General features: G+C 69.2%; 52 protein-coding genes (2 of these 52 cut by a window edge). 20 read left to right on the forward strand and 32 right to left on the reverse strand.

Annotated elements, in window-relative coordinates:
• Positions 1–1,103, forward strand: the 3' portion of a protein-coding gene (locus tag G4D77_RS16765) for a DUF5666 domain-containing protein (protein ID WP_016452257.1). It extends 97 nt beyond the left edge of the window; 1,103 of the gene's 1,200 nt are visible here — the last part of the coding sequence; the start codon falls outside the window, past its left edge; its stop codon occupies positions 1,101–1,103.
• On the opposite strand, the gene G4D77_RS16770 is transcribed toward G4D77_RS16765, so the two are convergent.
• The 18 genes from G4D77_RS16770 to G4D77_RS16855 all read right to left on the reverse strand — a co-directional run bounded on the left by G4D77_RS16770 (position 1,100) and on the right by G4D77_RS16855 (position 19,856).
• On the reverse strand, positions 1,100–2,515 hold the full coding sequence (locus G4D77_RS16770) for an L-histidine transporter HutT (protein ID WP_154833010.1): 1,416 nt from the start codon (positions 2,513–2,515) through the stop codon (positions 1,100–1,102). The genes G4D77_RS16765 and G4D77_RS16770 overlap by 4 nt on opposite strands.
• Before the next feature lie 209 nt (positions 2,516–2,724).
• Positions 2,725–3,228 carry a flavin reductase family protein gene (locus tag G4D77_RS16775; protein ID WP_016452255.1) on the reverse strand — a complete coding sequence of 168 codons (504 nt, stop codon included), beginning with the start codon at positions 3,226–3,228 and terminating at the stop codon, positions 2,725–2,727.
• 190 nt (positions 3,229–3,418) lie between these two features.
• Positions 3,419–4,054, reverse strand: a complete 636-nt coding sequence (locus tag G4D77_RS16780; RefSeq protein ID WP_070080773.1) for a 3'-5' exonuclease — start codon at positions 4,052–4,054, stop codon at positions 3,419–3,421.
• Positions 4,055–4,098: 44 nt separating this feature from the next.
• On the reverse strand, positions 4,099–4,587 hold the full coding sequence (hpaR, locus tag G4D77_RS16785) for a homoprotocatechuate degradation operon regulator HpaR (protein WP_016447335.1): 489 nt from the start codon (positions 4,585–4,587) through the stop codon (positions 4,099–4,101).
• A gap of 86 nt (positions 4,588–4,673) precedes the next feature.
• A complete protein-coding gene (locus G4D77_RS16790; protein WP_012202038.1) occupies positions 4,674–5,495 on the reverse strand; it encodes an aldolase/citrate lyase family protein in 822 nt (273 codons plus the stop codon).
• 18 nt (positions 5,496–5,513) lie between these two features.
• Entirely contained in the window at positions 5,514–6,968 is a 1,455-nt protein-coding gene (locus G4D77_RS16795) for an NAD-dependent succinate-semialdehyde dehydrogenase (RefSeq protein ID WP_154833012.1), read from the reverse strand.
• Positions 6,969–7,013: 45 nt separating this feature from the next.
• A complete protein-coding gene (hpaH, locus tag G4D77_RS16800) occupies positions 7,014–7,847 on the reverse strand; it encodes a 2-oxo-hept-4-ene-1,7-dioate hydratase (RefSeq protein ID WP_154833014.1) in 834 nt (277 codons plus the stop codon).
• A 1-nt stretch (position 7,848) separates the two neighbouring features.
• Positions 7,849–8,283: a 5-carboxymethyl-2-hydroxymuconate Delta-isomerase gene (locus G4D77_RS16805; RefSeq protein ID WP_012202041.1), complete on the reverse strand. Its 435-nt coding sequence runs from the start codon at positions 8,281–8,283 to the stop codon at positions 7,849–7,851.
• On the reverse strand, positions 8,284–9,102 hold the full coding sequence (locus G4D77_RS16810; protein ID WP_046241330.1) for a DODA-type extradiol aromatic ring-opening family dioxygenase: 819 nt from the start codon (positions 9,100–9,102) through the stop codon (positions 8,284–8,286). It lies immediately after the preceding gene.
• A 1-nt stretch (position 9,103) separates the two neighbouring features.
• Positions 9,104–9,430, reverse strand: a complete 327-nt coding sequence (locus G4D77_RS16815) for an aromatic ring-opening dioxygenase subunit LigA (RefSeq protein ID WP_012202043.1) — start codon at positions 9,428–9,430, stop codon at positions 9,104–9,106.
• A 20-nt stretch (positions 9,431–9,450) separates the two neighbouring features.
• Positions 9,451–10,443 carry a tripartite tricarboxylate transporter substrate binding protein gene (locus tag G4D77_RS16820; protein WP_034365848.1) on the reverse strand — a complete coding sequence of 331 codons (993 nt, stop codon included), beginning with the start codon at positions 10,441–10,443 and terminating at the stop codon, positions 9,451–9,453.
• A gap of 45 nt (positions 10,444–10,488) precedes the next feature.
• The gene (gene hpaE / locus G4D77_RS16825) at positions 10,489–11,946 is read right to left on the reverse strand and encodes a 5-carboxymethyl-2-hydroxymuconate semialdehyde dehydrogenase (protein ID WP_034365845.1); all 1,458 of its coding nucleotides are present in this window, start codon (positions 11,944–11,946) and stop codon (positions 10,489–10,491) included.
• Positions 11,947–11,973: 27 nt separating this feature from the next.
• Positions 11,974–12,735, reverse strand: coding sequence for a fumarylacetoacetate hydrolase family protein (locus tag G4D77_RS16830; protein ID WP_096914429.1), 762 nt, complete (start codon positions 12,733–12,735; stop codon positions 11,974–11,976).
• Entirely contained in the window at positions 12,732–13,412 is a 681-nt protein-coding gene (locus G4D77_RS16835) for a fumarylacetoacetate hydrolase family protein (RefSeq protein WP_012202047.1), read from the reverse strand. Before G4D77_RS16835 ends, G4D77_RS16830 begins: the two co-directional genes overlap by 4 nt.
• 164 nt (positions 13,413–13,576) lie before the next feature.
• Positions 13,577–17,254, reverse strand: coding sequence for a choice-of-anchor U domain-containing protein (locus tag G4D77_RS16840; protein WP_154833016.1), 3,678 nt, complete (start codon positions 17,252–17,254; stop codon positions 13,577–13,579).
• 216 nt (positions 17,255–17,470) lie between these two features.
• Positions 17,471–17,893, reverse strand: coding sequence for a universal stress protein (locus G4D77_RS16845; protein WP_016447345.1), 423 nt, complete (start codon positions 17,891–17,893; stop codon positions 17,471–17,473).
• Between the two features lie 63 nt (positions 17,894–17,956).
• On the reverse strand, positions 17,957–18,847 hold the full coding sequence (locus G4D77_RS16850; RefSeq protein ID WP_016447346.1) for a metallophosphoesterase: 891 nt from the start codon (positions 18,845–18,847) through the stop codon (positions 17,957–17,959).
• Between the two features lie 49 nt (positions 18,848–18,896).
• Positions 18,897–19,856: a LysR family transcriptional regulator gene (locus G4D77_RS16855; RefSeq protein ID WP_016452246.1), complete on the reverse strand. Its 960-nt coding sequence runs from the start codon at positions 19,854–19,856 to the stop codon at positions 18,897–18,899.
• Between the two features lie 147 nt (positions 19,857–20,003).
• On the opposite strand from G4D77_RS16855, the gene G4D77_RS16860 reads away from it, so the two are divergent.
• Positions 20,004–20,423: a hypothetical protein gene (locus tag G4D77_RS16860; protein WP_016447348.1), complete on the forward strand. Its 420-nt coding sequence runs from the start codon at positions 20,004–20,006 to the stop codon at positions 20,421–20,423.
• Between the two features lie 293 nt (positions 20,424–20,716).
• Here the strand turns inward: G4D77_RS16860 and G4D77_RS16865 are convergent, their stop codons facing one another.
• Positions 20,717–22,582, reverse strand: coding sequence for a phosphoenolpyruvate carboxykinase (GTP) (locus tag G4D77_RS16865; protein WP_016447349.1), 1,866 nt, complete (start codon positions 22,580–22,582; stop codon positions 20,717–20,719).
• Between G4D77_RS16865 and G4D77_RS16870 the strand changes: the two genes are divergently transcribed.
• A complete protein-coding gene (locus G4D77_RS16870; protein WP_126311565.1) occupies positions 22,566–22,817 on the forward strand; it encodes a hypothetical protein in 252 nt (83 codons plus the stop codon). The genes G4D77_RS16865 and G4D77_RS16870 overlap by 17 nt on opposite strands.
• Before the next feature lie 92 nt (positions 22,818–22,909).
• Here the strand turns inward: G4D77_RS16870 and G4D77_RS16875 are convergent, their stop codons facing one another.
• Complete coding sequence (locus G4D77_RS16875; protein WP_016447350.1) at positions 22,910–23,059, reverse strand: hypothetical protein; 150 nt, start codon at positions 23,057–23,059, stop codon at positions 22,910–22,912.
• Between the two features lie 90 nt (positions 23,060–23,149).
• Positions 23,150–24,349: a threonine ammonia-lyase gene (locus G4D77_RS16880; RefSeq protein ID WP_016447351.1), complete on the reverse strand. Its 1,200-nt coding sequence runs from the start codon at positions 24,347–24,349 to the stop codon at positions 23,150–23,152.
• A 135-nt stretch (positions 24,350–24,484) separates the two neighbouring features.
• Here G4D77_RS16880 and G4D77_RS16885 point away from each other — a divergent pair, with 135 nt between their 5' ends.
• Both G4D77_RS16885 and G4D77_RS16890 read left to right on the forward strand, forming a co-directional pair.
• Positions 24,485–25,513, forward strand: a complete 1,029-nt coding sequence (locus G4D77_RS16885; protein WP_016452245.1) for a helix-turn-helix transcriptional regulator — start codon at positions 24,485–24,487, stop codon at positions 25,511–25,513.
• Between the two features lie 107 nt (positions 25,514–25,620).
• Positions 25,621–26,733 carry a siderophore-interacting protein gene (locus G4D77_RS16890; RefSeq protein ID WP_154833018.1) on the forward strand — a complete coding sequence of 371 codons (1,113 nt, stop codon included), beginning with the start codon at positions 25,621–25,623 and terminating at the stop codon, positions 26,731–26,733.
• A 44-nt stretch (positions 26,734–26,777) separates the two neighbouring features.
• Here G4D77_RS16890 and G4D77_RS16895 read toward each other — a convergent pair whose 3' ends face one another.
• Entirely contained in the window at positions 26,778–28,298 is a 1,521-nt protein-coding gene (locus G4D77_RS16895; protein WP_154833020.1) for a class I adenylate-forming enzyme family protein, read from the reverse strand.
• Positions 28,299–28,343: 45 nt separating this feature from the next.
• Positions 28,344–30,038 carry an acyl-CoA dehydrogenase family protein gene (locus tag G4D77_RS16900; RefSeq protein WP_061287511.1) on the reverse strand — a complete coding sequence of 565 codons (1,695 nt, stop codon included), beginning with the start codon at positions 30,036–30,038 and terminating at the stop codon, positions 28,344–28,346.
• 45 nt (positions 30,039–30,083) lie between these two features.
• Here G4D77_RS16900 and G4D77_RS16905 point away from each other — a divergent pair, with 45 nt between their 5' ends.
• The gene (locus G4D77_RS16905) at positions 30,084–30,737 is read left to right on the forward strand and encodes a TetR/AcrR family transcriptional regulator (RefSeq protein ID WP_016452241.1); all 654 of its coding nucleotides are present in this window, start codon (positions 30,084–30,086) and stop codon (positions 30,735–30,737) included.
• 26 nt (positions 30,738–30,763) lie between these two features.
• On the opposite strand, the gene G4D77_RS16910 is transcribed toward G4D77_RS16905, so the two are convergent.
• The 3 genes from G4D77_RS16910 to G4D77_RS16920 all read right to left on the reverse strand — a co-directional run bounded on the left by G4D77_RS16910 (position 30,764) and on the right by G4D77_RS16920 (position 33,789).
• Positions 30,764–31,942 (reverse strand): sensor histidine kinase, encoded by a 1,179-nt coding sequence (locus G4D77_RS16910; protein WP_016452240.1) that lies wholly within the window; start codon positions 31,940–31,942, stop codon positions 30,764–30,766.
• Positions 31,927–32,652 carry a response regulator gene (locus tag G4D77_RS16915; protein WP_016447358.1) on the reverse strand — a complete coding sequence of 242 codons (726 nt, stop codon included), beginning with the start codon at positions 32,650–32,652 and terminating at the stop codon, positions 31,927–31,929. The genes G4D77_RS16910 and G4D77_RS16915 overlap by 16 nt, the downstream gene beginning before the upstream one ends.
• 132 nt (positions 32,653–32,784) lie before the next feature.
• Positions 32,785–33,789, reverse strand: a complete 1,005-nt coding sequence (locus tag G4D77_RS16920; RefSeq protein ID WP_043789519.1) for a fimbrial protein — start codon at positions 33,787–33,789, stop codon at positions 32,785–32,787.
• A gap of 348 nt (positions 33,790–34,137) precedes the next feature.
• Between G4D77_RS16920 and G4D77_RS16925 the strand changes: the two genes are divergently transcribed.
• The 9 genes from G4D77_RS16925 to G4D77_RS16965 all read left to right on the forward strand — a co-directional run bounded on the left by G4D77_RS16925 (position 34,138) and on the right by G4D77_RS16965 (position 42,543).
• Positions 34,138–35,607 carry an efflux transporter outer membrane subunit gene (locus G4D77_RS16925; RefSeq protein WP_017405667.1) on the forward strand — a complete coding sequence of 490 codons (1,470 nt, stop codon included), beginning with the start codon at positions 34,138–34,140 and terminating at the stop codon, positions 35,605–35,607.
• Positions 35,604–36,758, forward strand: coding sequence for an ABC transporter permease (locus G4D77_RS16930; RefSeq protein WP_016447361.1), 1,155 nt, complete (start codon positions 35,604–35,606; stop codon positions 36,756–36,758). Before G4D77_RS16925 ends, G4D77_RS16930 begins: the two co-directional genes overlap by 4 nt.
• A 15-nt stretch (positions 36,759–36,773) precedes the next feature.
• A complete protein-coding gene (locus G4D77_RS16935; protein WP_213757693.1) occupies positions 36,774–37,532 on the forward strand; it encodes an ABC transporter ATP-binding protein in 759 nt (252 codons plus the stop codon).
• On the forward strand, positions 37,529–38,473 hold the full coding sequence (locus tag G4D77_RS16940; RefSeq protein ID WP_017405665.1) for an HlyD family secretion protein: 945 nt from the start codon (positions 37,529–37,531) through the stop codon (positions 38,471–38,473). Before G4D77_RS16935 ends, G4D77_RS16940 begins: the two co-directional genes overlap by 4 nt.
• A complete protein-coding gene (locus tag G4D77_RS16945; protein WP_016452236.1) occupies positions 38,466–39,170 on the forward strand; it encodes an MtnX-like HAD-IB family phosphatase in 705 nt (234 codons plus the stop codon). The genes G4D77_RS16940 and G4D77_RS16945 overlap by 8 nt, the downstream gene beginning before the upstream one ends.
• Positions 39,171–39,347: 177 nt before the next feature.
• Positions 39,348–40,289 (forward strand): alpha/beta hydrolase, encoded by a 942-nt coding sequence (locus tag G4D77_RS16950; RefSeq protein ID WP_016452235.1) that lies wholly within the window; start codon positions 39,348–39,350, stop codon positions 40,287–40,289.
• A complete protein-coding gene (locus G4D77_RS16955) occupies positions 40,279–40,647 on the forward strand; it encodes a DMT family transporter (protein WP_012202070.1) in 369 nt (122 codons plus the stop codon). The genes G4D77_RS16950 and G4D77_RS16955 overlap by 11 nt, the downstream gene beginning before the upstream one ends.
• Positions 40,648–40,826: 179 nt before the next feature.
• Entirely contained in the window at positions 40,827–41,321 is a 495-nt protein-coding gene (locus G4D77_RS16960; protein ID WP_016447366.1) for a DMT family transporter, read from the forward strand.
• Positions 41,314–42,543, forward strand: coding sequence for a DegT/DnrJ/EryC1/StrS family aminotransferase (locus G4D77_RS16965; RefSeq protein WP_154833025.1), 1,230 nt, complete (start codon positions 41,314–41,316; stop codon positions 42,541–42,543). The genes G4D77_RS16960 and G4D77_RS16965 overlap by 8 nt, the downstream gene beginning before the upstream one ends.
• A 36-nt stretch (positions 42,544–42,579) precedes the next feature.
• Here G4D77_RS16965 and G4D77_RS16970 read toward each other — a convergent pair whose 3' ends face one another.
• The 3 genes from G4D77_RS16970 to G4D77_RS16980 are packed head-to-tail and all read right to left on the reverse strand — an operon-like array spanning position 42,580 to position 45,921.
• The gene (locus G4D77_RS16970; RefSeq protein ID WP_154833027.1) at positions 42,580–43,485 is read right to left on the reverse strand and encodes a hypothetical protein; all 906 of its coding nucleotides are present in this window, start codon (positions 43,483–43,485) and stop codon (positions 42,580–42,582) included.
• Positions 43,467–44,540 carry a GNAT family N-acetyltransferase gene (locus G4D77_RS16975; RefSeq protein ID WP_154833029.1) on the reverse strand — a complete coding sequence of 358 codons (1,074 nt, stop codon included), beginning with the start codon at positions 44,538–44,540 and terminating at the stop codon, positions 43,467–43,469. Before G4D77_RS16975 ends, G4D77_RS16970 begins: the two co-directional genes overlap by 19 nt.
• Before the next feature lie 7 nt (positions 44,541–44,547).
• Positions 44,548–45,921: an aspartate aminotransferase family protein gene (locus tag G4D77_RS16980; RefSeq protein WP_016452231.1), complete on the reverse strand. Its 1,374-nt coding sequence runs from the start codon at positions 45,919–45,921 to the stop codon at positions 44,548–44,550.
• 280 nt (positions 45,922–46,201) lie between these two features.
• Here G4D77_RS16980 and G4D77_RS16985 point away from each other — a divergent pair, with 280 nt between their 5' ends.
• The 4 genes from G4D77_RS16985 (at position 46,202) to G4D77_RS16995 (ending at position 50,095) form a co-directional block, all read left to right on the forward strand.
• Positions 46,202–48,376 carry a TonB-dependent receptor domain-containing protein gene (locus tag G4D77_RS16985; RefSeq protein WP_265334599.1) on the forward strand — a complete coding sequence of 725 codons (2,175 nt, stop codon included), beginning with the start codon at positions 46,202–46,204 and terminating at the stop codon, positions 48,374–48,376.
• 26 nt (positions 48,377–48,402) lie between these two features.
• Positions 48,403–48,618, forward strand: coding sequence for a TonB-dependent receptor (locus G4D77_RS31000; protein ID WP_265334600.1), 216 nt, complete (start codon positions 48,403–48,405; stop codon positions 48,616–48,618).
• Between the two features lie 172 nt (positions 48,619–48,790).
• Positions 48,791–49,279, forward strand: coding sequence for an EF-hand domain-containing protein (locus tag G4D77_RS16990; protein WP_012202078.1), 489 nt, complete (start codon positions 48,791–48,793; stop codon positions 49,277–49,279).
• A gap of 6 nt (positions 49,280–49,285) precedes the next feature.
• Positions 49,286–50,095, forward strand: a complete 810-nt coding sequence (locus G4D77_RS16995; protein WP_154833031.1) for a DUF4198 domain-containing protein — start codon at positions 49,286–49,288, stop codon at positions 50,093–50,095.
• 100 nt (positions 50,096–50,195) lie between these two features.
• On the opposite strand, the gene G4D77_RS17000 is transcribed toward G4D77_RS16995, so the two are convergent.
• The 3 genes from G4D77_RS17000 to G4D77_RS17010 form a co-directional block, all read right to left on the reverse strand.
• A complete protein-coding gene (locus tag G4D77_RS17000; RefSeq protein ID WP_193726186.1) occupies positions 50,196–52,127 on the reverse strand; it encodes a RecQ family ATP-dependent DNA helicase in 1,932 nt (643 codons plus the stop codon).
• 220 nt (positions 52,128–52,347) lie between these two features.
• On the reverse strand, positions 52,348–53,499 hold the full coding sequence (locus G4D77_RS17005) for an acyl-CoA dehydrogenase family protein (protein ID WP_017405657.1): 1,152 nt from the start codon (positions 53,497–53,499) through the stop codon (positions 52,348–52,350).
• A 10-nt stretch (positions 53,500–53,509) separates the two neighbouring features.
• Positions 53,510–54,766: a CaiB/BaiF CoA transferase family protein gene (locus tag G4D77_RS17010; protein ID WP_154833035.1), complete on the reverse strand. Its 1,257-nt coding sequence runs from the start codon at positions 54,764–54,766 to the stop codon at positions 53,510–53,512.
• A gap of 94 nt (positions 54,767–54,860) precedes the next feature.
• On the opposite strand from G4D77_RS17010, the gene G4D77_RS17015 reads away from it, so the two are divergent.
• Positions 54,861–55,336, forward strand: partial view of a LysR substrate-binding domain-containing protein gene (locus G4D77_RS17015; protein WP_046240486.1) — the 5' portion only. 415 nt of this gene lie beyond the right edge of the window; 476 of the gene's 891 nt are visible here — the first part of the coding sequence; the start codon lies at positions 54,861–54,863; the stop codon falls past the right edge of the window.

The raw sequence follows: 55,336 nt of genomic DNA on the forward strand, positions 1-55,336 counted from the left end.
GCGGCGGCGGCGGGGCTGACAAGCCCGCCCCCACGCCAGTCACTCCCAGCGCCAGCTATGCGTCGGGCACCATTGACGGCTTCGGCTCCATCCTGGTCAATGGGGTGCGGTATGACGAGCGCCAGGCCCGGATCACCGATGGCGATGGCGTCCTGCTGGCCAGCGATGCGCTCAAGCTGGGCATGGCGGTCCATGTCACGGCCGACCCCGTGACCACCGGCAGCGATGGTGTGGCGCGCGCCATGGCCCGCCAGATTCTTGTGCGCAGCGATCTGGAAGGTCCGTTGAGCGCGGTCGTGGGCGACCGGCTGACCGTACTGGGCCAGACCGTGATCGTCGATGCGGCCACGGTGTTCGAGGACGGCCGCGCGGCGGCGCTGCAGGTCGGCCGTGTGCTGGAAGTCCACGGCCTGCGCGATGCGCAGGGCCGCATTCTTGCCAGCCGCATCGAGATCGAGGATGACGCCGACGAGCCCTGGCGCCTGCGCGCGCCTGTGGATGCCGTTGACATGTCGCGCCGCACCCTGCGCATCGGCGAGGCCGTCGTCAACTGGAGCGGCGTGCAGGTTGCCGCCGCGCTGGCTGCCGGCGACGTGGTCAGCCTGCGCCTGGCGCGCCAGCCCGATGCCGCCGGCCTGTGGGTGGCCACCGCACTGTCGGTGCAGCGTCCCACGCTGCCCGAACAGGCAGGCGTGGAGGCCGACGTCACCGGCCATATCACCCGCATGGACTCGCCGACCCGCTTCGTCGTGGACGGCCTGAGCGTGGATGCGGGCAGCGCCGCACGCCTGCCCGCAGGCCTTGCCGTGGGCGACCTGGTCGAGGTCGAAGGCATGTTCCAGGACGGGGTGCTTCGCGCCTCCGAGGTCGAGCGCAAGCTGCGGCTGGACAGTGACGATGGCTTCGAGATCGAGGGGCGCATCACCGCTGTCGACAGCCTGGCCGGCATCTTCGAGCTGCGCGGCGTGCGCGTGGACTATCGCAATGCGCGCTTCGAGGATGGCAGCGCTGCCCAAATTGCCGTGGGGCGCGTGGTCGAGGTCAAGGGCCGGCTCTCGGTCGATGGCGCGATGGTGGTGGCCACCGAGGTCGAGTTCGACTAAGGGTTCGCGTTCGCCGCAGGCCGCATCGCCTCGCTCTGCGCACGCGCGGCGGCGGGGCGCACCCACAGCAGGTAGGCGGCGCCCAGCAGCACGATCCACAGGCCGCCCACGACCAGCGCGGCACGGGTGTGGGGGAAGTAGCCGAGCACGCCCAGCACCAGCAGCATGAAGCCGATGGCGGCCAGCGGCGCGGCGGGCCACAGCGGGACCGGGAACTTCAGCGCGGCCACCTGCCGCGGGCTCATGCGGCGGCGCGCCGCGAACTGCGACAGCAGGATCATCAGCCAGACCCAGACCGTGGCGAAGGTGGCGATGGAGGCGATCAGCAGGAACACGTCCTCGGGAATCAGGTAGTTCAGCACCACGCCGGCCAGCAGTGCCACGGCCATCACCACCACCGTCATCCAGGGCACGCCATGGCGCGAGACGCGGCCGAAGCCGGCGGGGGCCTGGCCCTGGTGCGCCATGCCGTAGAGCATGCGGCCGGCGCCGAAGATGTCGCTGTTGATGGCCGACACGGCCGCCGAGATCACCACGATGTTGAGGATGGTGGCGGCCGAGGAAATGCCCAGGCCGCTGAAGATCTGCACGAAGGGGCTGCCCTGGCTGCCGATCTGCGGCCAGGGGAAGATGCTCATCAGCACGAACAGCGTGAGCACGTAGAACAGCAGGATGCGCAGCGGCACGGCGTTGATGGCGCGCGGGATCACGCGCGCCGGGTCCTTGGCCTCGCCGGCCGAGATGCCGATGATCTCGATGCCGCCGAAGGCGAACACCACCACCGCCAGCGAGGCGATCAGGCCCGAGACGCCATTGGGCATGAAGCCGCCGTGCACCCACAGGTTCTGCACGCCGGTGGGTGCCTGGCCGGCCGCCATGCCGAAGCCGAACACCATGATGCCCAGGCCGCCGCCGATCATGGCGATGATGGCCGCCACCTTCAGCAGGGACAGCCAGAACTCCATCTCGCCGAACACCTTGACCGAGCACAGGTTGAGCGCGCCGATGAAGCAGACGATGGACAGCACCCAGATCCAGCGCGGCACCTCGGGAAACCAGAACCCCATGTAGATGCCGAAGGCCGTCACGTCGGCCAGGCAGACGATGACCATCTCGAAGGTATAGGTCCAGCCCGTTACGAAGCCGGCGAACGGGCCCAGGTAGTCACTGGCGTACTGGCCGAAGGAGCCGGGCACGGGGTTGTGCACGGCCATCTCGCCCAGCGCGCGCATCACCATGTAGACCGCCGCGCCCGCCAGCAGGTAGGCGATCAGCACCGAGGGCCCCGCCTGCTGTATGGCCTTGGCCGAGCCGTAGAACAGCCCCGTGCCTATGGCCGAGCCCAGTGCCATGAAGCGGATATGGCGGGCCGACAGCCCTCGGTGCAGGCTGCCTGCAGATGGTGAACTCATGTGCTGTCTCCCCCGTCATTGGTGAAATGGCCGCCGCATCCACGGGCTTCGTCGGCCTGCGGATGGGTCTGCGATCAGATGTATAAGCCTGTATATACAATATGCGCAGACACCGATTTCCCGGACCGGGGATTACCCGGAGGCGGGAAGGAACGGGAATAGGGGGAGTGGCCGAAAGAGCCGACGAGTGTGCCGCCGCGGGCCCGGGCTCAGCCCAGGCCGCCCGTGTGCATGCGGCCTGCGTGGTACAGCAGCGGCGTGTGGCCGGCCTGGTGGCTGCACTGCTCGACCTCGCCGATGAAGATCACATGGTCGCCCTCTTCATGGCGATGGCGGTTGCGGCACTCGAAGACGGTGGTGGCTTCGGTCAGCAGCGGCACGCCCTGGGCCGAGCTGCGCCAGGCGGTGTTGGCGAAGCGGTCCACGCCCTTGCGCGCGAACAGCTCGGCCAGGGGCTTTTGCGAGGCCGACAGCACGTGGATGGCGTAGTGCGAGCAATGCTGGAACACGGGCAGCGAGGCCGCCGACAGCGCCATGCTCCACAGCACCAGCGGCGGTGTGAGCGAGACCGAGTTGAACGAGCTCACGGTGACGCCCACCGGATGGCCCTGCGGGCTGCGCGCGGTGACGATGGTCACGCCCGTGGCGAACTGGCCCAGCGCGTCGCGGAACTCGCGCGACGAGAACGGGGCCTGAGGGGCCAGGTTGGCCATGGCGGCAGGAGGCAGGGCGGAATTCACGGGTGCAAGAACCAGGCGGCAGCAAGGCGGCAGCAGGGCTGCCGCGTTTGGGACGGGCGCCCGTAGCCGGGCAGCAACCGTGCATTATGGGTGCGGATGCCGGCAGATGCGGCCGATGGGGATTTGGCCAGGGAGGTCTTTGCCTTGCGTGCGCCGTGCCGGCTCACAGCGCCATGCGCATCTGGGCGGGCGCGGCGTTCTCCTGCAGCCAGCCTGCCATGCGGGCGCGCGCGCAGCGCTGCAGCCGCATCAGCAGGGCATGCTCGGGCCAGGCCAGCGCATAGCGCCGGCACAGGTCCTGCTGCATGCGCGCCAGCAGGGCGGCGGCCATCTCGGCATCGGCCAGCGCCCGGTGGGCACGCTCGGCCACGGGCAAGCCCAGGTGGGCGGTGAGCCGGCTCAGGCTGTGGCTGGGCGCCTCCGGATAGATGCGGCGCGACAGCAGCACGGTGCAGGCAAAGGGCTGGGGCGCGGCCTCGCCGGCCAGGGCCAGTTCGGACTGCCAGAACTTGCTGTCGAAGGCCGCGTTGTGCGCCACCATGGGCGCGCTGCCCACGAAGCGGGCGGCATCGCGCATCACCTCCTCGGCGGGCGGCGCGGCTGCGACCATGGCGTTGGTGATGCCGGTCAGCCGCGTGATGAAGGGCGGTATCCAGGCGCCCGTGCGCATCAGGCTCTGGAAACGGTCCACGACCTGGCCGCCCTCGATCAGCACGATGGCGACCTCGGTGGCACGCGCGCCCTGGGCAGGCGCCATGCCCGTGGTTTCAAAGTCGATGACGGCAATCGGCTGCGGCATGGGGCGATTGTGCCCGGCAGTGCCCGACCGGCGTGCCGGGGCGGCTATTCCTCGGCCTGGCTGCCGTCGGCCGCGCCCAGGCGCTGCACGACCTGGTCGAGCAGGGCGTAGAGCTGCTCGATCTCTTCATGGCCCACCAGGCGCTCGATCTCGGCATAGGTCTCGGAGGAATGCGGCGCGATCTCGGCCACGATGGCGTGGCCGGCCGCCGTGAGCTCGAACTCGGCGCCGCGCATGTCGCTGGCGTGGCGCGACCGCTCCACCAGCTGCCGGCCTTCCAGCGTCTTGAGCAGGCGCGAGAGGCTGGGCATGCTGATGTAGGTGGCCTGCGACAGCTCCATGGGCCGCAGCCTGTGCGTGACCGCCGCCATGGCGCGCAGCACGCGCCACTGCTGTTCGGTCAGGCCATGGGCGCGCAGCATGGGCCGAAAGCGCACCATGACCGATTCGCGGGCGCGCAGCAGCGCCATGGGCAGGGAGCGCGAGAAGGCGCGCAGCGGCTCGGGGGCAAAAGAGGTCGTGGTCTGGGGCATGTTCGGCAGCATCTGTCGGCTGGATTCTATGCAGCCGCCGCTCCCTCCCCGGAGCGGCGTTGCGCGCGCCTTGTCAGGCCGGGGCCTCAATAGGTCTGGCTTTTCGGCGCGGGGGCCGCTGCCTGCTTGAAGCGCGCAGCCAGCGCGCTGGTGGCCTGCACCAGCACGCTGGTGTCCAGGCCCACGGCCGTGAAGGTGCAGCCCAGCTCCAGGTACTTGCGCGCCAGGGCCTCGTTGGGCGTGAGGATGCCGGGCGCCTTGCCGGCGCGGCGTATGCGCGCGATGGCGTCGGCAATCGCCTCCTGCACCTCGGGATGGCCGGGGTTGCCGATGTGGCCCATGGAGGCCGACAGGTCGGCCGGGCCGATGAAGACGCCGTCCACGCCCTCGGTGGCGGCAATGGCGTCCAGGTGGGCCAGCGCCTGGCGCGTCTCCACCTGCACCAGCACGCAGACCTGGGCGTTGGCTTCATGGGCGTAGTTGGCGCGCCGGCCCCAGGCCGATGCGCGTGCGCCGCCCATGCCGCGGATGCCGCCCTGGCCGTCGGCCTGCGGATAGCGCGCGGCGCGCACGATGCGTGCGGCCTGCTCGGCCGTGTCCACCATGGGCACGAGCAGGGTCTGCACGCCGATGTCCAGGTACTGCTTGATCAGCATCTCGCCGACCTCGCCGTGTCCCATGGGCACGCGGGCAATGGCATGGCTGTCGGGATAGGCCGCGATGGCCTGCAGCTGCGCCAGCAGGGTGCGCGTGTCGTTGGGCGAATGCTCGCCGTCGATCAGGAGCCAGTCGAAGCCGGCGCCCGCGCAGATTTCCGCCGAATAGGCGTCGGCCAGGCCCAGCCACAGGCCGATCTGGGGTTGGTCGGCCGCAATGGCGGCCTTGAAGCGGTTCACAGGTGTCTGCATGGTGTGATTGTCCGGGCCTCAGTGGCCCATGCACAGGTACTTGGTGCTCAGGTATTCCTCTATGCCGGCGGCGCCGCCCTCGCGGCCTATGCCCGACTGCTTGACGCCGCCAAACGGCGCCACGGCCGTGCTGATGATGCCGCTGTTGATGCCCACCATGCCGTACTCCAGCGCCTCGCCCACGCGCCACACGCGGCCCACGTCGCGGGCGTAGAAGTAGGCGGCCAGGCCGTACTCGGTGTCGTTGGCCATGCGGATGGCCTCTTCCTCGGTCTTGAAGCGGAACACGGGCGCCACGGGGCCGAAGACCTCTTCCCTGGCAATGCGCATGCGGTCCGTGGCGTTGGCCAGGATGGTGGGCTCGTAGAAGGTGCCGCCCAGCGCATGGCGCTTGCCGCCCAGCACGACCTCGGCGCCGTTCTTCACGGCATCGGCCACCAGCTCCTCGACCTTGTCCACGGCGGCCTGGTCGATCAGCGGGCCCTGGCCCACGCCGGCCTCCAGCCCGTTGCCCACCTTGAGGGCCTGCACGGCGACCTTGAGCCTGGCCATGAAGGCGTCGTACACGCCGTCCTGCACCAGCAGGCGGTTGGCGCACACGCAGGTCTGGCCGGTGTTGCGGTACTTGGAGGCCATGGCGCCTTCCACGGCGGCATCGAGGTCCGCGTCATCGAAGACGATGAAGGGCGCGTTGCCGCCCAGCTCCAGCGACATCTTCTTGAGCGTGGGCGCGCATTGCTCGGCCAGCACGCGGCCCACTTCGGTGGAGCCCGTGAAGGTCAGCTTGCGCACGGCCATGCTGGCCGTGAGCACGCCGCCGATGGCGCGCGAGGAGCCCGTGATCACGCTGAACACGCCCTCGGGAATGCCGGCGCGCTGGGCCAGCTCGGCCATGGCCAGGGCCGACAGCGGTGTCTGCTGCGCGGGCTTGACGATGATGGTGCAGCCCGCGGCCAGGGCGGGCGCGACCTTGCGCGTGATCATGGCGGCCGGGAAGTTCCAGGGCGTGATCGCGGCGCAGACCCCCACGGGCTCCTTGGTCACGATGATGCGCTTGTCGGCCCAGGGCGCCGGCACGGTGGAGCCGTAGATGCGGCGGGCTTCCTCGGCAAACCACTGCACGTAGGAGGCCGCATAGGCGATCTCGCCGCGCGACTCGGCCAGGGGCTTGCCCTGCTCGCTGGTCATGATCAGGGCCAGGTCCTCCTGGTTCTCCATCATCAGCTCGAACCAGCGCTGCAGCAGGCGCGCGCGGGCCTCGGCGGTCTGCTGCTTCCAGAGGGTGAAGGCGCGCTCGGCGGCGGCGATGGCGCGCTGCGTCTCGGCCTCGCCCATGCGGGGCACATGGCCGACGGCTTCGCCCGTGGCGGGGTTGTGGACGTCGATGCGGCTGCCATCGTCGGCGGCCAGCCATTGGCCGTCGATCAGGCAGAGGTTCTTGAGCAGGCTGGGGTCGCGCAGTGCAAGCGGCATGGGAAATCTCCAATAAGGGCGGGGCAGGCGTCGGGACGACGGCGCCTAGACAAAGCGGAACTGCAGGCGGCCCAGCGGGCCGTAGTCGGCATCGAACAGGTCGCCGGCCCGGGCAGCCACGGGGCGCGTGAACGAGCCGGCCAGCACGGTCTGGCCGGCCTCCAGGGCCTCGCCCCAGGGCGAGAGCTTGTTGGCCAGCCATGCCACGCCGATGGCGGGATGGCCCTGCACGCCGGCAGCCAGGCCGGTCTCCTCGACCACGCCGTTGCAGCGCAGTATGGCGCCGCACCAGGGCAGGTCTATCACCTGGGGGTCAGCGCGGCCGGCGCCGGTGACGATGCCCGCATTGGCCGCGTTGTCGCTGATGGTGTCGTAGACCTTGCGCATGGCCTTGGTGTGGCGGTCGAACTGCTCGATGCGCGCGTCGATGATCTCGATGGCCGGCGTCACATGGTCGGTGGCGTCCAGCACGTCCTGCAGCGTGATCTCCCTGCCGCCGGGCAGGCCTGGGCCGCGCAGCGGCGCCTTGAGCACGAAGGCCAGCTCCACCTCCACGCGCGGTGCGATGAAGTGGGCGGCCGGGATGTCCAGCACCTGGCCCGGCGTGCAGCGGTAGAGCATGCTGTCGAGCAGGGTGCCGTAGTCGGGCTCGTCGATCTGGCTCGATATCTGCATGGCGCGCGAGGTCAGGCCGATCTTGTGGCCTATCACCTTGCGGCCCGCCGCGATCTGCAGGCGCACCCATTCGCGCGAGACGCGGTAGCCATCCTCCACGGTCATGCCGGGAAAGCGCTTGGAGAAATGCTCGACCTGCACGCGCGTCTTCTCGCTGCGGTCCAGCTCCTGGGCCAGTTGGGTCAACAGTTCTTGGGAAAACATTTCAAGGCCTGGAAAAGAGAGGGTGGAGGGTGCTGTGCTTGCCGTCATACACCTGGCCCGGGCTTTCATCGACCTGCACGGTCAGGCCCAGGTGGCGCTGCGCGAACAGCGGCTGCAGATGGCGGCGCGCGCAGGCCAGCAGGGCGTCGCCGGCCTGCTGCTGCACGGCGGCCGAGCGGCCCCGGCCCATGCGCAGGTTGATGTAGATGAAGCCGTAGTCGCCATCGCCGCCCGCTGCGCGGCCCGCGGCCCCGCCATCGGCCACGGCGCTGTGCGGCGCGGGGTAGGCCAGCACGCGCGTGCCGCCCGTGGGAAAGACCTGGGCGCCGTCTTCGGCGCGCACGGTGAGCATGGTGTCGGCCAGGGCGCGGCACAGCTGCGTCATGTCGGTGTGCGCGTCCAGGCTGGCCGTGTAGAGGATGACCACGTGCGGCATTCAGGCCACCTCCATGGTGGCGGCCGTGCAGCTCACGGCGAAGATGGGAATGGGCTGGCAGTACAGCACCTGGCCCGCGCCGCGCGCGGCGGCGGCCACGGCGATGAAGCTGCGGATCTCGAAGCCGCCCTGGCCGCCGTCGCGGTAGGTCTCGGCGTCGGTGTACGACAGCAGCGCGTCCCGGTCGTTGCGGCACCAGCGGTCCATGAACTGCTGGTCCCATTCCCAGTTGACCTTGCCCGAGTCGGGCGTGGCCGGCCAGTGCGAGATGCCGCCCGTGCCCACGATGGCGATGCGCTCGGGCGCCTTGTCGCAGGCGCGGCGCAGGGCCTCGCCAAAGGCCCAGGCGCGGTGCAGCGGCGTCAGCGGCGGGCCCTGGCAGTTGATGTTGACGGGGATGATGTCCTTGTCATAGGCCGGCGTCAGAAAGTGCAGCGGGACCATGATGCCGTGGTCGAACTTCCACTCCTCGGCAAAGGCCACGTCCACGGTCTGCATGACCTCGGCGATCAGGCGCCGCGACAGCTCGGCATTGCCGGGAATGCGGTGGCGCTCTATGCCCAGCCAGGCCGGGTCCTCGATGGGCCCTTCGTAGTGGTCCGCCATGCCGATGGCATAGGCCGGCATGTTGTTCATGAAGAAGTTGGCGAAGTGCTCGGCCGCGATGACGATCACGGCGTCGGGCCGCGCCGCCTCCAGCCGTGCGCCCATGTCGCGGAAGGCGGCATGGAAGGCATCCCTGGTGGCCGGATCGGCCAGGTGTGCGCGGCCCGTGATGCCGGGCGCATGGCTGCAAACGCCTGCAAATACCAGACTCATCTCAAACTCCTGCGATCTTTTCGTTGGTGGCTGTCGTCATCGCGTAGACGCCCGCGCGCACCGGTCCGTGCTTTTGCACGCCGTCGCGCATGGCCTGCAGGTAGTCGGCCCAGGGCATGCCCAGCAGCGGCGCGAAGTGCATCAGCAGCTGGCCGTTGCAGCCCAGCACGTAGAGCTTGCCGATGTCGCCGTGGAACATGGCTTCGTACTCCTCGGGCTCCAGCGCGTACTCGGCCAGCAGCGCGGCGCGGTCCTCGGCAAAGCGCCGCTGCACCTCTGGCTCGCGGTTGAGCTGGAACAGGAATTTCTGCATGGTGTACAGGCTCATGGCGGCTCCCGGTGTCGGCCTCAGCCCAGCGTGATGTTGGCGCGGCGGATGATGGCTTCGTACTTGGCGATTTCGCTGGTGACGAAGGCTGCGAACTGCTGCGCCGTGCCGGCCTGCGAGACGATGCCGCCGCGCGCGAAGGCGTCCACCACGGCGGGCTCGGCCAGGGCCTTGACCACGGCGGCATTGATGCGCTGCACCAGCGCATCGGGCGTGGCGCCCGGTGCCAGCAGACCCTGCCAGGAGTTGGATTCCAGCGCCACGCCCTGCTCGGCCAGCGTGGGCACCTGGGGAGCGAACTGCGAGCGCTGGCGCGTGGCCATGCCCAGTGCCACCAGCTTGCCGCTTTGCACATGGCCACGGAACTCGGGCCAGTTGCCGAACATCACGTCCACCTGGCCGCCCAGCAGGTCGGCCAGCGCCGGGCCCTGGCCCTTGTAGGGGATGTGGACCATGTCGATGCCCATCTCCTGGCACAGCAGCGCGCCCGACAGATGGGCCGAGGTGCCGTTGCCGAACGAGGCATAGCTGAGCTCGCCGGGCCTGGCCTTGGCGCGGCTGCGCAGGTCGGCCAGCGTCTTCAGGCCGCTGCCCGGGTGGGTGGCCAGCACATGCTCGGACAGGCCCATCAGCGCCACGGGCTTGAGGTCGCGCGTGGTGTCGTAGGGCAGGTTCTTCACCAGCGTCTTGTTGGCCGTGAAGCTGTTGGCCACGCACACCAGGGTGTAGCCGTCGGCCGGCTGCTTGGACACATAGTCCACGCCGATCACCGTGCCCGCGCCGGGCTTGTTCTCCACGATCACAGGCTGGCCCAGGGACTTGCCCAGCTCGGTGCCCACCAGGCGCGCCACCAGGTCGGTGGTGCCGCCCGGCGTGAAGGGCACGATGATGCGCAGCGGCTTTGCGGGCCAGGTGCCGGACGCGCTACCGGGCTGGGCCTGGGAAAGGCCCGGGAGCATCAGCGCTGCGGCCGTGGTGGCTGCGGTGGATTGCAGGAAATGGCGGCGTTGCATGTCTTGTCTCCTCGGTTCTCTTTGTCGTTGTCGCTGGTCGCCCGTTCAGACGCCCCAGTGCGGAATATGGTGCGAGCCCAGCGAGACGGCCACGTTCTTGGGCTCGCAGAAGACCTCGTAGCTCCAGCTGCCGCCCTCGCGGCCCGTGCCCGAGGCCTTGGTGCCGCCGAAGGGCTGGCGCAGGTCGCGCACGTTCTGGCTGTTGACGAAGCACATGCCGGCCTCGATGGCGGCGGCCACGCGGTGGGCGCGGCCCACGCTCTCGGTCCAGACATAGCTGGACAGGCCGTACTGGATATCGTTGGCCAGGCGCACGGCTTCGGCCTCGTCGCTGAAGGGGATGATGCAGGCCACGGGGCCGAAGATCTCGTCCTGGGCGATCTGCATGCGGTTGTCCACGTCGGCAAACACCGTGGGCAGCACGTAGTTGCCCTTGCGCACGCGCTCGGGCAGCACGGGCGCATCCAGGCCGCCGCACAGCATGCTGGCGCCTTCCTTCTGGCCCAGTTCGATGTAGTGGCGCACCTTGGCCAGGTGGCTGGCGCTGATCATGGGGCCGACGATGGTGGACTCGTCCAGCGGGTCGCCCACGGTGATCCTCCTGGCGCGCTCCACGAAGCGGTCCACGAACTTCGCATAGATGCCCTTTTGCACCAGGATGCGGCTGCCGGCCGTGCAGCGCTCGCCGTTGTTGGAGAAGATCATGAACACGGCCGCATCCAGCGCGCGCTCGAAGTCGGCGTCGTCAAAGATCACGAAGGGGCTCTTGCCGCCCAGCTCCATGCTGAACTTCTTGAGGCCGGCGGCCTGCACGATGCGGTTGCCGGTCTGGGTCGAGCCCGTGAACGAGACGGCGCGCACATCGCGGTGGCGCACCAGGGGCTCGCCCGCGTCCTTGCCGTAGCCGTGCACCAGGTTGAGCACGCCGGGCGGAATGCCGGCCTCCAGCGCCAGCTCGCCCAGGCGCGCGGCCGTCATGGGCGACAGCTCGCTCATCTTGAGCACGGCCGTGTTGCCGAAGGCCAGGCAGGGCGCCACCTTCCAGGTGGCCGTCATGAAGGGCACGTTCCAGGGCGAGATCAGCGCGCACACGCCCACGGGGTGGAACAGGGTGTAGTTCAGGTGCGTGGGCGTGGGATAGGTGTGGCCGTCCACGCGCGTGCACATCTCGGCAAAGTAGTAGAAGTTGTCGGCCGCGCGCGGCACCAGCTGCTTGCCCGTCTGGGCGATGACCTGGCCGCAGTCGTTGGTCTCGGTCTGCGCGATCTCGGGCACATGGCGGGCGATCAGGTCGCCCAGCTTGCGCACGAGCTTGGCGCGTTCGGTGGCGGGCGTGTTGGCCCATTTCGGGAAGGCGTTCTTCGCGGCGGCAACGGCGGCCTGCACCTCGGCCTCGCCGCCTGCGGCGACCTCGGCCAGCACCTCCTGGGTGGCGGGGTTGACGGTCTCGAAATAGTCCTTGCCGGCGACGGCCTTGCCGTCGATCAGGTGGTCAATGCGCATGGGGATTCCTTGGCGTGTGCGGTGGGTTCAGGAGGCGGCCGGCGCGTCGCCGACGATGGTGTTGACCAGGCGGCCCAGGCCTTCGATCTCGGTGACGATCTCGTCGCCCACGCGGGAGTCGGCCACGCCGTCGGGCGTGCCGGTGAGGATGAGATCGCCGGGGTTCAGCGTCATGAAGCCCGACAGGTGGGCGATCAGCGAGGGGATGTCATGCACCATGTCGCGCGTGCTGCCGTCCTGCTTGAGCTCGCCGTTGACCCAGCTGCGCAGGCGCAGGTTCATGGGGTCGGGCACATCGGCCGCATCGACGAACCACGGGCCCACGGGCGTGGCGCCGTCGCGGTTCTTCACGCGCAGGTTGGGCCGGTAGAAGTTCTCCAGGTAGTCGCGTATGGCGTAGTCGTTGGCCGTGCAGTAGCCGGCGACCACGCTGTAGGCATCCTCGCGGCGCACGTTGCGGCAGGTCTTGCCGATGACCACGCCCAACTCGCACTCGAAGTGCATGTAGGCCACGTCGGCGGGCCGGTACGTCCGGCCGCGGTGGCCGTTCAGCGTGTTCGGGCCCTTGAGGAAGACCAGCGGTTCCTCGGGCGCCTTGTTGAAGGCGATTTCCTTGGCATGGTCCGCATAGTTCAGGCCCAGCGCGAAGACGGTGCCGAACTGCAGCGGCGGCAGCCACTGCACGGCGGTCTCCGCCACCAGGCGGCCATCGGGCAACTGCACCTGTCCGTGCGGGCCTTCGGTGACCTGCAGGGTCTGTCCTTCGAAGATGACGCGTCCGTGCTTCATGCTGCTGCTCCCTGTTCTGCCACCACCGAATGCGTGAGCCGGCCCAGGCCGGGCACCTCGATGACCACGCGGTCCCCGGGCCGCGCCAGCGGCGCGCCTTCGCCCGGGCCCAGCAGCAGCACGTCGCCGGGCGACAGCGTCATGAATTCGGTCACGTCGGCCAGCAGCCTTGCGGGCGAGCGCACCAGATCGGCAAAACCGCGCTGCCAGACCTGTTCACCATTGATGGACACCGTGAGCGTAGCCGCCTGTGCGTCAAAGCCTGTGCCGCGAACGAGGGCGCCCAGCGGGCAGAAACCGTCGCGGCAGCGCTGGCGGATGGCGGGGCGGTAGTAGTTCTCGTGCGGCAGCGTGAGGTCGCTGGCGATCAGCCAGCCGGCCACATGGTCCAGGGCCGTTGCTTCGCTGACGCGCGTGGCGCTGCGGCCGATCACCAGGCCGATGCTGGCATCGACGCGGACCTCGCCCGGATCGGCCGGCACGGCCACCGCAGCGCCATCGCGCGCCCAGGTATTGCGCGGCTTGAGATAGAGCACGGGAGCGCGCGGAGCGGCCTTGTAGGGCGCGCTGTCGAACTGCGGCGACAGGCGCTGCACGGTGGCCTGCTGGTTGAGCAGCGTGCCGTAGACCGTGCCCAGCGCAAGGCCGTCATCCAGGAGAAAGGGCTGAATCTGCATGGTGTGGATTTAGTTAACGTGGTAATTATTGTTTTTGCAACAAGCCCCGTCAACACGGTGGATTCAGGGTTTTCCCAGGCCGCAGCAAAAAGCCCCTGCGCGGCGAACCGTGCAGGGGCTTGAAGGGGGTACCGGGTGCGGCCGGTACAGAAGGCGCGCGGGCGTCAGCCGCGGCGGCGGCGCAGTGCGGCCATGCCGCTCAGGGCCAGCGCCAGCAGCGCCTGGGCCAGTGTGGACAGGCCGGGCACGGGGGTGGCCGTGGCGCCGGGCGGCAGGGCCGCAGGCGCGGCCACCGACACGGGGTCCACGATGACGCCGTTGACGGTCAGGTCGCTGTCTCCCGTCTGCCCGTCGGTGATGTCGAAGCTCACCGAGCGGCGGTCGGGTGCGAAGCGGTAGGCCGACGCGGCCAGCTCATACCAGTGCGCCGTGGGCGTGGCGGCCGTGGGGCCGTACTTCCAGAGCGTGGCCTGGGCGGGTGCGGCTTCAGGCAGGTCCATGCGGATGGTGGCCATGGAGCCCGGCGTGCCGCCCATGAGCACGAAGCTCAGGCTGCCGTAGGGCATGCGCAGGCCGCCCGGCAGCGGGCTTTGCGAGGGCGCGGGCTGAAAGCCTGCCGAGTTCGAGGCGAACTGCCATTGGTCCGCACCCACATTGCCCGTGCCGTTGCTGACACCTGCCGTGTTGCTGCCCGTGCCGATCTGCGTGCCGATGGGCACGGGCTTGCTCAGGGCCAGCACAGCCGGCGCGCTGGCCGTGCCCGAGGCCGGCAGGTTGACCGCATGCACGCGGTAGCTCACGGCAGGGTCCAGGCCGGTGAAGGACAGCGTGGCGGCCGTGCCGGCTGCGGTGCTGACCGTGTTGCTGGCAGGGGCCGGCAGGCCGGCGGCATCCAGGCCGGCCATGACCTGTTCCCAGCTGGGGACGGGCGCATTGGCAGGCAGGGCCACGGCGCGCAGGCTGCCGCCCACGCTGGGCGTGGCCTGGACCACGGCCGATGTCTGGTCCACTGCCTGGGCGGACAGGGCCACGGTGGACAGCGCCGGCACCGCCAGGCTGTCCAGGCGCGCCTTTTTCCAGGCGGCATAGGGCAGGTCCTTGGCCACGGTGCCATCGCCGTAGAAATCGGCATCGCCGCAGTCGCTGAGGATGTCCACGCTGCCGCCGGCGTCCAGGCTGGCGGGCATGGCGCCTATGCCTTCGGCCGAGCAGGCGGTGTGGGGTGCGGTGATGGCGGCCAGGTCGGCAGCGCGCGGTCGCAGGTTCAGGGCCAGGCCTGCGCCGTTCACGCGGCCATCCCAGGAGTAGAGCTGGAAGTTGCGCGGCGCGGTGCCCGTGGCGCTGGCCGAGGGGCCGGCAATGATCAGGTACTCGCCGGCTGCGTTCTTGCGGATTTCGCGGATGCCGCGGCCGCCCAGGTCCAGGCGAATCGGCGGGCCCATGGACGCGCTGCCCTTGCTGCCGCCATCGGCCGCAGGCAGGGCCGCGAAGTTGGTCACGGGCACGATCAGCGCATGCGTGCGGCCCGTGGCGTCGTCCGCCGTGACGGCGGGCGCGCCCGGTGCCGGCACCAGCGGCGCGCGAAAGCCCAGCCAGGCGGCGCCGTTGTCGGGGCTGGTGGACATGCCTTCGATGGAAAAGCCGCTCATCGTCTCGGCCTCGGGCGCCTTGGTGGCGCCGCCGTCCGAGCTGGCCACCAGGCCCAGGTAGTTGGCGGCAAGGCCGTCATGCGCGGCCGCGTCCCAGCTGCGCAGGTCCTCGCGCAGCCAGCGGTAGTAGCCACTGGCGGTCAGCGCCGTGGAGGCGCCGGAGCCGGTCACATCCATCGCCGCCAGGCGCCAGCGGTCGGTGCGCGACTTGCCGCTCTTGTTGTTGGAGTGCGAGCCTGCCACGTACACGCGGCTGCCCAGGGCAAAGCTGGCCTCGATGTCCATTTCCTCGTCGCTCTTGCAGCTGTCCAGGCCCGTGAGGCCGGGGGCGGTGCAGGCGGCGGCATCGGCCAGGCCCAGGGCGGTCCTGTCCAGCATCAGCGGCTTGACGGGCAGCCCGCCGGCCGGGCCATAGGCCGAGAAGGAGTTGCCGGCCGGCAGCGCATTGCCCGAGGCATCCTGGGCGGGCGCCTCGTCGTCGCCCACCAGCATGGTGGCGGCATCGATGACGATGGCCGTCGATGCGTCCGAGCGCCCGGCCAGCCAGCGCGGGCTGGTGTTGGCTGCGGTATTGGCCGAGGCCGCGTACTTGATGGTGCGGCTGACGGAGGCGCCGCCCGCGTTGGTCAGCGTGACGGTGATGTCGGCATAGCCCACGCCCGTGGGCGTGATCCTGAGCACGGCGTTGCCGGCCTGGTTGGACGCGGCCAGGCCTGCGTCGGCCACCACGGCCTGGTTGCTCGAACGCGCAGTGACCTGTACGCCGCCAGCGCCCCCCGCATCCTGCACCGTGAAGCCGATGCCTGCCGAGGCCAGCGGGTCGTTGGCGTCGCCGACCACGCCGGAAAACGCGGTCAGTTCGGGCAGCGAGGCCGTCGGCGGGGCCGAGGCCATGAAAGGCACGCCCACTGCAGCCGTGCTCCCGCCGAGGCCGTTGACCGCGCGCACGCGCAGCGTATAGCTGCCGGGCTGCAGGCCTTCCAGCGCCTGGCTGTTGCCCAGGGCCACGGCCGTGGAGGCTACCGATGCAAAGCTGTCCTGCGACAGCTCCACCACGTAGTAGGCTGCGCCCGGCACGGCGTCCCAGGCGGCCGTCACGCGGTTGCCGGCCGGGGTGGCCGTCAGGTTGGAGGGGGCGGCGGGCACGGTCGCCGGCACGGTCTCCAGCGGGGCCCAGGCCACGCCATAGAACACGCCGTCCTGCGGCGCGGCGATGGACTCGGCCGTGCCCGACAGCGTGCCGGCGTAGCCGCCGTGATCGAAGGCGCGGTACAGGCGGCCCGTGGTGTCGGTGGCCATCAGCATCACATTGCCGCCGCCGGTATCGAAGGCGGCCAGGCCGTGGACTTTGGACAGGCCGGCAATGGAGCCTGCGGGCTGCCAGCTGGTGCCGTCCATCGAGAGGCGGAATTTCCGGATGGCGCCGGTATCGTTGTCCGCCACGTAGACGGTGTTCGCCAGCGCGGGGCCGCCATCGAGTTGCAGGAAGGCGATGCCGCGGTAGGTGGAGGGCGTCAGGCCCGCCAGGGGCAGGGCCGTCTGGATGCCCGTGGTCGGCAAATTCGTGCCGATCTGGTTGAGCGAGCCGCCGTTGATGGCGGCGATCAACTGGCCGCCGGCGACCGCCAGGCCCTGGACATTGCTGCTGTTCAGTTGGGAGATGCCCGTGCCGTCGGCAGCCACGTGCCAGATGCCATTGTTGGCCGTGGCCGTACCCTTGCCGCTGGCCCAGACGGCGCCGCAGTCGCTGCTGGCTGCACCGCGGATGGTGTCCTTGCTGAAGGCCGTGGTGCCGAGCGCGCGCAGGCTTTTCACGTCGGAGTCGAACCCCACCACGGCCACGGCGCGCGGGGCCGCCGCTGCAGTGACGCCGTTGGGCTCGGTGCCGCCGGTGGCCACGGCATAGCCGGGAACCACCAGGCACAGGCCATTGTCCGAGCGGTTGAGCAGGCCTTCCGAGCCCTTGCTGCTGGCCGTCAGCGGCGTCGCTCCGCCTGACAGCGGCAGCGATTGCACCAGGGTGCCGTCCACGCGGTACTCATCCAGGAACACGGGCAGCGCGCCTGTGCCCGTGCCCACGCGGTAGGCCACCAGGTTGCCCGGGGTGAAGGGCGCGGACCATGCAGCGCCACAAAGGGCCAGGCAGGCCGTTGCAATCGCCTTGTGCCGCCAATCCAAAGTACTCGCGCGCATGCTCACCATCCCCCTGTGTGACAAATCGCGCGACTGTAAGAGGCGGCTGTGACAGCCCGGTGACGGCAGGCCCGCAGGATGGTGGGAAGGCACCATGCAAAAAAAGACGGCTCCCTCAGGGGAGCCGTCCTTGCCTCATTGCGCCGTGATGCCCGCGCTTTGCTTTTTCTGGTTATGGGCGCTGCGTGTGCACGGGGCAGCGTATTGAGCGGTCGATCAGCGGATCAGCAGCACAGGCACCTGGCTGCCGGCCAGCACCTGGGTGCTGACCGAGCCCATGACCAGGCGGCCCAGCGTGCCGTGGCCATGCGTGCCCATGACCAGCAGGTCGAACTTGCCTTCTTCGGCCGCCTTGATGATGGAGTCGGCAATCGGGCCGACCTTGCTCAGGCGGGCTGCCTGCACGCCGTGCTCGGCCAGGTAGCTGCACACGGGGTCCAGCACCTTGGTCGACTCCTCGGCGTAGTACTCGTCCACCACGTCCTTGCCCAGGGCGGCGCGCGCGCGGGCCGGCAGCTGGGGCTGGACGGTGATGGCGCTGTAGCTGTGGGCCGAACCCAGGATCTCCGGGTGCGAGGTCAGGTAGGCCAGCATCTTCTGGGTGTAGGGGCTGCCATCGACAGCGAGCAGGATGTTCATGAAGGTCCTCCTTGGGTATGGCCCGAGACTAAGCCCAAGCCGGGGTGGAGTGCTTGATCCAGGTCAAGCGCGGGCCGGTGCCTCTGCCGCCCCTGCGGTCGCGTGCACCGGCAACTCGATGGTAGAGCGCGGCGAAAACCCCTCCTGCTCGCCCTTGCGCGCGTAGCCCAGCGGGTTGGCCACCACGCGGCAGCGCCAGGCGCTGCCATCGCCGCGCAGGCCCTCGGCCACATAGTCGCTGGGCGAATGCAGGTGGCCGTGCAGCCACAGATCGGCAAAGGGCAGCAGTTCATCCAGCACGTTGCAAAAGCCGGCCGTGCCCGGCACCAGGCCGTAGCGCGGGTCGGCGCTGCGCAGGCTGGGCGCGAAATGCGTGACGGCCACCGTGGGGCCATCGAAGGGCCTGGCCAGCGCCTGGCGCAGCCATTGCTGGCAGACCAGCGACTGCTCGCGCATGGGCTCGGCCAGGAAGGGCTCGCCGTCGCGCGTGCCGCCGGTCTTTTGCAGGTAGAAATTGGCGGCGCGAAAGGCCTTCTCGCGCAGCTTGAGCAGCCGGGCCAGATCGGTCACGCCTTCATGCATGGACATGGCGTCGTAGTCGCTCCACAGCGTGGTGCCCACGAAGCGCACGCCGTCCAGCACGGCCGTCTCGCGCTCCAGCCAGACCATGCCCATGCGCTCGCAGGTGGCACGCAGGCGGGCGTGGGCGGCGTCGAAGTCCTGCATGTCGTACTCATGGTTGCCCGGCACGAAGATCACGGGGCAGGGCCAGCCCGCGTACTGGGGCAGGGGAGAGAAGCGCTCCAGCCCGAAATCCTGGCCCGGCAGCAGGCTGCCGCTCTGGTAGGAGCCTATGTCGCCGGCCAGCACCAGCACGTCGGCATCGGGTGCGGGCTCTGCGGTGAAATGCGGATGGGCCTCGAGGTGCAGGTCGGACAGCAGCTGGATCTTCATGCGGCCAAGTGTAGAACCTGCGCTGGCGCGGGCGCCCCGCAAACGGCGCTCAGGTGTGCGGGAAGGTCGCCTCTGCAGAGCGCGTGAGCGTGCGCAGCAGCCAGTCGTAGGCCTGAGGATGCTGGCCGCGCCGGCGCCACAGCGCGTCCACGTGCACGGGCTGCACGTCGAAGGGCAGCTCGCGCAGCACCAGCTTGTCGGCCATGCCGGTCACGGGCACGAAGTGGCGCGGCAATATGGTCAGCAGATTGGAGGTCATGACCACGCGCCCGGCCGTGAAGAACTGGTTGACGGTAAGCACCACCTGGCGCGTGCGGCCCAGCGAGGCCAGGGCCTCGTCGATGAAGCCGAAGGAGCGGCCCGAGAAGCTCACCAGCATGTGGCGCGCCGCGCAGTAGTTGTCCAGCGTCAGCGGCACATCGGCCAGCGGATGGCCCTGGCGCATCACGCACAGGTACTCGCCTTCATACAGGCGCCGGCTGTCGAAGGCCACCAGGGCGCCCGACTGCGCGCGCGCCGTCAGGTCGGCCAGCGCGGCGGGGAAGTAGCCCACGGCCATGTCGGCCTCGCCGGCCTCCAGCAGGCTGCGCGGGTCGCGCGTGGTCAGCGGCAGCACGCGGATGCCGATGCCGGGCGCCTCGCGCTCCAGCAGGCTGAACATGGGAGGAATCAGCGTGGCGGCCGTGGCGTCGGCCATGGCCAGCACAAAGGTGGCGGTGGCGGTGGATGGGTGGAATTCGCCTGGCGTCAGCGTGTCCTGCAGCTGCTGCAGCGCCTCGCGGATCACGGGCCACAGCGCCAGCGCGCGCGGCGTGGGCTCCACGCCCTGGCCCTGGCGCACCAGGAGCTCGTCGCCCAGCGCCTCGCGCAGGCGGCGCAGCGCATTGCTCACGGCCGGCTGGGTGATGGCCAGCTTGTGGGCCGCCCGCGTGAGGCTGCGCTCCGCCATCACCTCGTCGAAGACGCGCAGCAGGTTCAGATCCAGTGTGCGGAAGTTCAGGGCGGACATGGCCGTGGCAGCGAGCGCTGAGTCATCACTGACGTGAATGCTACAGATTCAAGATATAAATTTGAAGAACTCTAGGGTAAACCCTATAGTTACCCCTAGTCGCCCGCCACGCCGTCAAAAGCGGCCATTTAACTGGGTTTATCTGCCATGAGCAACTTCATTTACAACTCCTACTGTGTCGAGCACCCTGGTGTGGTGCATGTCTATCAAGCCGCCGACGACCGCAAGAGCGCCGTCAAGCGTTTCTCCGGCAAGCGCGGCGCCAGCGCCCTGCTGCTCGCTGCCCTGGTGGCCGCGCTGATGGTGGTGGTCAACGAGGTCGCCCACAACTGGACCGACGGCCACATGCTGGGCGCCTGGGTCGTGCTGTGGGTTGCCGCCTTCATGGGCCTGGCCCTGTTCTCCGCCCCCGCCCGCCGCGCCGCCATGATGGCCCGTGCCGGCTACCGCGCCTGGACCGAGAGCCGCCAGCAGGCCGCCGCTGACGAGCGCATCTGGAACGCCGCCCTGCAGGACGCCCGCCTGATGGCCGACCTGGCCCGCGCCATGGATAGGCAAGGTAGCTGATCTCTGCCTGGGGCGCCTTGCGGCGCTCCTCCAAAAAAAGCCGCTGCCCACAAGGCGCGGCTTTTTTGTTGTCTGGGGGCGTCGTTGAAACGCCACAAAAAAAGCCTCGCACTGCGAGGCTTTTTCCATGGGTCGAGAGCTACTCAGGGATTCATTGTTCTGTGCATCTTCCACAGTCCATGAAACTGGCGCTGCCCAAAGCAAGGGGCACCGAGGAAGGGCCGCCCCGCACCGAGGGTGCCGTCCCCCCGCGAAGCGAGAGGGGGAAGCGGCGTAGCCGCTCAGGGGGAGCTTTATGTCCCCAGGCGCTTTTCCAGTTCGGCCTTGGTCACCAGCAGCTCCTGGGGCAGCTTGTGGGCCAGCTTGTCGAAGTGCTCGGTGTGCAGCTGCATTTCCTCGGCCCAGGCGGCCTTGTCGATGCTGGTCACGCTGGCGAACTGGTCGGCGGAGAAGTCCAGGCCGGTCCAGTTGATCTCGGCGTACTGGGGCGCAATGCCGAAGGCGGTCTGCTCGCCCTGTGCCTGACCTTCGAGGCGGTCGATCATCCACTTGAGCACGCGCATGTTCTCGCCGTAGCCGGGCCAGACGAACTTGCCGTCGGCATTCTTGCGGAACCAGTTGGTGGTGAAGATCTTGGGCAGGGCCGCGCCCTGGGCCTGGATCTTGGCGCCCAGCGTGAGCCAGTGCTGGAAGTAGTCGCTCATGTTGTAGCCGGCAAACGGCAGCATGGCGAAGGGGTCGCGGCGCACCACGCCCTGGGCGCCGAAGGCGGCGGCCGTGGTTTCCGAGCCCATGGTGGCGGCCATGTAGACGCCTTCGGTCCAGTTGCGGGCCTCGGTCACCAGCGGCACGGTGGTGGAGCGGCGGCCGCCGAAGATGATGGCGTCGATCTTCACGCCCTTGGGATCGTCCCAGGCTTCGTCCAGCGCGGGGTTGTTGGTCGCGGCCACGGTGAAGCGGGCGTTGGGGTGGGCGGCCTTGGCGCCGGTCTCGCGGGCGATCTGGGGCGTCCAGTCCTTGCCTTGCCAGTCGATCAGGTGATCGGGCAGCTTGCCGGTGTCCTTGTCCATGCCTTCCCACCACACGTCGTTGTCGTCGGTCAGCGCGACGTTCGTGAAGATCACGTTCTTGTCGAGGCTGGCCATGCAGTTGGGGTTGGTGTGGTAGTTCGTGCCCGGGGCCACGCCGAAATAGCCGGCTTCGGGGTTGATCGCGCGCAGCGAGCCGTCGGCCTGGGGCTTGATCCAGGCGATGTCGTCGCCGATGGTGGTGACCTTCCAGCCTTCGAAGACCTTGGGCGGCACCAGCATGGAGAAGTTGGTCTTGCCGCAGGCGCTGGGGAAGGCCGCAGCCACGTGGTACTTCTTGCCTTCGGGGTTGGTCACGCCCAGGATGAGCATGTGCTCGGCCAGCCAGCCCTGGTCGCGGCCCATGGTGGAGGCGATGCGCAGCGCAAAGCACTTCTTGCCCAGCAGGGCGTTGCCGCCGTAGCCCGAGCCATAGCTCCAGATTTCGCGCGTCTCGGGGTAGTGGACGATGTACTTGGTCTTGTTGCAGGGCCAGCTGGTCTGGTCCTTCTCGCCTTCGGCCAGGGGCGCGCCCACGGTGTGCACGCAGGGAACGAACTCGCCTTCCACGCCGATCACGTCATACACGGCACGGCCCATGCGGGTCATGATCTTCATGTTGACGGCCACATAGGCGCTGTCGGACAGCTCCACGCCCACGTGGGCGATGGGCGAGCCCAGCGGGCCCATGGAGAAAGGCACCACATACATGGTGCGGCCGGCCATGCAGCCGTCGAACAGCGGCTGCAGCGTGGCGCGCATCTCGTTCGGGGCCATCCAGTTGTTGGTCGGGCCTGCGTCTTCCTTGTTGGCCGAGCAGATGTAGGTGCGGTCCTCGACGCGCGCCACATCGGACGGATCGGACCAGGCCAGGTAGCTGCCGGGGCGCTTGACGGGATCGAGCTTCTTGAAGGTGCCGGCATCGACGAGCTGCTGGCACAGCTGCTCGTATTCCTCCTGCGAGCCATCGCACCAATGGATTTTGGCGGGCTTGCACAGTGCGGCCATCTCGGCCACCCAGGCGATCAGGCGGCTGTTCTTGACATAGGCGGGGGCCTGGATGTTCAGGCCTTGCATGACGGGTGCGTTCATCGCGGAGCTTCCTTCAATTGAAAAAACCAGTTTTTCAAAGGGGACGCGCCTGCTGCACCGCGCCAACTTTGAGAAACGGGCTCTCGTTCAGTCGGCGCGCGAAGGAAGCTCTTCTCTGGGCGGCGAAGCGGCGCTGGCGGAAGCTGGCGGCGCACCGGCTGGGGATTCGATTCTAGGGAGCGGTCACGAATTTGTCAGCAAACGAATGGCAAAAACTATGCATTCTATGCATTGAAGTATGCAATATGAACGATGAAATTGCCTGTTGAAAAGGCAAGCAAAAAGCCCCGCAAAGCGGGGCCTGGTGCAGGGGCAGGAGGGCCGGAATCAGGCCATGTTGACGGCAATGAAGGCCAGCAGAAACATCAGCACGGCGCCTGCCAGGGGCAGGATGACAGGCATGTAGGGGACGACGGCCTCGGTGGCGTCTTCGGGGGCCGGCTGCTCGCCGTGGTGCGCTGCGGGATCGTGCGTCATGCAAAAGCTCCTGGCTTGCCAATGGGGATGCCTGATTCTAGGCAGGCCTGTCCCCTGGCGCCTTCGGGGAAAGCCATGACACCGGGCCTGCTAGACGGCATTGACCTGCATGCCTTCGGCCTGAAGGGCGGCTATGACCTCGTCGATATGGGCCTTGTTGCGCGTCTGCAGCACCAGCTCGATTTCCACGCTCTGCGCGGCCAGCATGGTGAAGGCGCGCTGGTGGTGGACTTCCTCGATATTGGCGCCCGCTGCAGCCACCGTGGCCGTGATGCGCGCCAGCACGCCGGGCACGTCGCGCGCGCTGACCTTGATGCGCGCCAGCCGCCCGGAGCGCACCATTCCGCGCCCGATGATGGCTGCCAGCAGCAGCGGATCGATATTGCCGCCCGACAGGATCATTCCCACCTTCTTGCCCGCAAAGCGCTGCGGATGGCGCAGCAGCGCGGCCAGGCCTGCGGCGCCCGCGCCCTCGACCAGGGTCTTCTCGATCTCCAGCAGCATGAGCACGGCCTGCTCGATGTCGCCCTCATCGACCAGCAGCATGTCGTCCACCAGGCGTGCCACGACTTCCTGCGTGATCGCGCCGGGCTGGGTGACGGCAATGCCTTCGGCGATGGTCGAGGTGCCCATCGGCAGCTCGGCCTGGCGCACGGCATTGAACATGGACGGAAAGCGCTGGGTCTGCACGCCGATGATTTCGATGTCCGGGTTCAGCCCCTTGGCCGCCGTGGCCACGCCCGCGATCAGGCCGCCGCCGCCAATGGCCACGACCAGCAGGTCCAGATCCGGCTGTTCGGCCAGCATTTCCAGCGCCAGGGTGCCCTGGCCCGCCGCGATCTGCTCGTCGTCATAGGGATGGACAAAGCACAGGCCCTGCTGCTCGGCCAGTGCGTAGGCGTGCTGGCGCGCCTCGGCCAGGGAGTCGCCGTGCAGCACGACCTCGGCGCCGAAGCCGCGCGTGCGCTCCACCTTCACCCCCGGCGTGAAGCGCGGCATGACGATGACGGCACGCACCCCCAGGCGCTGCGCGTGGTAGGCCACGCCCTGGGCATGGTTGCCGGCGCTCATGGCGACCACGCCGCGTGCGCGCTCCTCGGGCGAGAGCTGGGCCAGCTTGTTGAGGGCGCCGCGTTCCTTGAACGAGGCCGTGAACTGCAGGTTCTCGAACTTGAGATACACCTGCGCGCCCGTGATCTGGGACAGCGTGCGCGATTCCACGCAGGGCGTTTCGAGCACGGCGCCGCGCAGGCGGCCGGCGGCGTTCTGGATGTCTTGGAGGCTGAGCATGGCGCATTGTGGCGCACACGCGGGCCTGCCCGCGCCAGGCCATGCAATGGATTCCCCGCAGCCAGCGTGGTGCAGGGGGCTTTCATAAAATAAGAATCATTCTTGTCTGTGGGGCGCGCACCGCTCCGGCTGGCCATGGCTTTCTCCTCTGTCCAAACACCTGCACGCCCTCCGCGCTGGCTGGGGCGGGGCACGCTGCGTGCCTGTGACTTCAGCGGGCCCGACTACCGCATCCTCGATGCCGAGGTCACGGCGCAGGATGCGCTGCTGGCCGGGCACCTGCAGGCCTGGCAGGTCCAGCCCGGCCTGTGGCTGCATGGCGTGGAAGCCCGCGACCTGCGCACCATGAGCACGCGTTCGCCGGCCGTGCCGGGCCTGCACATGGTCGTGCTGCTGGAGGGGTGCGTGGACGTGGCCTTCGGCAACCAGGGCCTGCAGCTGCAGGTGGCGCCCGCCAGCGCCGCCGGTGCCCATGTGCAGGCCTGCGGGGCCGTCATCCACACGCGGCCCGGCGACATGTTCATGCGGCAGTGGCGGCGCGGCAAGTTCGAGCGCAAGCTCAGCATCACCGTGCAGCCGCAGTGGTTTGCCGCACAGACCCTGCCCATGGCGGCGCCGCCGCTGCTGCAGCACTGGATGGAGCAGCAATTGCTGGCCATACGGCCCTGGCAGCCCTCGCCGCGCGCCGTGGCGGTGGCCGAGCAGATCATCCAGCTGGCACGCGAGGGCTCGGCGCCCTTGCTGCTGGCCAGCCGCACGCTGGAGCTGGTGCACGAGGCCGTGCAGTCCCTCGAGGTGCCCGAGCCCGATCCGGCGCAGACCGTGCCGGGCGTGCTGGGCGTACGCGAGCACCGGCGCATGGCGCGCCTCAAGGCCCTGCTGGACAGCGGCGGCGACGGCTGCCGCACGCTGGCCGAGATCGCACGCGAAGTGGGCCTGAGCGCCAGTGCGCTGCAGCGCCAGTTCCGCCTGGCCTATGGCTCCAGCATCGACGAGTACCGGCGCGAGCAGCGGCTGGCGCGCGCCTGGGCCGCGCTGGAGCAGACGGGCTGCAGCGTGGCCGAGGTCGCGCATGGGGCCGGCTATTCCAGCGCGGCCAACTTTTCCACGGCCTTCAAGCGCCGCTTCGGCATCTCTCCCAAGCTGGTGCGTGCCCGGGTCTGACGCCCGGCGGGCGTCTTTGGCGCGTGGCGCAAACATCGGCAGGCCTGCCGCAAAGCCTGCTTGCGCCAGGCGGTGCTGCAATCTGGCAAAAGAAAGGACATACGCGAATGACACAGCTGCAGGCGCGCACCTCGGTGCACATGGACAGGCCCGACGAGGCCATTGCCGCCATCGTCGGGCACATGCAGGAGCACGACATCACCGTGCGCCGCGAAGGCACGCGCTGGGTGGCCGACTACGAAGGCGGCCGGGGCCAGCTGTGGCTGGAGGGCCGGCAGGTGCATGCCGAGGTGGCGGCCCCCGGCGTGGAACTGCTGCAGGACATGAAGCTCATGCTGGCCCACCTGCTGCTGGAGGCCACGGGCGCCGCCGACGGCTCCCTGGCCTGGGAGGGTGACGGCGCCGCGCTGCAGCGCCCGCCGGCCTTCCGCGTGCTGCAGGTGCTGGCCGTGCACGACCTCACGCCGCACATGCGCCGCGTGCGCTTTGCCTGTGACGACATGGTGCGCTATGCGCAGGACACCCACATCCACGTCAAGCTGCTGTTTCCGCAGCCGGGCGTGACCGAGCCCCAATGGCCCACGCTGTCGGCCAGCGGCCTGCTGCGCCTGCCCGAGGGTGACATGCGCCTGGACATGCGCACGTACACCATGCGTGCGATGGGAATGGCCCAAGACGGCGCCAACGGATGGATCGACGTGGACTTCGTGCTGCACGAGGATGCAGGCCCCGGGTCGGCCTGGGCCGCGCGCGCCCAGCCGGGCCAGCGCATCGGCATGACCGGCCCCGGCGGGCGCACGGCCACCCCGGCCGACTGGATGCTGCTGGCCGGCGACGACACCGGCCTGCCCGCCATGCTGCGCATTGCGGCCGCCCTGCCCGCGCATACGCGCGGCCATGTCTTCGCCGAAGTCCAGGGCCCGCAGGACGAGCAGCCCGTGCAGGCGCCCGCAGGCCTGCAATGGCACTGGCTGCACCGGGGCGCTGCCGAGGCCGGGACCACCACGCTGCTGATCGACGCGCTGCGCGCCGTGCGCTGGCCGGATGCGTTGGCCGGTCATCCCGGCAGCCGCTTCGTCTGGGCCGCTGGCGAGTTCGACACCGCCCAGGCCGTGCGCCAGTGGGCGCGCGAGGAGCGCGGGCTGGAAAAGCACGAGCAGCTGGTCGTGGCCTATTGGCGGCGCGGCATGAGCGAGTCGGATTTCAAGGCCGCGAAGTAGGCCGCGAAGCAGGTCGCGAAGCAGGCCACGCAGGGGCCGGCGCCTCAGGGGGCGCTGCGCTCCTGACGCAGCAGAAACTTCTGCAGCTTGCCTGTGGGCGTGCGCGGCAGGCTGGCCGCAAAGACGAATTCACGCGGGATCTTGTAGCGTGCCAGCCTGTCGGCCAGGAATTGCTGCAGCGCCTCGGTATCGGGCGCGGTCTCGCCGCGCAGCACCACATGGGCGATGACGGTCTCGCCCCATTCGGGGTGGGGCCGGCCCACGACGGCGACGTCGGCGACCTGGGGATGGGCCGAGATCGCATCCTCCACCTCCTTGGAATACACGTTCTCGCCCCCTGTGATGACCATGTCCTTGGTCCGGTCCACGATGAAGAGATAGCCCGCGTCGTCCAGGCGCGCAAGATCGCCCGTGCGGTACCAGCCGCCCGGTGCGAAGGCGGCAGCCGTGGCCTGGGCGTCGTGCAGATAGCCGTCCATCACGCTGCCGGTGCGCAGCCAGATCTCGCCGGTGTCGCCCGGGCCGGCATCCTCGCCGTCGTCGCGCACCACGCGCATGTCCACGCCGGGCAGGGCCACGCGGCCGATGGAGCCTGCGCGCTCCACCTGCTCCTCGGGGTAGAGCGTGGTGCCCGTGGGGCCGGTCTCGGTCATGCCGTAGACCTGGTAGAAGCGGTCGCTGCGGTAGGCCGTGGCCAGCTTGCGCGCCATCTCGGCGCCGATGGGGCCGCCGCCGTAGACCCAGGCGCGCACGCTGCTCAGGTCGTAGCGGGCAAAGTCGGGCAGCATCTGCAGCGGCGCGAAGTAGGAGACCGGCGCGCCGAAGTACAGCGTCACGCCCTCGTCCTGCACGGCCTGCAGGAAATGCTGCGGGTGGTACTCGCGCAGCAGCACCACGGTGCCGCCCATGTACAGCGTGCCGCCAAACCAGTTGTTGAGCGGCGAGGAATGCCAGATGGGCATGGCCATCAGCGTGCGTTCCTCGCGCGTGATGGACAGGCCCAGCGCGGCCGTGATCGCCGCCAGCGTGACGGCGCGATGGCTCAGCAGGCAGCCCTTGGGCCGGCCCGTGGTGCCGGAGGTGTAGAGCACCTGGGCGATGTCGCCATCGGCGGGCCGCGCGCCTTCCAGGGGCCTGGCGGCCGCCACCAGCGTGTCCCAGTCCTGGACACCCGGGACGGCCTCTTGCGCCTCGGTCACAAGGCGGGCGCAGGGGTGCTGCGCGGCGGCGACCACGGGCGCGAGTGCGGCGTCAAACACCAGGGCCTTGCACTGCGCGTGGCCGAGGATGTACTGCAGCTCGGGCGCCTGCAGCTTGTGGTTGACGGGCACCAGCGCGGCGCCCAGGCGCCAGGCGCCGAACAGGGCTTCGACAAAGCCCGGCGTGTTCAGGCACATCAGGGCCACGGTATCGCCCCGGCCCACGCCCTGGGCCTGGAGGACGGCGGCCGCGCGCTGCGAGCGCCGCTGCATGTCGGCATAGCTGATGGAGGCGCCGCGGTCGCGCAGAAAGGCCTTGGCAGGCGTCTTGCGCACGGCGCTGTCGAAGGCGTCGAGCAGGTTCATGTCTTGTCTCCTTGTGCTTTGTTGTGTGGCGGGCCGGCGGCCACTTCAGGCGGGCAGCGCGCGCTGCAGGATGGCGGCAATGTCCAGGCCTGCGGGATCGAAGGCGCCCGCCACCATGGCGCCCTGCTGCGCGCCCAGGCGCGTGGCGATGAAGCCGTCGGCCATGGCGGGCGGCGCATGGCGGCGCAGCAGGCAGGCCTGGGCCAGCAGCACCAGGTCCTGCACCAGGCGGCGTGCCTGGGCCTCGAGCTGGTCAGGCGGGCCGGACAGGCGCCGGGCCAGCGACTGCGCCTGCTGCAGCAGCGCGGGCTCGCCCGCCGCCGTGTCGATCAGGTCCTGCAGCAGCAGCTGCGCGCCGTCGGGCTCGCGCGAGATGGCGCGCAGCACGTCTAGGCACATGACGTTGCCCGAGCCTTCCCAGATCGAGTTCACGGGCGCCTCGCGGAACAGGCGCGCCATCACGCCCGTGTCCACATAGCCGTTACCGCCCAGCACCTCCATGGCCTCGCCCGTCAACTCCACGCCGCGCTTGCAGACCCAGAACTTGGCCGCCGGCGTCATGATGCGTTTCCAGGCGCGTTCCAGCGGATCACCCTCGTCGCCTCCACGCTCATAGGCCTGGGCCAGGCGCATGGCGATCTGCAGCGCGGCCTCGCTCTCCAGCGCCAGATCGGCCAGCACGCTGCGCATCAGCGGCTGCTCGGCCAGCCGCTTGCCGAAGACGCTGCGCCGGCGCGCATAGGCCAGGGCCTGCACCGTGGCCGAGCGCAGGATGGCGGCGCTGCCCAGCACGCAGTTCAGGCGCGTGTAGGTGGCCATCTCGATGATGGTGGGAATGCCCCGGCCTTCCTCGCCCATCAGGATGCCCCAGGCGTCCTCGAACTCCACCTCGCTGCTGGAGTTGCTGCGGTTGCCGACCTTGTCCTTCAGGCGCTGCACGCGCACCGCATTCTTTGTGCCGTCGGGGCGCCAGCGCGGAACGTAGAAGCAGGCCTGCCCACCGCCTTCCCCCATGCGCGCCACCACCAGGTGGGCATCGCACATGGGGGCCGAGAAGAACCACTTGTGGCCGCGCAGCAGGTACTCGCCGCCACGCCCGCCGGCGTGCACCGGCATGGCCACCGTGGTGTTGGCGCGCACGTCGGAGCCGCCCTGCTTCTCGGTCATGCCCATGCCCAGCCACATCGATGCCTTGTCGGCCACGGGCAGGTCGCGCGGATCGTATTCGTGGCTGAACAGCTTGCCCTGCAGCTGCTGCCACAGCGCCGGTTCCTTTTGCAGCAGCGGGATGGCGGCCGTGGTCATGGTGGCCGGGCACAGCGTGCCCTGTTCGACCTGGCCATGCAGGTAGAAACCTGCGGCCCAGGCGCTCCAGCGGCCCGCGCTGCTGTCCTCGAAGGGCAGGGAGATCAGCCCCTGCTGCCGGTATAGTCCCAGCAGCGTGTGCCAGCTCGGGTGGAACTCCACGGCGTCGATGATGCGCCCGCGTGCGTCGAAGCGGTGCAGCTCTGGTGTGTGGCGGTTGGCCTGCTCGGCCAGCTCCCAGGTGGCGCGCTCGCCCAGCTGCTGCGCATAGCGCGACAGCGAAGGGATGTGGCGCGCAGCGCCGCTGCGCTGCAGGGCCTCGGCCAGGGCGGGGTCGGCCTCCAGCAGGTTGAAGTCGGTGAGTTCGTCGACCTGGTTCAGGACGTCGTGCGTGTTCCAGGTGTGCCGTGTCTGCAAAGTCTGGCCGGTGCTCATGCGTGTCTCCGTGATCGTGGGTCTCAACGCAAAAGTCTAGGAAAAATGCCCAGCAAAGGTGTTCGGGTTTCACGGCAGCAGCCGCAGCCGCCCAAAGTGCGGCGCCGCCCCCTGCAATCGCGCGCGCAGGCCACCTCGCAGGCGCTGCAGGACGCCTTTGTTCGGCTTGTGATCGAGCAGGGCTACGAGCGCACCACGGTGCGCGAGGTGGCGGCCGTGGCCGGCGTGGGCCTGGGCACCTTCTACGAATACTTCGGCAACATGGACACGCTGGCGGCCATGTGCATCCACCGCCAGGTGCAGGCCCTGCATGCCCAGGGACTGCAGACGCTGCAGGGATGCGCCGGCATGGCGCCGGCCACGCGCGTGGACCGGCTGCTGGACACCTTGGTGGACGGCATTGCGCGCGAGGCGCCGATGTGGGCTGCGCTGTTCATGCTCGAGCGCAAGGTGTCCGCGCCCGAGCCCTTCCGGCGCCACTACCAGGCCTATGTGCAGCTGTGGGCCATGGCGCTGCAGGACTGCGATCCGCCGCTGCCCGAGCCGGCCCAGCCCCTGGCGCGGCTGCTGCACACGATGACCTATGGCTGGGTGTCGCAGTCGCTGCTGGCGCTGGGGCCGCAGCAGACGCCGCAGCAACTGCGCGAGCCGCTGGGCTGGGCCATTCATGCGCTGCTGCGCAAGGCGCAGGCTGCGTAGTCCCTCAGGGCCCAGGGGCCCGAGACTCAGATGCGCGGAAAGCGCAGCGTGAAGCGGGCGCCGCCCCGCTCGGAATCGTCGGCCTCCACGCTGCCGCCCTGGGACAGGGTCAGCGCCTTGACGATGGACAGGCCCAGGCCAGAACCCTCGCGGCGGCGCTTGCCGGGCACCTGGGCAAAGCGCTGGAAGGGATGGGCGCGCAGCTCGCTGGGCAGGCCGGGGCCTGCATCGCTGATGCGCAGCACGGTCCAGGCGCGGCCTTCGATATCGGACTCCACCGTGAGCGCCACGCCCAGCCAGGCGCCGCTGGCCGCATGGCGCATGGCGTTGCTGACCAGGTTGGAGAGGATCTGGCGCATGCGGTCGGCATCGGCGCGGATGTCGGTCATGCCTTCGTCGGTGGGGCCGGGCAGGGACAGGTCCAGCTGCATGCCGTGCTGCTGGAGCTGGGGGTGGAGCTGGTCCAGCGTCTCGGCCACCAGCAGGGTCAGGTCCATGCGCTGCTTTTGCAGCGAGAGCTGGCCTGCATCGGCCATGGACAGCGTGTGCAGGTCGTCCACCAGCCGGCCCAGGTGCTCGACCTGGGACAGCAGGGTGTTCAATTCGGTGTCGTCCGCCGCGATGACGCCATCGCAGATGGCATGCAGTCGCGCCTGCAGCACCGTCAGCGGCGTGCGCAGCTCATGCGAGATCGAGGCCGCCGTGGCGCGGCGCTCGGTCTCCAGCGTCTCCAGCGAATCGATCATGCGGTTGAAGGCCACCACCATCTCGGCCATCTCGCCGTGGGCCTTGCCGGGCAGGGCGCGCGCGCTGAAGTCGCCCAGCTCCACGCGCTTGGCCACCTCGACCATGGACGCCAGGGGCCGCGTCACCAGGCGAGACACCCAAAAGCCCACGGCCAGTCCGAAGGGCAGGCACACCAGCAGGCCGATGACCAGCGACCATTTCTCGCCGAACAGCAGATCGCCCGTCCAGTACTGGCCATAGATCTGCATGGCGCGCGGGCTGTCCTCCAGCGACTGGGCGTTGAGTTCGTCCAGCTCGATCTGCACGGCCGGCGGCAGGCTGTTGTAGAAATCGCGGTACTGGATCTCCGAGAACACCAGCACGCCGATGGCCAGCAGGGCAATGGTGCTGAGCACGGTGGCCGTGATCCACAGGCCGAAGCGCACCCAGATGCGGTTGGGCCTCAGTCCCAGGGCCATAGCCGGTAGCCGATGCCACGCACGGTTTCGATCAGGCCTTCCTGGCCGGCCAGCTGCAGCTTGCGGCGCAGCTTGGACAGGTGCGAGTCGATGACGCGCTCCAGCGCATCGCTCTCGGGCAGGCAGTGCTCGATCAGGTGGGAGCGCGAGAAGCAGCGCCGAGGCTGGGCCGCCAGGCAGGCCAGCAGGCGGAACTCGGTCAGCGTCAGGGGCAGCGGCAGGGCGCGGCCCTCGTTGTCGTAGACCACGGCGCTGTGCGCCTCGGTATCGATCTCGATGGGGCCCACGCGGATGGGCGCGGGCGCCGGGTTCTTGCGCGCCTGGGTGCGTCGCAGCACGGCGCGCACGCGGGCCACGACCTCGGGCGGATTGAAGGGCTTGACCACGTAGTCGTCGGCGCCCAGGCGCAGGGCCAGCAGCTTGTCCACATCGTCGGCCAGGGCCGTGACCATGATCACGGGCGTCTGGCTGTCATCGCGGATGGCGCGCAGCACGTCGATGCCATCCATGCCGGGCAGGTGGATGTCCAGCAGCACCAGGTCGGGCCGCAGCTGGCGGAACAGCTGCAGCGCCTCCTGCCCGTCCGAGGCCATGCGCGAACGCAGCCCGTCCCGCTCGAGATAGGCCGTCAGGATGCTGGCGATGGCGGGCTCGTCTTCGACGACGAGCACGAGGGGGGTGGTTGCCGTTGGCTGTGCTGTGGAGTTCATGGGAAAGCTGGCAGGGCCAAGCGCACATTATGGTGCGATGCCCTGCGAGCCGCAGCCCTCCATATTGGCTCCACGAAGTCTGCAATCGCGCGCAAGGCTGGCGCTGTTCATTTCCTGCAGTCCCATCAGCGGCTATTGGTAGCTCATCGTGAAGGTCGCCCTGCCATAGGCCACGCCAGGTGTCACGCTGCCGGCTGTCTGCACCAGGCGCGCGCTCAGCGGAATCTTCAGGCTGTTCTGCCCCTGTGCGACCTGGCCCGCATTCCATTGGTTGGCATTGCCCAGGCTACCGGAGTCGGGGCCGAAGCTCACGGGCACGTTGTTTCTCAGTACCTGTATGCCGACACCCCGGGCCTTGGAGTTTTGGGCCAGCGTCAGCGTGCTCGATCGGTTGGTGGCCTGGGTGGCGTCCGTCAGCGTGATGAAGGCGGTCAGGCGTGTATTGGCTTCGCCTCCCGCGCAGGTCAACTCGATGCTGAAGTCCTTGGCTGCCGTGACGGTCCCGATTCCCTTGAAATCGGCGAACGGGGCGGGGGCCATGGCTACGTCGATCTTGCCCGTGGACACCCGGCAGGTCGGCGGCCTGGGGCGGCTGCTGACGTTGACGGTGATGCCACTCGAAAAGAATACCGTGGCCAGCAAGTCACGGGCATTGCTGGTCCCAGAGTAGATTCGTGCGAAGCTGCCATTCAGGAAACCGCCAGATGTGAGTTCCCCGGTTTTCACGAGCTCGATGGTCATGTTGTTGCTTGGCAGTGAATGGAATATGCCCTGTTTCAGCATGGACCCGGAATAAGGCGCGGCTCTTTCCCACGTGATTCTCATGCCCAGGTTGGGAATGGAGGTGGAATATATTCCACTGCTTTCCGTTCCAATGCCTTCTATGTAATAAAAATCATTGTCGCAAGAAATGTGGTAGCTGCCGGCCCCGGTATTTTGCAAAGCCATTGTCCTGGAATAGACAACGCTGCCAATCGGATAATTTTCGTTGACGATGGTGGGGGTGTTGGCCGAACCCGGAAACTGGGCATTCCAGCCCTGGGAGGAACAACGGGCCCAGGATGAAATAGGGGCCATGAAGAAAATCAAGAGGAGCGGCATGGCCAATGCATGGCGCAAGATGGCTGTGAAAGGCATGCTGTGGACTCCAGCCAGGAAGATATGGATCAATGTCCTTGGGACAGGCGGCACCGGGCGCGATATCCGGTCAATATACCGACCTGTATGCGGCATTGGAATCGGAGTGTTCTGAAAATAAACTCGGAATCATCCGAGTCCGCGGGAATCTGGCGCGGTCCGCGACTGACTCCCGCCCGGGATGGGCAAGAGAGGCTTGCGCACGGCGCCGCGTTCTCCATGTTTCCTCCATAAAGCCTGCAACCTCGCGCAAGCTTGGCCGCGTCCAATGGCTATCCGGGGACATGGTTCCCTGGCCTCGTTTTCCCGGTCCTCCCCCTCGATCATCCCCTCCCGCCTGTCCATCCCGTGAACCACGCCGCCGCGACGCAACGCCTCTCCAGCCTGTGCCTGGGCGCCGCCCTGGCGCTGGCCGGCTGCTCATCGCCGCCCCCGGCACAGCTCGACGGCTCGGTGCCTGCGCAGTGGACACAGCCCCTGCCCGCCGCCGCGCCGGGCGCACCTGGCTCGGCCGCCGCACCCGACCTGCAGGGCTGGTGGAAGGCCTGGGGCGATGAATCCCTCAACACCCTGGTCGAGGAGGCGCTGGCCGCCAACCTCGATCTGTCCCAGGCCCAGTCGCGCCTGCGCCAGCAGCGGCTGCTGGCGGGCACGGCCGGCGCTGCCTTCCGGCCCGTGTTCACGGCCGGTGCGCGCACGCTGCAGGACATCGCAGCCATCGACTCGTATTTCCACGCCAGCATCGACGTGAGCTGGGACCTGGGCCTGTTCGGCGCCCGCGAGGCCGGCGAGCGCAATGCCGCAGCTGCCGTGCTCGATGCGCGGGGCCGCCTGCAGGCAGCGCGCGTGGCCCTGGTGGCCGACGTGGTGCACCGCTACCTGGACATCCGCATGGCCCAGCGCCAGCTGGCCCTGATCGACGAGCAGGCGCAGCTGGATGCGCGTGCCCTGCAACTGGCCCAGGTGCGCCAGCAGCAGCGCCTGGGCACGGCCGAGGCCGTGCGCCAGCTGCAGCTGCAGGCCGGCCAGAGCGCTGCCCTGCGTGCGGGCCTGCGTGAAACCCAGGCCCGCAGCGCCCACATGCTGGCCGCACTGCTGGGCCGCACACGGCCCGATGCGCAATGGCTGCAGGCCGATGCGACAGCGACGCTGCCTGGCCCGCAGGCGCTGGGCGTGGCGGTCCTTCCGGCCGACCTGCTGCGCACGCGCCCCGACATCCAGGTGGCGCAGGCCGGCGTGGAACGCGCCGCAGCCGAGCAGGGCATTGCGCAAGCGGCGCTGTACCCGCGCTTCGTGATCGGCGGCTCGCTGCTGTATTCGTTCAACATCACCCAGAACCTGCGCACGACGCAGGACAACGCGCCCACCTTCGGGCCGCAGATCGACATTCCCCTGTTCGACTGGGGCCGCCGCCGCTCGCAGGCCGATGCCAGCGAGCTGGCGCTGCAGGCTGCCATCCAGGGCTACCGCCAGAGCGTGCTGGACGGCGTGGCCGAGGTCGAATCCGCCCTGGCCGCCATCGGTGCCCAGCGCCAGCGCATTGCCGCGCTGCAGGACTCGCAGCAGGTGCTGGCCGAGCGCGAACGCGTGCAGCACCAGCGCCAGAAGCTGGGCCTGGACAGCGAGTTCGGTGGTCTGGCGTCCCGGCGCGCCGCATTGCAGGCGCGCAGCGAGCAGACCACCGCCCTGGCCGCCCATGCCCTGGCCTATGTGGCGCTGTACAAGGCCCTGGGCGGCGCGCCGCTGCCTGCCGAGGACAGGCCGGAGGACGATTCCGGCAACGGCCCTGCGCCCGTGGCTCAGGGGGCGTCCTCATGATCGCGCTGGCGCGCAAGACGCTGGTGCACGAGTGGCGCCGGTTCATTCCCTCCGTTTTCGCGGTGGGCTTCTCCGGCGTGCTGCTGGCCATGCAGGCCGCGCTGGTGCTGGGCATCTTCGGATCGGCCGCGCTGTATGTGACGGCGTCCTCGGCCGATCTGTGGATCGGCTACCCGGGCACGCAGAGCGTGAATTTCGGCCGCACCATCGGCCGCGACGTGGACATGCGCCTGCGCATGGACCCGGACATCACTGCCGTCGAGCCCTACGTCTGGGTCGATGGCGACTGGCGCTCCAGCACGCCGGCCGGCGGCGCGGCCAGCGAACACGGCGGCGGCGTGTCGGTCTACCTGTCCGGCATTGCCACCGATGATGCCTCCATGCTGTTTTCCCGCGTGCTCCAGCCCTGGCAGCGGCAGCGCCTGCGCGAACCCGGCGCCGTGATCGTGGACCGGGCCGACCTGCAGACGCTGGGCGCCAGCGAGGGCGGCGTGGCCTGGGTCAACAACCACCGCGTGCAGGTGGTGGCCGCCGTGGACGGGCTGCGCGGCCTGGGCGGCGTGAACGTGCTGGCCTCGCTGGCCACGGCGCGCGAGATTGCCGGTGACCCGGGCCAGGGCAGCACCTACTTCGTGGCGCGCGTGCGCCCCGGCGCCTCGGCCAAGGCCGTCCAGCAGCGCCTGAACCAGTCCACGCCCAGCTTCGGCCCCTACGAGGCATGGACAGCCAAGGAATTCGCGCGGCGCTCGCAGCGCTACTGGATGTTCGACACGGGCGCCGGCGCGGGCGTGCTGTTCATGGCCGTCATCGTCTGCCTGGTGGGCTCGGTGGTCACCAGCCAGTCGCTCAAGGCCGTGGTGGCTGCCTCGTCGCGCGAGTACGCCGTGCTCAACGCGCTGGGCGTGAGCCGCGCGGCCCTGGGCCGCGTGGTGGTGGAGCAGGCCTGCTGGATCGGCGGCCTGGGCTTCGTGATGGCCGCGCTGGCCAGCGCCGTGCTGCTGGCCGTGGCCACGGCCTACCGCGTGCCCGTGGCGCTGAACGCATCGGCCGTGCTGGCCTGTGCCGTGCTGGTGGCCGTGCTGTCCCTGCTGTCGGGCCTGGGCGCCATGCGCAGCCTGCTGCGCGCCGACCCGGCCACGCTGCTGCGCTGAAGACTTCCAGACACCATGAACGTGATGAATGCCTCTTCCCCCGCGCCCACGGCGGTGCCCCGCACGGCGCCCAGCCTGGAAGCCGTGCGGCTGTGCAAGTCCTTCCTGTCGGGCATGGTCAGCGTGCAGGTGCTGCAGGGCCTGTCGGTATCGCTGTACGCGGGCGAACTGAGCCTGGTCTCTGGCCCTTCGGGCTGCGGCAAGAGCACCCTGCTGTCGCTGATGTCGGGCCTGCAGGCGCCGGACAGCGGCTACGCCATGGCGCTGGGCGAGGACCTGGGCAAGCTGGGCACGCGGGCGCTGGAGAAGTTTCGCCTGCGCCACACGGGCTTCGTCTTCCAGGGCTTCAACCTGTTCCCGGCACTGACGGCCATCGAGCAGGTGCAGCTGCCCCTGGGCTACATGGGCCTGCGCAGCGACGAGGCCCTGCGCCGCGCGCAGCAGGCGCTGGACGAGGTCGGCCTGTCCCACCGCGCCCACATGCGCCCGGCCGAGCTGTCGGGCGGCGAAAAGCAGCGCGTGGCCATTGCGCGCGCCATGGCCAAGGCGCCGCAGCTGCTGTTCGCCGACGAACCCACGAGTGCGCTGGATGCCGAAAGCGGCCAGCGCGTCATCGACATCCTGCACCGCGCGGCGCGCAACCATGGCACGACCGTGCTGTGCGTGAGCCATGACCCGCGCCTGGTGCGCCATGCCGACCGCGTGCTCGGCATGGAGGACGGCGCCATCCGCAGCGACTGGCGCCAGACCTCCCCGTTGAAGGAAAAACAATGAAGCACCCCCTGAGCGGCCTTGCCGCTTCCACTGCCGGACTGGCTGCGGCGCTGGCCGCCGCCGCGCTGCTGGCGGGCTGCGGTCCTTCGCACGATGCGCCCGCCAATGCGGGCCAGGCCAGCTCCAGGGCGCAGCAAAGCGGCCCGGCGGCAGTGGCCGTGGCGCGCGGCAAGATCGAGGTGGAAGGCGGGCTGCTGGACCTGTCGCCCGCCGTGGCCGGCGTGGTACAGCAGCTGTCCGTCAAGGAAGGCCAGTCCGTGCAGCGCGGCCAGCTGCTGCTGAGGCTGGCCGACGAGACGGGCCAGGCCGACCTGGCCGTGGCCGAGTCCGAGGCCCAGCTGGCCAGGGCCCGCCAGAAGGCACGCGCCGCGCGCCTGCCCCAGCTCAAGCAGACCCTGGCGCGCTGGCAGGCAGCGGCCCGCGAAGGCGCGGCCGACGCGCAGAACGTGGACGAGGCCGCGCAGGCACTGCGCGATGCCCAGGCCGAGATCGACGTGGCCGCGGCCGAGGCCCAGGTGGCGCAGCGCAAGCTCGAACAATTGCGCGCCCAGCACAAGCGCCAGGAACTGCGCGCGCCCGAGGCCGGCACCGTGGTGCGCCTGGCCACCCACGCGGGCAGCCAGGCCGTGCCCGGCACGCCGGCCGTGGTGCTGCTGCCGCAGCGCCCGCTGCAGGTGCGCGCCGAAATCAACGAAAGCTTCGCCGCCGCCGTGCGCGAAGGCATGCGGGCCACGGTGACGCTGGATGCCGATGGCTCCGCACAGCAGCAGCTGCCCTCGGCACGCGTGCTGCGCATCAGCCCCGTCTATGGCACGGCGCGGCTGCAGGACGACCAGCAGCGCGGGCCGGTGCGTGTCATCGAATGTGTGCTGGTCTTCGAGCAAGCTCCCGCCGCCGCCGTGCGCGTGGGCCAAAACGTAAGGGTGCAGTTCCATGAATAAGCGCATTCCCCTGTATCTGGACACCGCCGCGCCCGGCTGGATGGTGCAAAGCGATTTCGACGGCACGATCAGCCTGCTGGACGTGACCGACACCCTGCTCAACCGCTTCGGCAAGCCCGGCTGGCAGGAGCTGGAAGACGCCTGGGAGCGCGGCGAGATCGGCTCGCGCGAATGCATGAAGGGCCAGGTCGCGCTGCTGGACATGGACGAGGCCGAGCTGCGCGCCCACCTGGACACCATCGAGATCGATCCCGGCTTCGCCGGCTTCGTGGCGGCCGCCCAGGCCCACGGCATGGTGGTGCAGGTGGTCAGCGACGGCATCGACTACGCCATACGCCATGTGCTGGAACGCCATGGCCTGGGCCATCTGCAGGTCATCGCCAACCGTCTGGTGCCGACCGGCGAGCGCAGCTGGCGCCTGGACTCGCCCTGGGCCAGCGCGCAGTGCGCGCGCGCCAGCGGCAACTGCAAGTGCGAGCGCCTGGCCGAGCAGCAGGCCCAGCATGGCCGCGTGCTCTATGTGGGCGACAGCACCTCGGACTTCTGCGTCTCGGGCCGCGCCGACTTCGTGCTGGCCAAGTACAAGCTGATCGCCCACTGCGAAAGCCGGGGCATCGCCCATGCGCCCTTCGAGCATTTCGAGCAGGCCACGGCCTTGCTCGACAAGGTGGTCCTGGGCCTGGAGGCGCTGGCATGACGTACCACCACCCCCTGAGTCGCTTCGCGCCTTCCCGTTGCACGGCGCCCCCCAAGGGGGACGACACCTTCGGTGCGGGGCGGCGCGGCCGGCCAAGGCCCTTCCTTGGTGTCTCTGGCTTCAGGGCACGCCATTTTCATGGTCAGAGGGCGACGCGCAGCGTCATGGAAAATTGACATGAATTTGAGTGATGGGCTCTCCTTGGTTCAGCGCAGCGAGCCTGCCACGGGGCTGGAAAGCGTCTGCGTGACCGAGCATGAATTCGTCATGCCCGGCACGGGCGCGGCCGCGCGCACCGGCGTGCTGCTGGTGCACGGGCTCACGGGCACGCCGGCCGAGATGCGTCTGCTGGCCAAGGGGCTGAACAAGCAGGGCTTCACCGTCTATGCGGTCCAGCTGGCCGGCCATTGCGGCAGCATGGAAGATCTCGTGGACACGCGCTGGACCGACTGGCTGGCCAGCGTGGAAGGCGGCCTGCAGCGGCTGTCGCAGCATGTGGACCATGTGGTGGTCGGCGGCCTGTCCATGGGCGCCGTGCTCTCGCTGGCCGTGGCCCAGCGTCATCCCGACAAGGTGGACGGCGTCTGCGCCCTGTCCACCACCTTCCGCTACGACGGCTGGAGCATCCCCTTCTACACGCGCCTGGCCTTTTTGCTGCCGCTGTTCCGCGCGCTGGGCATTGGCCGCCGCAGCGTGTTCATGGAGCAGCCGCCCTACGGCATCAAGGACGAGGCCCTGCGCGCACGCGTGGTCGAGCAGATGCACTCGGGCGACAGCGCGGCGGCCGGCCTGCCGGGCAATCCCTGGTGGTCCATCATCGAGCTGCGCCGCCTCTCGGCCCACGTGCTGGCGCGCCTGCCCCAGCTGCGCTCGCCCTGCCTGGTCATCCATGCGCGCAACGACGACATCTCGTCGGTGGCCAACGCCCACGACATCGTGCACGGCGCCAGCCAGGCCCATGTCGAGCTGGTGCTGCTGGACAACAGCTACCACATGGTCACCATCGACCGCGACCGCCGCACCGTGATCGCGCGCACCACCGAGTTCGTGGCGCGCATCGCCAGCGGTGCCGCCCCCCGCGAAGGCCGGGCTGTGGAGGCTGCGCCGCATGGGCAGTGATCTCTCGCCGCTGGTCATCACGCTGTGGGTGCTGAACGTGCTGGTGGACAGCGGCGGCCAGCTGGCCTTCAAGGCCGCCGCCAGCCAGCCCGGTGACCTCGACGGCCTGGCACGCTGGCGCTTCATGGCCTCCAGGCCCTGGCTGTGGCTGGGCGTGGGCTGCTATGTGGCCGAGTTCGTGCTGTGGCTGGCCTTTCTCTCGCTGGTGCCGCTGTCCGAAGGCGTGCTGCTGGGCTCCATCAACATCGTGGCCATCATGATCGCGGGCCGGCTGCTGTTTGCCGAGAAGCTGGCACCCATGCGCGTGGCAGGCATCGTTCTGGTGTCCATAGGCGTCGCCATCGTGGGCCTGCATTGAGATGAAACAGCACCCCCTGAGTCGCTTCGCGCCTTCCCCCGTGTGCACGGCGCCCTCTCTCGCTTCGCGGGAGGGGGACGACACCCTCGGTGCGGGGCGGCCCTTCCTCGGTGTCCCTGGCTTTGGGGCTCGCCAGTTTCATACGATGCGGGCGGCGCGCAGCCCCGTGAATAACTGAGATGAAACGTTTCTATTTCATTGGCTTTCTGGTGCTCATGGCCTTCGACACGCTGGCCCAGCTGAGCTTCAAGCAGGCCGGCAATGCGGCGCTGCCGCTGGAGTTCTCGGTGGACTGGCTGGCGCGCGTGTTCGGCCAGCCCTGGATCTATGGCGCCTTCGTGGGTTACATCGGCGCCTTTTTCTCGTGGATGACCTTGCTCAAGCGCGCGCCCATCGGCCCGGCCTTTGCGGCATCGCACCTGGAGATTCTTTCCGTGCTGGCGCTGTCGTACTGGCTGTTCGACGAGCGCATAGGCATGCCCCAGATCATCGGCTGCCTGTTCATCGTGGCCGGCATCGCCTGCCTGGCCGTCAGCGAGACGCAGGAGGCCGAGGGGCCCGGCGCAGACGACGACACGCCGGGCCATGCGGGCGGCAATCCGGGCGCGGGCTCGGCCAGCGCGGGCGCCGCGCATCTGGCGGCCTCGGCCGAGCACGGCACGCGCCATGGCTGAACGCGTGCTGCCGCCCACGGCAGGCCTGCCGCTGCGCGCGGCCGACCTGCTGCCCTGGGGCGATGCCGACCTGGCGAGGGCGCTGGCGCAGTGGCTGGGCGTGCCCGCCGTGCAGCTTGAATGCTCTGGCACCTCGGCGTTGATGGTGGCGCTGCAGACCCTGCGCCGCCTGGCGCCGGGCCGCAGCGAAGTCATCGCACCCGCCTATACCTGCCCGCTGGTGGCCCTGGCCGTGGCGCACTGCGGCCTGCAGCTGCGCCTGTGCGACCTGCGCCCCGACACGCTGGACATGAGCCGCCACCATCTGCGAGCGCTGTGCAGCGAACGCACGCTGGCCGTGCTGCCCACGCATCTGTGCGGCCGCGTGGCCGACGTGGACACGGCCCTGGACTGCGCGCGCGCCGTGGGTGCCTGGGTGGTGGAGGACGCGGCCCAGGCCCTGGGCGCGCGCCTGCGCGGCGAGCCCGTGGGCTGGCAGGGCGATGTGGGCTTCTACAGCCTGGCCGTGGGCAAGGGCCTGACCACCTTCGAGGGCGGCGTGCTGCTGGCGCGCGACCCCGTGCTGCGCGAGGCACTGCGCGAGACACATGCAGCCAGCGTGCGCCAGGACCGGGGCTGGGAGTTGCGCCGCAGCCTGGAGCTGCTGGGCTATGCGGCGCTGTACCGCCCCGCCGGGCTGGACCTGGCCTATGGCCGTCCCCTGCGCGATGCGCTGTCGGGCAGCGACTGGGTGCAGGCCGCCGGCGATGATTTCGACGACGGCATTCCCCGCCATGAACTGGGCACCTGGCGCCGCCGCGTGGGCCGGCGCGCACTGGCGCGGCTGGCGGCCTTCCAGCAGCAACTGCAGCGCCAGGCGCGTGAGCGCGGCGCCTGGCTGTCGGCCATCGATGGCATCGAGGTGGTGGGCGACACCGTGCCGGGTGCGCAAGGCGTCTGGCCCGTGCTGCTGCTGCGCCTGCGCGATGCTGCCACGCGCGATGCGCTGCTGCGCGCGCAATGGGGGCGGGGCTGGGGTTTGTCGCTGCCCTTTGTCCATGTGCTGCCCGACTATGGCCGCTACGACCATGTGCTGGGCCTGGCGCGCCAGGACGTGGTGGACCAGGGGCGTGACTGGGCGCAGCGCCTGGTGGCGGTGGGCAACAGCCTGTGGTTCGACGACGCGCGCTTTGGCGATCTGGTCCAGGTGCTGGAAAGCGCCATGAAGCAGGCCGCCGCCTGACCTCGCAGCCCCGGTCGCCGCAGCTCCGGTGGGGCCTCAGCCGGCCTGCTGCAGACGCTCCACCAGGCGCTCGTTGAACGCATGCTGGCCCAGTTGCCAGGTGGCCAGCGTCTGCGCGCCGATCTGCGTGTCCTGGCCGTCACCCGCGCTCATCCAGCGCTTCCACCAGGTCGTGTAGCGCCAGGAAGACACATCGCCCGTGATGTCGCTGCCCACGATCTGGCCGGACAGCGCGCCAATGATGTCCATGGCTTCGCTCTCCAGCATGCGGCCCTGGTCCCAGTTGGTGCGCACCACCTCGGGCGCGAACACGTCCTTGTCGATGCTCAGGTAGGTGGGCTGGGCCTGCTCGCGCAGCATGCGCGCCAGCGTGCGCGACAGCTCGGCCACGCTGGCAAAGCTGCGAAAGGCCGAGTCCACGCCCAGGCGGCGCGCCCAGCCCGTGTCCACGCCCGCGCTCCAGTAGCTCAGGCGGCCCGCGCGCAGCGGCGTGAGGTAGTTCTCCCAGGCGTGTGCGCGGCCGATGTCGCCGGAAGTGATGCCGGCCACGTGCACATGCGAGACGGCCGGATGCAGGGCCACGCGGCGCACCCAGGAGCCGCAGTGCACGCCCCAGGGAAAGCGCATGTTGTCGGGGTGGTTGTCCAGCACGACCACGCGCAGCGGCCGGCTTGCGGACAGGGCCTGGGCGGTGATGCAGCGCTCGATCAGCGGCCAGCTCAGGTGGTGGAAGTCGCCACTGCCCATGAGGGCCGTGCCATGCGCGGCGGGCAGTTGCGCATCGAGCGCCGCGCGGAACTGCGCAAAGCGGCGCAGGCCGCAGCCAAAGCGCACCTGCTCCTGCCAGTCCTGCAGCGGCAGGCGCAGCTCGCCGGGCAAGGTCCCCACCGAGCCATCCACATCCAGCACCACGGGCTGGGCATTCAGTTCTGTTCGCTCCATTGGCGATCGCTTTCGAAGTGGCCGGCAAAGCGCCGGCCCAGTGCGCGCAGCAGCGGATTGCGGATGAAGACCGCATGCTGCGTGAAGGTGAAGCTGGCGCCCAGCTGGGCCTTGACCTCGGGGTCGGTCCAGCCGGCCACGTAGTGGCTCAGGCCGCGTTCGATGGCGTATTCGAGGTTGACCATCCAGCTCACGAAGTAGAGATTGGCCTCGCGCGCGGCCGGGTAGGACAGGCCGATGTACTTGTCGATCAGCTTGCCGCCGTGCTCGAAGCACAGGTTCCAGCCCAGCAGCGCGCCGGGCGTGCCGTCGTCCTGCAGCGCGCGGTACTCGAACACGGTGCCGCCGTTGCCTGCATCGCGCAGCACGGCCGCGAAGAAATCGCGCGTGAGTTTGTCGAAGTGGATCTCGCTTTGCGCATACACCGCATCGAACAGCGCGTAGTAGGCATCGACGCAGGCGTCATCGGCAAAGGCCGCGCCCGTGGGAATGCGCTGCACCTGCAGCTGCGCGCGGCTCCTGAGCTTGCGGCGCAGGTTCTGGCGGCGGCTCCTGGACAGGCGCGCAAGGTACTCGTCCAGGCTGGAAAAGTCGATGGGCACATGGGCCAGGGCCTGGCCTTCGACCAGGATGAAGCCCGCATCGGCCAGGGCCTGCGCCAGCGCCCGTGCATGGGCGTTGTCGGCGTCCGGCAGCAGCGGGGAATCCTGGGGCAGGTCCTTGACGATGGTCAGCATGCGCCGGCCTGCGCGCGCACGCAGCGCGGCAGCCTGCTGGGCGGCAGGGATGCCCATGGGCAGCACGGCGTACTCGCTGACCGTGGTGCCCACGAAGTCGGTGGACAGGCGCAGCCGGCGCGACAGCCAGCCGCCACCGGGCAACGACAAAAGACGCGCCTTGAGCGCGTCGTCCGCCGTGGTCAGAAGATCGAAGGGCGCCGTGAAGGCCGGCGCCGGCCAGTCCTGCAGCAGTGCGAAGCCCTCGGGAGGATGGGCCGCGAACTGCGCGAGCAGGCCTGGGGGTTCGAGCTGGTTGTGCAGGCGCTCTGCGGGCATCGCGCCTTCAGGCCGCCTTGGCTTTCGTGAGCAACTGGTCCAGCAGGACCATGGCCTCGTCGATCTCGGGGCGCGAGATCATCAGCGAGGGCGCGAAGGTGATCACGTTCTTGTAGTAGCCGCCCACGTCCAGCACCAGGCCGCGCTTGCTGCCCTTGTATTCCAGGCCGCCTTCGAGGCCGATGTCCACCATCTTGTCCAGCAGCGCCTTGTTGGGCGTGAAGCCGTCCTCGGTGCAGATCTCGGCGCGCAGCGCCAGGCCCAGGCCGTCCACATCGCCGATTTCCTTGTGGCGCTTTTGCAGCTCCTTGAGGCCTTCGAGGAAGTAGGCGCCCGATTCGCGCACCTGGCGGCCGAAGTCCATCTCGTGGGTCATCTTCATGACTTCCAGGCCCAGGGCCGTGCCCAGCGGGTTGGAGGCGAAGGTGGAGTGGGTCGATCCCGGCGGGAAGATGGTGGGATTGATCAGTTCCTCGCGCGCCCACAGGCCCGACAGGGCGTTGAGGCCGTTGGTCAGCGCCTTGGCGAAGACCAGCACATCGGGCTTGACGCCGAAGTTCTCCACCGACCACAGCGTGCCGGTGCGCCAGAAACCCATCTGGATTTCATCGACCACCATCAGCACGCCGTGGTCGTCCAGCACCTTCTTGAGGCCCTTGAAGAAATTGGGCGGCGGCACGACGTAGCCGCCCGTGCCCTGGATGGGCTCCACGTAGAAGGCTGCGTACTCGCACTGGTTGGTCTTGGGGTCCCAGATGGCGTGGTATTCGTTCTCGAACTTGCGCGCGAATTCCCGGACGATGGAGTCCGCGTATTCCTCCGACGTCATGCCCTTGGGGCGGCGGAACGGGTAGGGGAAGGGGATGAACTGCGCGCGGTCGCCGAAGTGGCCGTAGCGGCGGCGGTAGCGGTAGCTGGAGGTGATGCTGGAGGCGCCCAGCGTGCGGCCGTGGTAGCCGCCCTCGAAGGCGAACATCAGGCTCTTGCCACCGCTGGCATTGCGCACGACCTTGAGCGAGTCCTCGATGGCCTGGGCGCCGCCCACGTTGAAGTGCACGCGGCCGGCATGGCCCCACTTGCGCTCCGCATCCTGGGCGATGAACTTGGCCAGCTCGATCTTGGTCGGGTGCAGGTACTGGCTGGCGACCTGGGGCAGGGTCTGCAGCTGCTCGATCATCTTCTGCTCGAGGCGCTTGTTCTTGTAGCCGAAGTTCACGGCCGAATACCACATCTGCAGATCGAGGTAGGGCGTGCCGGCCTCGTCGTACATGTAGCTGCCTTCGCAGCCCGAAAAGATCTTGGGGGGATTGACGTAGTGGACGGTATCCCCGAACGAGCAGTACTTGGCTTCGTCGGCCAGGAGTTGGGCGTTATTGGTCACAGCAAAGGGCTCCAGATATTCAGCCGCCGCAGTGTGAGCGGGCAATCTTGCTGCGCTGTCGAGTCTTTGTGTGGGGTTTGTGGAGGAGGTCCGCGCGGGACCGTGATCTGCCCCTGTGACGTAAATGATACAAAACAAATGATAATCATTATCAATTGGTGGGAGAATCGCGGAAAGCCAGCAGGAAGAAATCACACCCGGGGGGAATCAATGGTCTCGCAAGAGCACTCCGCGAAGAGGTCGGCAGCTAGCCAGCAACCCTCGTTCCCCGATTCCTGCCATGGCTCCATCTTCACGCTCCTGCGCCCCTGTCTCCCTTTTCTGGAATCCCTGCGCTGCGCCGGCCTTGCGGCCCAGCCTGCTGGCCGTGGCCGTGCAGGCCGCCGTGATCGGCCTGGCCACGTCCGGCGCCTGGGCCCAGCCCCGGCCTCAGGCCCTGGACGATGAGGCCCGGCTGATGGCGCAGGCACCCACCAAGGCACTGGCCCAGGTCGACGTGGTCGACACGGCCGAGCCCGCGCAGCGAACCCCGGGCGCCTCCACCACCGTCAGCGGCCCGGCGCTGGAGCAGGCCGGCAGCATGGCCGACGTGGTGCGCTACCAGCCGCTGGTCTCAGCGCCCGGCACGGCCTCGGGCACCAGCCGCAACCGCAGCAGCTTCGACCGCTCGGGCACCACGGGCTACAACATCCGCGGCATCGAGGGCAACCGCATCGGCATGGATGTGGACGGCGTCGAGATGCCCGACGCCACCACGCGCCCCTATGTGAGCCGTGTCGGTGCCAACACCTTCGGCGTGGGCCGTGACTTCATCGACCCCGAGATGTTCTCGGCCGTGGACATCCTCTCCGGCACCACCACGGCGCGGCGCGCGGCCGGTGGCATCGGCGGCTCGGTGGGCTTTCGCACCAAGTCCGCCGAGGACTACCTGGTGGGCGGCAAGACCTCCTACCTGGGCGGCAAGATCGGCCACGACACGGCCGACCGCTCCTGGAACGAGAGCTTCACGGCCGCTGGCCGCTCGGGCGACCTCGACGGCCTGATCGCCTACTCGCGCCGCGACGGCCACGAGACGCGCAACCACAGCGCCATCGTCAACAGCTATCCCGATGACTGGAACTCCAACGCGCTGCTGCTCAAGGGCGGCCTGCGCATCAACCCGGCCCACCGCCTGGTGCTGTCGGCCGACCTGTACCGACGCAAGAACGACACCTCCTTCCACGGCTGGGACACCACCAACACCAGCATCACCGAAAGCTCGCGCCAGAACAGCGACACCAGTCGCAACACGCTGCAGCTGCAGCACCTGTGGACACCGGCCGGCGCCTGGGTGGACCAGCTGGACACGCGGCTGTACTTCCAGAACACGGACACCAACGACGTCACCGACACCACCACGCTGGCCACGGGCGCCAAGGTGCACAACGTCTCGGGCAACGAGACGCGCACCTGGGGTTTCTCGAGCACGGGCGATAAGCGCATCGACCGCCACCGCCTGAGCTTTGGCGTCAATGCATCGACACAGGACACGGAGCGGCCGTGGAACGTTTTCGCTACCGGCACGCCCGTTATGAAGCCCCAGCCCGACACCACCACCCGCCGCTACGGCGCCTTCCTGCAGGACGAGATCAGCTTCCAGGCCGGCGGCCGCCGCCTGGCGCTGATTCCCGCGCTGCGCGTGGACCGCGTGGAGATCAAGACGCGCGACCTGGACAACTTCGTCTCGGGCGTGCTCACGGCCGCCGACGTGGAAAAGATTTACGGCGGCACGCGCGGCAACACCATCCTCAGCCCCAGCCTCGCCCTGGTCTATGACCTCACGCCCACGTTCAGCGCCTATGCCCAGTTCAAGCGCAGCGGGCGAGCGCCCTCGGCCGGCGAGATCTTCGGCTCGTGGAACATGGCCAGCAACTACAACGCGGCAGGCCAGTACGCCCTGGTGGGCAACCCCAACCTGAAGGAGGAAAGCAGCAATGCCTTCGACTTCGGCCTCAAGGGTTCGCCCACGCCGGGCGTGACCTTCAACAGCTCGGTCTTCTATACCAGGTACTCCGACTTCATCGCCTACACGCGCTACCTGCGCGCGGGCCGTCCCGACCTGTTCGTCAACGTGCCCGCCCACATCGGCACCATCTACCAGGCCGAGAACCGCGACAGCGCAAAGATCTACGGCTTCGAGGCCAGCGCGCGCCTGGACCACGGCCAGTGGATGCCCGCCGCCAGGGGCCTGTACTCCACCTGGGCGCTGGGCATCAGCCGCGGCACCTCCAAGTCCTACTACGCAGGCGACAAGGATGTGCCGCTGGACAGCGTGCTGCCGCGCAAGGCCATCGTCGGCGTGGGCTATGACGCACCGGCCCGGCAATGGGGCCTGAACCTGACCGGCACCTTCGTCGCGGGCAAGCAGGCCGTGGCCACCAACCGCGACAGCTACCAGAACGCGGCACCGGCCTGACGGACTCGGCCACCGAGCTGTTCCGCGTGCCCGGCCATGCCATCTTCGACCTGGCCGGCTACTGGCAGGTCGCAAAGAACGTGCGCCTGAACGCCGGCATCTACAACCTGGGCGACAAGCGCTACTGGGACTATTCCAGCACCCGCAGCCTGCAGCCCGGCGTGGCGCGCGACCGCCGCGACATCGAGCTGCTGAGCAACCCGGGCCGCACCTTCGCCGTGTCCATGAACGTTGCGTTCTGAGCACCCTGCGCACCATGCCATTGCATCCACGCCACCTTCACTTGCCGCGTGGCGCGGATCCGAGGAGTTTCTCCAGGGGCCGGCCGGCCTTCCCTACAGCGGCGGTGTCGGCCGGAAAGCCTCCACCACCATCGCAGCCGCCGCTGTATCTGCCTACTTCAGGAGTCGTTTCATGATCGAGTTCTCTCTGTCCCACCGCATGCTGGCCGCTGCCGGCCTGGCGGCCCTGCTCACCGCCTGCGCATCGCCCACGGCACCGTCCGCCAGCGGCCCGGCCCAGCCTGCGGGCGGGCATGGCCAGTCTGCCTTCATGGGCAGCTACGACGCCAACCGTGATGGCGTGGTCACGCGCCAGGAGTACGACACCGTGCGCAAGCAGCGCTTCCTGGCCGGCGACACCAATGGCGACGGCTGGCTCAGCGAGAAGGAGTACGTGGACGAGTTCGAGGCCCGCCTCAAGCAGCAGTACGCGGGCCGCCAGCCCGACGAGCGCTATGCCCAGTCCATGAAGCAGGCCCATGTGCGCTTCGGCATCGTGGACAGGAACCGCGACGGCAAATACACCGTGGAAGAAGACATGGCCATCGCCGAACGCAGCTTCAAGGAAGCCGACGTCAATGCCGATGGCGTCGTGGACAAGAACGACGTCAAGAAGCCCTGAGCGGACATGGCCAAAACCCCATCCAAGCGATTGGCCTGGTGGCTGCCGCTGCTGTCGGCCGTGTGCATCTCCGCCCAGGCCCACACGCCCTACCTGCTGCCCACCAGCTTCGAGGCCCAGCCCCGGGCCGTCATCAGCGTGGACGCCAGCTTTGCCGACAAGTTCTTCATCCCCGAAGTGGCTTTTGGCGAAACGCGCTTCGCCGTGACGGCGCCCGACGGCTCGGTCACGCCCATGGCCGATGTGCGCCAGTTCAAGACCCGCACCGTGGCCGAGCACCAACTGCCCGACGAGAAGGGCACCTACCGCGTGAGCACCGGCCCGCGCCTGGGCGCCGTCTTCCGTTCGTGGGAGCGCAACGGCAAGGTGGAGACCGCGCGTGATCCCGCCACGCCCACGCCGGCCGATGCCAGGCTGCTGAGCCACTACCAGTCGCTGTCGGTCTCCGAGACCTACATCACGGTGGGCAAGCCCAGCCGGGCCGCGCTCGCGCCCTCAGGCAAGGGCCTGGAGATCGTGCCCGTCACGCATCCGGCCGACCTGTTCGCGGGCGAGAAGTTCGACTTCACCGTGCAATACGACGGCAAGCCGCTGGCCGCGCAGAAGGTGGAAATCTTCCGCTCGGCCATGGACCTGGCCAGCCAGCACAGCGTGGACGCGCTGACCACCGATGGCGAGGGCCGCATCTCCTACGCCCTGCCCAAGTCCGGCATCTACCTGGCCCTGGTGCGCTACCGCGCCGACGCCCCCGCCGGCGCCGCCGCGCCGCAGTACGGCAACAACTACACGCTGACGTTCAGGGTGCTGGCGCAGTAAGGGGTTCCGGCTTCACGAGAAAGGCCTGCCGCCATGGAGGTGCAGGCCTTTTCTCATGGTGAAGCCCAGCCCCAGGCGATGTGCATGAGGGCTATGCGCCTCAACCCGTGGCCACCACCCGCAGCACCTCGGCGCCATAGGCGTCCAGCTTCTTGGCGCCCATGCCGCTGATGCCCTGCAGGTCGTCCAGCGAGGCCGGGTTGCGCTCGGCAATGGCGGCCAGCGTGGCGTCGTGGAAGATCACATAGGCGGGCAGGTTGTGCTCGCGTGCGACCTCGGCGCGCCAGGCCTTGAGGTTGATGAAGCGCACCTGGGCATCAGGCCCCAGGCTGGCGGCGGCCGCGTTGGGCTGGGTGGCGCGCTTGGAGGTGCGCGTGCGTGGCGCTGCGACGGCCTCGCGCAGCTGCACCTGGACATTGCCGCGCAGCACTTCGCGCGAGCCTTCGGCCAGGCACAGGGTGTCGAAGCTGTGGCCGCTGTTCTCGCTGGTGATCTTGTGCAGGCCCAGGGCGCCGGTGGCCAGCAGCTGGCGCATCACGCCGCGCAGCTGGGGCTCGCTGTAGTCCTTGCCCAGGCCGAAGGTGGAGATCTTGTCGTGGCCGTACTGGCGCACCTTCTCGGTGTCCTTTCCGCGCAGCACGTCCATGATGTGGCCCGCGCCAAAGGTCAGCTGGCTGGCCTCGTGCACGCGGTAGATGGTGGACAGCAGCTTGCGCGCGGCGTCCGTGCCATCCCACAGGGCCGGGGGCTCCATGCAGTTGTCGCAGTTGCCGCAGGCGGTCTTTGCCACGCGCTGCAGCGGCCGGCCTTCAATGTCCGTCTCTGCGTCTTCTCCCGGTGCGCCCAGGCCGTACTGCTCGCCGAAGTAAGCCAGCAGCCGCACGCGGCGGCAGTCCGTGGCCTCGGCCAGGCCCAGCAGGGCATCGAGCTTGCCGCGCATGACCTGCTTGAAGGTGTCCTCGGCCGGGCTTTCGTCGATCATGCGGCGCTGGTTGACCACGTCGGACAGGCCGTAGGCCATCCAGGCATCGGCGGGCAGCCCGTCGCGGCCTGCGCGGCCGGTTTCCTGGTAGTAGCCCTCGATGTTCTTGGGCATGTCCACGTGCGCCACGAAGCGCACATCGGGCTTGTTGATGCCCATGCCGAAGGCGATGGTGGCCACGATGACGATGCCGTCCTCGCGCAGGAAGCGGTCCTGGTGCAGCTGGCGCGTCTCGAAGGGCAGGCCCGCGTGGTAGGGCAGGGCGGGCACGCCGGCCTGGCTCAGCGTCTGGGCCAGCTCCTCCACGCGCTTGCGCGACTGGCAATAGACCACGCCGGCCTCGCCCTCGTGCTCGCGCTCGATGAAGCGCAGCAGCTGGTTGCTGACGTCCTTCTTCTCGGCGATGCGGTAGCGGATGTTGGGGCGGTCGAAGCTGCTGACGAAGTGCCGCGCGCTCTCCAGCTGCAGCCGCTCGACGATGTCGGCGCGCGTCAGCGCATCGGCCGTGGCCGTGAGCGCAATGCGCGGCACGCCCGCATAGCGTTCGTGCAGCACGCTCAGCGCGCGGTATTCGGGCCGGAAGTCATGGCCCCACTGGCTCACGCAGTGCGCCTCGTCGATGGCGAACAGCGACAGCTTGCCCTGGGCATGCAGGTCGTCGAGCAGGCCCAGGAAGCGCGGCGTGTTCAGGCGCTCGGGCGCGGCATACAGCAGGGTGATGTCGCCGCTTTGCAGGCGCCATTCGACTTCCTGCGTCTCGTCATAGGACAGCGTGGAGTTCAGGTAGGCCGCGCTCACACCGGCCTCGTGCAGCGCGCCCACCTGGTCGTGCATGAGCGCGATCAGCGGCGACACCACCACCGCCACGCCGTGGCCCTGCTGCTGGCGCACGATGGCCGGCACCTGGTAGCACAGGCTTTTGCCGCCGCCCGTGGGCATGAGCACCAGCGCATCGCCGCCGGCGACCACGTGCGAGACGATGGCCTCCTGCGGACCGCGGAATTGTTCGTAGCCGAACACGGCTTGCAGGACGGAATGCGCGGCGGACAACGGAGGCTTCTTTCGGCAGGGGCGGCTGGCGCGGGAGGGGGAGGGATGCGGGCGCTTCCCGCAACAAATGCGCTGCGGCCCGAAGGCCGCAACAGCCGCCATTTTGCGCCCCCTCGCAAGGTCCAGGGAAGACCTGGGGTTTGAACCGCTCTGCATCAACGGCCTTTTCCGGGCGCGAGGGTGCCATTTTCAGATTTCTCCTAGCCACCCGCTGCTGCATTCAGCTGCCGCCCAGCACCCCGCGCGCAATGATGCTGCGCTGCACTTCGGACGAGCCCTCGTAGATGCGCAGGATGCGCGCATCGCGCACCAGGCGCTCCAGCGGCATTTCGCGCGTGTAGCCGTAGCCGCCGTGGATCTGCAGGGCCTCGTCGGTGACGAAGCCCACCATTTCGGACGCATGCAGCTTGGCCATGGCCGAGTGCTGGGTGAAGGGCTGGCCTGCCTGGCGCAAGGCCAGGGCCTGCATGGTCAGCGCCCATGAGGACTCCAGCCGCAGCTTCATGTCGGCCAGCTTCCACTGGATGCCCTGTTTCGTGGCCAGTGGCTCGCCGCCGACCAGGCGCTGGTTGGCCCATTGCGCGGCGGCGGCCAGGGCGGCCTCGGCCACGCCCAGGGCGGTGGCCGCCACGTCCAGGCGGCTGTTGTCCAGCACCTTCATGGCCGTCTTGAAGCCCGTGCCCTCGGCGCCCAGCCGGTGGCTGGCAGGCACGCGCACGCCGTCCAGCGAGACCTCGAAGGCATGGCCGCCGCGGATGCCCATGAGCTTCTCGGGCGCCGAGACCTGGATGCCGGGCAGGTCACGCGGCACGATGAAGGCGCTGACGCCGCGTGCACCGGCCTCCATGTCGGTCTTGGCGAAGACCACCATGAAGCGCGCCTCGGCGGCGTTGGAGATGAAGTGCTTGACGCCCGTGATCAGATAGTCGTCCCCATCGCGCACGGCGCGCGTGCGCATGTCGGCCGGGTGGGAGCCGCCGCGCGGCTCGGTCAGCGCAAAGGCCGCCAGCCATTGGCCGCTGGCGCAGCGCGGCAGCCACTGCTGGCGCTGGGCATCGTCGCCGCCGATGAGCACGGCGTCCGTGCCCAGGTAGTGGGCGCCGATCATGGACGAGGTGGCCGCGCAGGCGCGCGAGATGGCCACCAGGGACAGCAGCATGGCCGTGGGCGTGACGCCCGGGCCGCCCAGGGCCTCGGGCAGGTTCATGCCCATCACGCCCAGGGCCGACAGGCCCGGCACATGGCAGGTGGCGGACAGCGCCTCTTCGTCCATGCGCTGCGCCAGCGGGGCGAGTGCGTCGTCGGCAAAGCGGGCCACGGCATCGGCAATGGCGTGGTCGTCGGCGGTGGTGCCCAGTCGTTGGAAGTTCATGGAGGTTCGCTCAATGTGATGGGGAAGAGGGGGCCGCGCCTGCCGTGCCCAGGGCACCGGATGCGCGCAGCGCGGCAATGGCTTCGGCGCCCCGGCCCAGCCACTGCGAGAGCAGGGCGTCGGTGTGCTCGCCCAGGGCCGGTGCGCGCTCGGCGCGGTTGGGTGCGGCGCCGCTGAAATGCACGGGCTGGGTGGGCAGGCGCAGGCCGGGCAGGCGAGGGTCCTGCACCGCGCCAAGCAGGCCGCGCGCCTGGCTCTGGGGCGACTCCAGCGCCTGGGCAATGTTCCAGATGGGGGCGGCGGGCACGCCGGCCGCATCCAGCGCGGCCACCACCTGCGCCACTTCATGGCGGCCGGCCCAGGCCTCGATGGCCTCGCGCAGCACGGGTTCGTGGGCCGAGCGTGATTCGTCGCTGGCAAAGCGCGGGTCGCCGGCCAGGCTGCCCAGCTCCATGGCCTGCAGGGCGGCGGCGAACAGCTTGTTGTTGAGCACGGCCAGCGCGAAGTGGCCGTCGCCTGCGCGGTACACGCCGAAGGGGGCCGACAGCGGATGGCGGTTGCCCACGCGGCGCGCGGGCCGGCCCGTGAACAGGTAGCGCGCCACCGAGGTGGCCAGAAAGCTCAGCGTGGTGTCGAACATGGCCACGTCCACCTGCTGGCCCTGCCCGGTGGCGCGGGCCTGCAGCAGCGCGGCCAGCGTGGCCCAGGAGGCGAACAGGCCGGCCACCACGTCGCTGACGGCCTCGCCCACGACGGTGGGCGCGCCATCGGGCTCGCCCGTGGCCTCCATGAGGCCGCTCATGGCCTGCACGATGATGTCGTAGGCCGGTCGGTGGGCCAGTGGCCCGGTCTGGCCGAAGCCCGAGACGCTGACATAGACCAGGCGCGGATTGAGCGCCCGCAACTGGCTTGCGCCGATGCCCAGGCGCTCGGCCACGCCGGGCCGGAAGTTCTCCACCACCACGTCGGCCTGGGCCGCCATCTCGTGGACCAGGGCCACGGCCTCGGGGTGCTTGAGGTCCAGCACCAGGCTTTGCTTGTTGCGGTTCATCACCGTGAACAGCGCGCTTTCGCCGTTGTTCATGGGGCCGATGGCGCGGTAGTCGTCGCCCTGCGGCGGCTCGATCTTGACGACCTCGGCGCCCAGGTCGGCCAGCAGGGCCGTGGACAGCGGCCCGGCCAGCACGCGCGTGAAGTCGAGGATGCGCACGCCGTCCAGCGGGCGGGCGGTACTGGCAGGGGCGGGGGGCGAGGCGGATTCGGTCATTGATGCAGCCATGGACAGGTGGTGGATGGCTGCATGCTGGCCCGCAATTGAATCAATGGAAAATATTCAATCCTGATGCAATGCATTCAAAAAGATGATCCATATTAGCCTCCGGCAGCTTGAGTACTTCGTGGCCGCTGCACGCCATGGCAGTGCGGCGCGCGCGGCAGAAGCCATCGGCGTGTCCCAGCCGTCCATCTCCAAGGCGATTGCCGACCTGGAGGCGCAGTGGGGCGAGGCGCTGTTCGTGCGCCGCCATGCCAGGGGGCTGGATCTCACGGCGGCCGGCGCGGTGCGCAGCCGCGATGCCCAGGCGCTGCTGGACGGCGCACGCAGCCTGCAGGGGCCGCGCACGGCGGCGGTGGCGGGCGTGCTGCGCCTGGGTTTTCTGAGCACGCTGGGCGCGCGCTGGGTGCCGGCGCTGCTGGCGCAGATGCAGCGCCGCCATCCCGGCATTGCACTGGAGCTGGTGGAGGGCGATATCGCCTCGCTCACGCAGCAGGTGGAGCGCGGCGAGCTCGATGCGGCCCTGCAGTACAACACGGGCCTGGCGCGTCCCCGCATGGAGCT

Origin of the sequence: Delftia sp. WY8 (assembly GCF_018437695.1) — a bacterium.
Classification (GTDB): domain Bacteria; phylum Pseudomonadota; class Gammaproteobacteria; order Burkholderiales; family Burkholderiaceae_C; genus Comamonas; species Comamonas tsuruhatensis.

What these genes read in the sequence shown, in the direction of transcription:
- G4D77_RS16770 (WP_154833010.1), bottom strand. Translation starts at nt 2,515, where the DNA reads ATGAGTTCACCATCTGCAGGCAGCCTGCACCGAGGGCTGTCGGCCCGC.
- G4D77_RS16775 (WP_016452255.1), bottom strand. Translation starts at nt 3,228, where the DNA reads ATGGCCAACCTGGCCCCTCAGGCCCCGTTCTCGTCGCGCGAGTTCCGC.
- G4D77_RS16780 (WP_070080773.1), bottom strand. Translation starts at nt 4,054, where the DNA reads ATGCCGCAGCCGATTGCCGTCATCGACTTTGAAACCACGGGCATGGCG.
- hpaR (WP_016447335.1), bottom strand. Translation starts at nt 4,587, where the DNA reads ATGCCCCAGACCACGACCTCTTTTGCCCCCGAGCCGCTGCGCGCCTTC.
- G4D77_RS16790 (WP_012202038.1), bottom strand. Translation starts at nt 5,495, where the DNA reads ATGCAGACACCTGTGAACCGCTTCAAGGCCGCCATTGCGGCCGACCAA.
- G4D77_RS16795 (WP_154833012.1), bottom strand. Translation starts at nt 6,968, where the DNA reads ATGCCGCTTGCACTGCGCGACCCCAGCCTGCTCAAGAACCTCTGCCTG.
- hpaH (WP_154833014.1), bottom strand. Translation starts at nt 7,847, where the DNA reads ATGTTTTCCCAAGAACTGTTGACCCAACTGGCCCAGGAGCTGGACCGC.
- G4D77_RS16805 (WP_012202041.1), bottom strand. Translation starts at nt 8,283, where the DNA reads ATGCCGCACGTGGTCATCCTCTACACGGCCAGCCTGGACGCGCACACC.
- G4D77_RS16810 (WP_046241330.1), bottom strand. Translation starts at nt 9,102, where the DNA reads ATGAGTCTGGTATTTGCAGGCGTTTGCAGCCATGCGCCCGGCATCACG.
- G4D77_RS16815 (WP_012202043.1), bottom strand. Translation starts at nt 9,430, where the DNA reads ATGAGCCTGTACACCATGCAGAAATTCCTGTTCCAGCTCAACCGCGAG.
- G4D77_RS16820 (WP_034365848.1), bottom strand. Translation starts at nt 10,443, where the DNA reads ATGCAACGCCGCCATTTCCTGCAATCCACCGCAGCCACCACGGCCGCA.
- hpaE (WP_034365845.1), bottom strand. Translation starts at nt 11,946, where the DNA reads ATGCGCATTGACCACCTGATCGACGGCAAGGCCGTCGCCGGCAAGGAC.
- G4D77_RS16830 (WP_096914429.1), bottom strand. Translation starts at nt 12,735, where the DNA reads ATGAAGCACGGACGCGTCATCTTCGAAGGACAGACCCTGCAGGTCACC.
- G4D77_RS16835 (WP_012202047.1), bottom strand. Translation starts at nt 13,412, where the DNA reads ATGCAGATTCAGCCCTTTCTCCTGGATGACGGCCTTGCGCTGGGCACG.
- G4D77_RS16840 (WP_154833016.1), bottom strand. Translation starts at nt 17,254, where the DNA reads ATGCGCGCGAGTACTTTGGATTGGCGGCACAAGGCGATTGCAACGGCC.
- G4D77_RS16845 (WP_016447345.1), bottom strand. Translation starts at nt 17,893, where the DNA reads ATGAACATCCTGCTCGCTGTCGATGGCAGCCCCTACACCCAGAAGATG.
- G4D77_RS16850 (WP_016447346.1), bottom strand. Translation starts at nt 18,847, where the DNA reads ATGAAGATCCAGCTGCTGTCCGACCTGCACCTCGAGGCCCATCCGCAT.
- G4D77_RS16855 (WP_016452246.1), bottom strand. Translation starts at nt 19,856, where the DNA reads ATGTCCGCCCTGAACTTCCGCACACTGGATCTGAACCTGCTGCGCGTC.
- G4D77_RS16860 (WP_016447348.1), top strand. Translation starts at nt 20,004, where the DNA reads ATGAGCAACTTCATTTACAACTCCTACTGTGTCGAGCACCCTGGTGTG.
- G4D77_RS16870 (WP_126311565.1), top strand. Translation starts at nt 22,566, where the DNA reads ATGACGGGTGCGTTCATCGCGGAGCTTCCTTCAATTGAAAAAACCAGT.
- G4D77_RS16865 (WP_016447349.1), bottom strand. Translation starts at nt 22,582, where the DNA reads ATGAACGCACCCGTCATGCAAGGCCTGAACATCCAGGCCCCCGCCTAT.
- G4D77_RS16875 (WP_016447350.1), bottom strand. Translation starts at nt 23,059, where the DNA reads ATGACGCACGATCCCGCAGCGCACCACGGCGAGCAGCCGGCCCCCGAA.
- G4D77_RS16880 (WP_016447351.1), bottom strand. Translation starts at nt 24,349, where the DNA reads ATGCTCAGCCTCCAAGACATCCAGAACGCCGCCGGCCGCCTGCGCGGC.
- G4D77_RS16885 (WP_016452245.1), top strand. Translation starts at nt 24,485, where the DNA reads ATGGCTTTCTCCTCTGTCCAAACACCTGCACGCCCTCCGCGCTGGCTG.
- G4D77_RS16890 (WP_154833018.1), top strand. Translation starts at nt 25,621, where the DNA reads ATGACACAGCTGCAGGCGCGCACCTCGGTGCACATGGACAGGCCCGAC.
- G4D77_RS16895 (WP_154833020.1), bottom strand. Translation starts at nt 28,298, where the DNA reads ATGAACCTGCTCGACGCCTTCGACAGCGCCGTGCGCAAGACGCCTGCC.
- G4D77_RS16900 (WP_061287511.1), bottom strand. Translation starts at nt 30,038, where the DNA reads ATGAGCACCGGCCAGACTTTGCAGACACGGCACACCTGGAACACGCAC.
- G4D77_RS16905 (WP_016452241.1), top strand. Translation starts at nt 30,084, where the DNA reads ATGCCCAGCAAAGGTGTTCGGGTTTCACGGCAGCAGCCGCAGCCGCCC.
- G4D77_RS16910 (WP_016452240.1), bottom strand. Translation starts at nt 31,942, where the DNA reads ATGGCCCTGGGACTGAGGCCCAACCGCATCTGGGTGCGCTTCGGCCTG.
- G4D77_RS16915 (WP_016447358.1), bottom strand. Translation starts at nt 32,652, where the DNA reads ATGAACTCCACAGCACAGCCAACGGCAACCACCCCCCTCGTGCTCGTC.
- G4D77_RS16920 (WP_043789519.1), bottom strand. Translation starts at nt 33,789, where the DNA reads ATGCCTTTCACAGCCATCTTGCGCCATGCATTGGCCATGCCGCTCCTC.
- G4D77_RS16930 (WP_016447361.1), top strand. Translation starts at nt 35,604, where the DNA reads ATGATCGCGCTGGCGCGCAAGACGCTGGTGCACGAGTGGCGCCGGTTC.
- G4D77_RS16935 (WP_213757693.1), top strand. Translation starts at nt 36,774, where the DNA reads ATGAACGTGATGAATGCCTCTTCCCCCGCGCCCACGGCGGTGCCCCGC.
- G4D77_RS16940 (WP_017405665.1), top strand. Translation starts at nt 37,529, where the DNA reads ATGAAGCACCCCCTGAGCGGCCTTGCCGCTTCCACTGCCGGACTGGCT.
- G4D77_RS16945 (WP_016452236.1), top strand. Translation starts at nt 38,466, where the DNA reads ATGAATAAGCGCATTCCCCTGTATCTGGACACCGCCGCGCCCGGCTGG.
- G4D77_RS16950 (WP_016452235.1), top strand. Translation starts at nt 39,348, where the DNA reads ATGAATTTGAGTGATGGGCTCTCCTTGGTTCAGCGCAGCGAGCCTGCC.
- G4D77_RS16955 (WP_012202070.1), top strand. Translation starts at nt 40,279, where the DNA reads ATGGGCAGTGATCTCTCGCCGCTGGTCATCACGCTGTGGGTGCTGAAC.
- G4D77_RS16960 (WP_016447366.1), top strand. Translation starts at nt 40,827, where the DNA reads ATGAAACGTTTCTATTTCATTGGCTTTCTGGTGCTCATGGCCTTCGAC.
- G4D77_RS16965 (WP_154833025.1), top strand. Translation starts at nt 41,314, where the DNA reads ATGGCTGAACGCGTGCTGCCGCCCACGGCAGGCCTGCCGCTGCGCGCG.
- G4D77_RS16970 (WP_154833027.1), bottom strand. Translation starts at nt 43,485, where the DNA reads ATGGAGCGAACAGAACTGAATGCCCAGCCCGTGGTGCTGGATGTGGAT.
- G4D77_RS16975 (WP_154833029.1), bottom strand. Translation starts at nt 44,540, where the DNA reads ATGCCCGCAGAGCGCCTGCACAACCAGCTCGAACCCCCAGGCCTGCTC.
- G4D77_RS16985 (WP_265334599.1), top strand. Translation starts at nt 46,202, where the DNA reads ATGGCTCCATCTTCACGCTCCTGCGCCCCTGTCTCCCTTTTCTGGAAT.
- G4D77_RS16990 (WP_012202078.1), top strand. Translation starts at nt 48,791, where the DNA reads ATGATCGAGTTCTCTCTGTCCCACCGCATGCTGGCCGCTGCCGGCCTG.
- G4D77_RS16995 (WP_154833031.1), top strand. Translation starts at nt 49,286, where the DNA reads ATGGCCAAAACCCCATCCAAGCGATTGGCCTGGTGGCTGCCGCTGCTG.
- G4D77_RS17005 (WP_017405657.1), bottom strand. Translation starts at nt 53,499, where the DNA reads ATGAACTTCCAACGACTGGGCACCACCGCCGACGACCACGCCATTGCC.
- G4D77_RS17010 (WP_154833035.1), bottom strand. Translation starts at nt 54,766, where the DNA reads ATGACCGAATCCGCCTCGCCCCCCGCCCCTGCCAGTACCGCCCGCCCG.